This is a genomic window from Jeotgalibacillus terrae, from assembly GCF_016908195.1.
Classification (GTDB): Bacteria; Bacillota; Bacilli; order Bacillales; family Jeotgalibacillaceae; genus Jeotgalibacillus; species Jeotgalibacillus terrae.
In genome coordinates, this window is sequence record NZ_JAFBDK010000003.1 from 1 (window position 1) to 57,671 (window position 57,671).

56 protein-coding genes, 1 rRNA gene and 6 riboswitches (1 of these 63 running past the window's edge) are annotated in these 57,671 nt (G+C 43.3%); of the genes, 14 read left to right on the plus strand and 43 right to left on the minus strand.

The window, feature by feature from the left end; all coding sequences use genetic code 11:
- From JOD21_RS03070 to JOD21_RS03140, 15 genes are all read right to left on the minus strand, one after another.
- Positions 1 to 190 (minus strand): 16S ribosomal RNA (locus JOD21_RS03070); the annotation flags it as partial.
- A 604-nt stretch (positions 191 to 794) separates the two neighbouring features.
- Positions 795 to 2,867: a glucose-specific PTS transporter subunit IIBC gene (ptsG, locus tag JOD21_RS03075; protein WP_204728201.1), complete on the minus strand. Its 2,073-nt coding sequence runs from the start codon at positions 2,865 to 2,867 to the stop codon at positions 795 to 797.
- A gap of 142 nt (positions 2,868 to 3,009) precedes the next feature.
- The gene (gene glcT / locus JOD21_RS03080) at positions 3,010 to 3,846 is read right to left on the minus strand and encodes a glucose PTS transporter transcription antiterminator GlcT (protein WP_338032863.1); all 837 of its coding nucleotides are present in this window, start codon (positions 3,844 to 3,846) and stop codon (positions 3,010 to 3,012) included.
- A gap of 79 nt (positions 3,847 to 3,925) precedes the next feature.
- Positions 3,926 to 5,263, minus strand: a complete 1,338-nt coding sequence (locus JOD21_RS03085; protein WP_204728202.1) for a solute carrier family 23 protein — start codon at positions 5,261 to 5,263, stop codon at positions 3,926 to 3,928.
- Positions 5,264 to 5,361: 98 nt separating this feature from the next.
- Positions 5,362 to 5,463, minus strand: a riboswitch (purine riboswitch).
- A 78-nt stretch (positions 5,464 to 5,541) separates the two neighbouring features.
- A complete protein-coding gene (gene guaA / locus JOD21_RS03090; RefSeq protein WP_204728203.1) occupies positions 5,542 to 7,095 on the minus strand; it encodes a glutamine-hydrolyzing GMP synthase in 1,554 nt (517 codons plus the stop codon).
- A 365-nt stretch (positions 7,096 to 7,460) separates the two neighbouring features.
- A riboswitch (purine riboswitch) is annotated at positions 7,461 to 7,562 on the minus strand.
- 38 nt (positions 7,563 to 7,600) lie between these two features.
- A complete protein-coding gene (locus JOD21_RS03095) occupies positions 7,601 to 9,817 on the minus strand; it encodes a transglutaminaseTgpA domain-containing protein (RefSeq protein ID WP_204728204.1) in 2,217 nt (738 codons plus the stop codon).
- Complete coding sequence (locus JOD21_RS03100) at positions 9,814 to 11,019, minus strand: DUF58 domain-containing protein (RefSeq protein WP_204728205.1); 1,206 nt, start codon at positions 11,017 to 11,019, stop codon at positions 9,814 to 9,816. Before JOD21_RS03100 ends, JOD21_RS03095 begins: the two co-directional genes overlap by 4 nt.
- The gene (locus JOD21_RS03105) at positions 11,019 to 11,963 is read right to left on the minus strand and encodes an AAA family ATPase (protein WP_204728206.1); all 945 of its coding nucleotides are present in this window, start codon (positions 11,961 to 11,963) and stop codon (positions 11,019 to 11,021) included. Before JOD21_RS03105 ends, JOD21_RS03100 begins: the two co-directional genes overlap by 1 nt.
- Positions 11,964 to 12,287: 324 nt before the next feature.
- Entirely contained in the window at positions 12,288 to 13,115 is an 828-nt protein-coding gene (nadE, locus tag JOD21_RS03110; protein ID WP_204728207.1) for an ammonia-dependent NAD(+) synthetase, read from the minus strand.
- Between the two features lie 18 nt (positions 13,116 to 13,133).
- The gene (locus JOD21_RS03115) at positions 13,134 to 14,612 is read right to left on the minus strand and encodes a nicotinate phosphoribosyltransferase (protein WP_204728208.1); all 1,479 of its coding nucleotides are present in this window, start codon (positions 14,610 to 14,612) and stop codon (positions 13,134 to 13,136) included.
- Between the two features lie 20 nt (positions 14,613 to 14,632).
- Positions 14,633 to 15,184, minus strand: a complete 552-nt coding sequence (locus tag JOD21_RS03120; protein WP_204728209.1) for a cysteine hydrolase family protein — start codon at positions 15,182 to 15,184, stop codon at positions 14,633 to 14,635.
- 117 nt (positions 15,185 to 15,301) lie between these two features.
- Positions 15,302 to 16,324, minus strand: a complete 1,023-nt coding sequence (locus JOD21_RS03125; protein WP_204728210.1) for an STAS domain-containing protein — start codon at positions 16,322 to 16,324, stop codon at positions 15,302 to 15,304.
- A gap of 85 nt (positions 16,325 to 16,409) precedes the next feature.
- Positions 16,410 to 16,643: a hypothetical protein gene (locus JOD21_RS03130; RefSeq protein ID WP_204728211.1), complete on the minus strand. Its 234-nt coding sequence runs from the start codon at positions 16,641 to 16,643 to the stop codon at positions 16,410 to 16,412.
- Positions 16,640 to 17,266: a protein kinase family protein gene (locus JOD21_RS03135; RefSeq protein WP_204728212.1), complete on the minus strand. Its 627-nt coding sequence runs from the start codon at positions 17,264 to 17,266 to the stop codon at positions 16,640 to 16,642. The genes JOD21_RS03130 and JOD21_RS03135 overlap by 4 nt, the downstream gene beginning before the upstream one ends.
- A 126-nt stretch (positions 17,267 to 17,392) precedes the next feature.
- Entirely contained in the window at positions 17,393 to 18,016 is a 624-nt protein-coding gene (locus tag JOD21_RS03140; RefSeq protein ID WP_239581345.1) for a flavodoxin family protein, read from the minus strand.
- Between the two features lie 115 nt (positions 18,017 to 18,131).
- On the opposite strand from JOD21_RS03140, the gene JOD21_RS03145 reads away from it, so the two are divergent.
- A complete protein-coding gene (locus JOD21_RS03145; RefSeq protein WP_204728213.1) occupies positions 18,132 to 18,650 on the plus strand; it encodes a DUF3231 family protein in 519 nt (172 codons plus the stop codon).
- A 129-nt stretch (positions 18,651 to 18,779) separates the two neighbouring features.
- On the plus strand, positions 18,780 to 19,622 hold the full coding sequence (locus tag JOD21_RS03150; RefSeq protein WP_204728214.1) for an STAS domain-containing protein: 843 nt from the start codon (positions 18,780 to 18,782) through the stop codon (positions 19,620 to 19,622).
- 92 nt (positions 19,623 to 19,714) lie between these two features.
- Here the strand turns inward: JOD21_RS03150 and JOD21_RS03155 are convergent, their stop codons facing one another.
- Positions 19,715 to 20,476: a DUF1129 family protein gene (locus JOD21_RS03155; RefSeq protein ID WP_204728215.1), complete on the minus strand. Its 762-nt coding sequence runs from the start codon at positions 20,474 to 20,476 to the stop codon at positions 19,715 to 19,717.
- Positions 20,469 to 20,816, minus strand: a complete 348-nt coding sequence (locus JOD21_RS03160; protein ID WP_204728216.1) for a PadR family transcriptional regulator — start codon at positions 20,814 to 20,816, stop codon at positions 20,469 to 20,471. The genes JOD21_RS03155 and JOD21_RS03160 overlap by 8 nt, the downstream gene beginning before the upstream one ends.
- Positions 20,817 to 21,202: 386 nt before the next feature.
- Between JOD21_RS03160 and JOD21_RS03165 the strand changes: the two genes are divergently transcribed.
- Positions 21,203 to 22,456, plus strand: a complete 1,254-nt coding sequence (locus JOD21_RS03165; RefSeq protein ID WP_239581347.1) for a YeeE/YedE family protein — start codon at positions 21,203 to 21,205, stop codon at positions 22,454 to 22,456.
- A gap of 47 nt (positions 22,457 to 22,503) precedes the next feature.
- On the opposite strand, the gene JOD21_RS03170 is transcribed toward JOD21_RS03165, so the two are convergent.
- From JOD21_RS03170 to JOD21_RS03180, 3 genes are all read right to left on the minus strand, one after another.
- Entirely contained in the window at positions 22,504 to 23,439 is a 936-nt protein-coding gene (locus JOD21_RS03170; protein WP_204728217.1) for an arsenic resistance protein, read from the minus strand.
- A 24-nt stretch (positions 23,440 to 23,463) separates the two neighbouring features.
- On the minus strand, positions 23,464 to 23,655 hold the full coding sequence (locus tag JOD21_RS03175) for a hypothetical protein (protein WP_204728218.1): 192 nt from the start codon (positions 23,653 to 23,655) through the stop codon (positions 23,464 to 23,466).
- Positions 23,656 to 23,844: 189 nt separating this feature from the next.
- A complete protein-coding gene (locus JOD21_RS03180; RefSeq protein WP_204728219.1) occupies positions 23,845 to 24,459 on the minus strand; it encodes a hypothetical protein in 615 nt (204 codons plus the stop codon).
- Between the two features lie 180 nt (positions 24,460 to 24,639).
- Between JOD21_RS03180 and JOD21_RS03185 the strand changes: the two genes are divergently transcribed.
- On the plus strand, positions 24,640 to 25,197 hold the full coding sequence (locus JOD21_RS03185; protein WP_204728220.1) for an HAD-IA family hydrolase: 558 nt from the start codon (positions 24,640 to 24,642) through the stop codon (positions 25,195 to 25,197).
- Positions 25,198 to 25,281: 84 nt separating this feature from the next.
- Complete coding sequence (locus JOD21_RS03190) at positions 25,282 to 25,611, plus strand: YolD-like family protein (RefSeq protein WP_204728221.1); 330 nt, start codon at positions 25,282 to 25,284, stop codon at positions 25,609 to 25,611.
- A gap of 35 nt (positions 25,612 to 25,646) precedes the next feature.
- On the opposite strand, the gene JOD21_RS03195 is transcribed toward JOD21_RS03190, so the two are convergent.
- Together JOD21_RS03195 and JOD21_RS03200 are read right to left on the minus strand one after the other, a co-directional pair.
- On the minus strand, positions 25,647 to 25,967 hold the full coding sequence (locus JOD21_RS03195) for an SCP2 sterol-binding domain-containing protein (RefSeq protein ID WP_204728222.1): 321 nt from the start codon (positions 25,965 to 25,967) through the stop codon (positions 25,647 to 25,649).
- Positions 25,968 to 26,228: 261 nt separating this feature from the next.
- Entirely contained in the window at positions 26,229 to 27,530 is a 1,302-nt protein-coding gene (locus JOD21_RS03200) for a M48 family metallopeptidase (RefSeq protein ID WP_204728223.1), read from the minus strand.
- A 171-nt stretch (positions 27,531 to 27,701) separates the two neighbouring features.
- On the opposite strand from JOD21_RS03200, the gene JOD21_RS03205 reads away from it, so the two are divergent.
- From JOD21_RS03205 to JOD21_RS03215, 3 genes are all read left to right on the plus strand, one after another.
- Positions 27,702 to 28,130: a CvpA family protein gene (locus tag JOD21_RS03205; RefSeq protein ID WP_204728224.1), complete on the plus strand. Its 429-nt coding sequence runs from the start codon at positions 27,702 to 27,704 to the stop codon at positions 28,128 to 28,130.
- A 78-nt stretch (positions 28,131 to 28,208) separates the two neighbouring features.
- The gene (locus JOD21_RS03210) at positions 28,209 to 28,376 is read left to right on the plus strand and encodes a Zn-dependent hydrolase (protein WP_204728225.1); all 168 of its coding nucleotides are present in this window, start codon (positions 28,209 to 28,211) and stop codon (positions 28,374 to 28,376) included.
- Positions 28,369 to 28,953 (plus strand): Fic family protein, encoded by a 585-nt coding sequence (locus tag JOD21_RS03215; RefSeq protein ID WP_204728226.1) that lies wholly within the window; start codon positions 28,369 to 28,371, stop codon positions 28,951 to 28,953. The genes JOD21_RS03210 and JOD21_RS03215 overlap by 8 nt, the downstream gene beginning before the upstream one ends.
- Positions 28,954 to 28,986: 33 nt before the next feature.
- Here the strand turns inward: JOD21_RS03215 and JOD21_RS03220 are convergent, their stop codons facing one another.
- The 8 genes from JOD21_RS03220 to JOD21_RS03255 all read right to left on the minus strand — a co-directional run bounded on the left by JOD21_RS03220 (position 28,987) and on the right by JOD21_RS03255 (position 35,934).
- Positions 28,987 to 30,438 carry a PAS domain-containing sensor histidine kinase gene (locus JOD21_RS03220; protein ID WP_204728227.1) on the minus strand — a complete coding sequence of 484 codons (1,452 nt, stop codon included), beginning with the start codon at positions 30,436 to 30,438 and terminating at the stop codon, positions 28,987 to 28,989.
- A gap of 144 nt (positions 30,439 to 30,582) precedes the next feature.
- The gene (thiW, locus tag JOD21_RS03225; RefSeq protein ID WP_204728228.1) at positions 30,583 to 31,068 is read right to left on the minus strand and encodes an energy coupling factor transporter S component ThiW; all 486 of its coding nucleotides are present in this window, start codon (positions 31,066 to 31,068) and stop codon (positions 30,583 to 30,585) included.
- On the minus strand, positions 31,068 to 31,709 hold the full coding sequence (thiE, locus tag JOD21_RS03230; protein WP_204728229.1) for a thiamine phosphate synthase: 642 nt from the start codon (positions 31,707 to 31,709) through the stop codon (positions 31,068 to 31,070). The genes thiW and thiE overlap by 1 nt, the downstream gene beginning before the upstream one ends.
- Positions 31,699 to 32,523 carry a bifunctional hydroxymethylpyrimidine kinase/phosphomethylpyrimidine kinase gene (gene thiD / locus JOD21_RS03235; protein WP_204728230.1) on the minus strand — a complete coding sequence of 275 codons (825 nt, stop codon included), beginning with the start codon at positions 32,521 to 32,523 and terminating at the stop codon, positions 31,699 to 31,701. Before thiD ends, thiE begins: the two co-directional genes overlap by 11 nt.
- Entirely contained in the window at positions 32,520 to 33,287 is a 768-nt protein-coding gene (gene thiM / locus JOD21_RS03240) for a hydroxyethylthiazole kinase (protein WP_204728231.1), read from the minus strand. The genes thiD and thiM overlap by 4 nt, the downstream gene beginning before the upstream one ends.
- 1 nt (position 33,288) lies before the next feature.
- The gene (gene tenA / locus JOD21_RS03245; protein WP_204728232.1) at positions 33,289 to 33,966 is read right to left on the minus strand and encodes a thiaminase II; all 678 of its coding nucleotides are present in this window, start codon (positions 33,964 to 33,966) and stop codon (positions 33,289 to 33,291) included.
- 75 nt (positions 33,967 to 34,041) lie between these two features.
- Positions 34,042 to 34,148: riboswitch (TPP riboswitch) on the minus strand.
- A gap of 14 nt (positions 34,149 to 34,162) precedes the next feature.
- Entirely contained in the window at positions 34,163 to 35,104 is a 942-nt protein-coding gene (lipA, locus tag JOD21_RS03250; protein ID WP_204728233.1) for a lipoyl synthase, read from the minus strand.
- Complete coding sequence (locus JOD21_RS03255; protein ID WP_204728234.1) at positions 35,101 to 35,934, minus strand: lipoate--protein ligase family protein; 834 nt, start codon at positions 35,932 to 35,934, stop codon at positions 35,101 to 35,103. Before JOD21_RS03255 ends, lipA begins: the two co-directional genes overlap by 4 nt.
- Positions 35,935 to 36,009: 75 nt before the next feature.
- Positions 36,010 to 36,109, minus strand: a riboswitch (TPP riboswitch).
- Between the two features lie 318 nt (positions 36,110 to 36,427).
- On the opposite strand from JOD21_RS03255, the gene JOD21_RS03260 reads away from it, so the two are divergent.
- Positions 36,428 to 37,327, plus strand: a complete 900-nt coding sequence (locus JOD21_RS03260) for a phosphotransferase (protein ID WP_204728235.1) — start codon at positions 36,428 to 36,430, stop codon at positions 37,325 to 37,327.
- Between the two features lie 48 nt (positions 37,328 to 37,375).
- On the opposite strand, the gene JOD21_RS03265 is transcribed toward JOD21_RS03260, so the two are convergent.
- Together JOD21_RS03265 and JOD21_RS03270 are read right to left on the minus strand one after the other, a co-directional pair.
- The gene (locus tag JOD21_RS03265; RefSeq protein WP_204728236.1) at positions 37,376 to 38,458 is read right to left on the minus strand and encodes a C45 family autoproteolytic acyltransferase/hydrolase; all 1,083 of its coding nucleotides are present in this window, start codon (positions 38,456 to 38,458) and stop codon (positions 37,376 to 37,378) included.
- A 63-nt stretch (positions 38,459 to 38,521) separates the two neighbouring features.
- Positions 38,522 to 39,319 (minus strand): EcsC family protein, encoded by a 798-nt coding sequence (locus JOD21_RS03270; protein ID WP_204728237.1) that lies wholly within the window; start codon positions 39,317 to 39,319, stop codon positions 38,522 to 38,524.
- 122 nt (positions 39,320 to 39,441) lie between these two features.
- Between JOD21_RS03270 and JOD21_RS03275 the strand changes: the two genes are divergently transcribed.
- On the plus strand, positions 39,442 to 40,434 hold the full coding sequence (locus JOD21_RS03275) for a potassium channel family protein (protein ID WP_204728238.1): 993 nt from the start codon (positions 39,442 to 39,444) through the stop codon (positions 40,432 to 40,434).
- Positions 40,435 to 40,455: 21 nt separating this feature from the next.
- Here JOD21_RS03275 and JOD21_RS03280 read toward each other — a convergent pair whose 3' ends face one another.
- From JOD21_RS03280 to JOD21_RS03290, 3 genes are read right to left on the minus strand one after another with little or no spacing between them, the layout of a single operon-like run.
- Entirely contained in the window at positions 40,456 to 40,908 is a 453-nt protein-coding gene (locus JOD21_RS03280) for a flavodoxin domain-containing protein (protein ID WP_204728239.1), read from the minus strand.
- Entirely contained in the window at positions 40,905 to 41,945 is a 1,041-nt protein-coding gene (locus JOD21_RS03285; protein WP_380269901.1) for a ribonucleotide-diphosphate reductase subunit beta, read from the minus strand. The genes JOD21_RS03280 and JOD21_RS03285 overlap by 4 nt, the downstream gene beginning before the upstream one ends.
- A gap of 6 nt (positions 41,946 to 41,951) precedes the next feature.
- A complete protein-coding gene (locus JOD21_RS03290; RefSeq protein ID WP_204728241.1) occupies positions 41,952 to 44,222 on the minus strand; it encodes a ribonucleoside-diphosphate reductase subunit alpha in 2,271 nt (756 codons plus the stop codon).
- Between the two features lie 287 nt (positions 44,223 to 44,509).
- Positions 44,510 to 44,710, minus strand: a riboswitch (cobalamin riboswitch).
- Between the two features lie 425 nt (positions 44,711 to 45,135).
- Here JOD21_RS03290 and JOD21_RS03295 point away from each other — a divergent pair.
- Entirely contained in the window at positions 45,136 to 45,681 is a 546-nt protein-coding gene (locus JOD21_RS03295) for a glutathione peroxidase (RefSeq protein WP_204728242.1), read from the plus strand.
- A gap of 46 nt (positions 45,682 to 45,727) precedes the next feature.
- Here JOD21_RS03295 and JOD21_RS03300 read toward each other — a convergent pair whose 3' ends face one another.
- The 3 genes from JOD21_RS03300 to JOD21_RS03310 all read right to left on the minus strand — a co-directional run bounded on the left by JOD21_RS03300 (position 45,728) and on the right by JOD21_RS03310 (position 48,673).
- Positions 45,728 to 47,029 carry a Na+/H+ antiporter NhaC family protein gene (locus tag JOD21_RS03300; RefSeq protein ID WP_204728243.1) on the minus strand — a complete coding sequence of 434 codons (1,302 nt, stop codon included), beginning with the start codon at positions 47,027 to 47,029 and terminating at the stop codon, positions 45,728 to 45,730.
- A gap of 128 nt (positions 47,030 to 47,157) precedes the next feature.
- A riboswitch (SAM riboswitch) is annotated at positions 47,158 to 47,263 on the minus strand.
- Between the two features lie 93 nt (positions 47,264 to 47,356).
- Positions 47,357 to 47,809, minus strand: a complete 453-nt coding sequence (locus JOD21_RS03305; protein ID WP_204728244.1) for an SRPBCC family protein — start codon at positions 47,807 to 47,809, stop codon at positions 47,357 to 47,359.
- 105 nt (positions 47,810 to 47,914) lie between these two features.
- The gene (locus JOD21_RS03310; protein WP_204728245.1) at positions 47,915 to 48,673 is read right to left on the minus strand and encodes a MerR family transcriptional regulator; all 759 of its coding nucleotides are present in this window, start codon (positions 48,671 to 48,673) and stop codon (positions 47,915 to 47,917) included.
- Positions 48,674 to 48,827: 154 nt separating this feature from the next.
- On the opposite strand from JOD21_RS03310, the gene JOD21_RS03315 reads away from it, so the two are divergent.
- Positions 48,828 to 50,006, plus strand: a complete 1,179-nt coding sequence (locus JOD21_RS03315; RefSeq protein ID WP_204728246.1) for an MFS transporter — start codon at positions 48,828 to 48,830, stop codon at positions 50,004 to 50,006.
- A gap of 56 nt (positions 50,007 to 50,062) precedes the next feature.
- On the opposite strand, the gene JOD21_RS03320 is transcribed toward JOD21_RS03315, so the two are convergent.
- Positions 50,063 to 50,284 carry a WYL domain-containing protein gene (locus tag JOD21_RS03320; RefSeq protein ID WP_204728247.1) on the minus strand — a complete coding sequence of 74 codons (222 nt, stop codon included), beginning with the start codon at positions 50,282 to 50,284 and terminating at the stop codon, positions 50,063 to 50,065.
- 191 nt (positions 50,285 to 50,475) lie between these two features.
- Here JOD21_RS03320 and ytvA point away from each other — a divergent pair, with 191 nt between their 5' ends.
- The gene (ytvA, locus tag JOD21_RS03325) at positions 50,476 to 51,261 is read left to right on the plus strand and encodes a YtvA family blue-light photoreceptor (RefSeq protein ID WP_239581349.1); all 786 of its coding nucleotides are present in this window, start codon (positions 50,476 to 50,478) and stop codon (positions 51,259 to 51,261) included.
- Positions 51,262 to 51,308: 47 nt separating this feature from the next.
- On the opposite strand, the gene JOD21_RS03330 is transcribed toward ytvA, so the two are convergent.
- Positions 51,309 to 53,126, minus strand: coding sequence for a YhgE/Pip domain-containing protein (locus JOD21_RS03330; RefSeq protein ID WP_239581351.1), 1,818 nt, complete (start codon positions 53,124 to 53,126; stop codon positions 51,309 to 51,311).
- A gap of 2 nt (positions 53,127 to 53,128) precedes the next feature.
- Positions 53,129 to 55,126, minus strand: coding sequence for an efflux RND transporter permease subunit (locus tag JOD21_RS03335; RefSeq protein WP_204728249.1), 1,998 nt, complete (start codon positions 55,124 to 55,126; stop codon positions 53,129 to 53,131).
- A gap of 218 nt (positions 55,127 to 55,344) precedes the next feature.
- On the opposite strand from JOD21_RS03335, the gene JOD21_RS03340 reads away from it, so the two are divergent.
- Positions 55,345 to 55,917, plus strand: coding sequence for a TetR/AcrR family transcriptional regulator (locus tag JOD21_RS03340; RefSeq protein ID WP_204728250.1), 573 nt, complete (start codon positions 55,345 to 55,347; stop codon positions 55,915 to 55,917).
- Between the two features lie 269 nt (positions 55,918 to 56,186).
- Here JOD21_RS03340 and JOD21_RS03345 read toward each other — a convergent pair whose 3' ends face one another.
- Positions 56,187 to 57,170, minus strand: coding sequence for a class F sortase (locus tag JOD21_RS03345; protein ID WP_204728251.1), 984 nt, complete (start codon positions 57,168 to 57,170; stop codon positions 56,187 to 56,189).
- Positions 57,171 to 57,239: 69 nt separating this feature from the next.
- Positions 57,240 to 57,671, minus strand: the 3' end of a protein-coding gene (locus tag JOD21_RS03350) for a copper amine oxidase (protein ID WP_204728252.1). 912 nt of this gene lie beyond the right edge of the window; 432 of the gene's 1,344 nt are visible here — the last part of the coding sequence; the start codon falls outside the window, past its right edge — the gene reads right to left on this strand; its stop codon occupies positions 57,240 to 57,242.

The following is a 57,671-nucleotide window of genomic DNA, read 5'->3' on the forward strand; positions in this document are numbered from 1 at the left end:
TTCTTTCTGTTATTCGGTATTAGCCCCGGTTTCCCGGAGTTATCCCAATCTGCAGGGCAGGTTGCCCACGTGTTACTCACCCGTCCGCCGCTAACATCAAAGGAGCAAGCTCCTCATCTGTTCGCTCGACTTGCATGTATTAGGCACGCCGCCAGCGTTCGTCCTGAGCCAGGATCAAACTCTCCGTAAAGTGTTTGAAAAGCTCATTGTCTTTTTTGTTCGAAAAAGACTTAAAATCTTAAAACGTTGACGTTTGGTTGTTTAGTTTTCAAGGTTCAATCACTTCTTAGCGAAGTGCCGCTCTCGTAAGCGACTTGATTATCATAGCATGGTTTCTGATAGCTTGTAAAGTCTTTTTAAAAACTTTTTTAATTTCTTTTATGAAAGTAAATTAAAAGAGAAAAGAAAAAAGCCTTAACGATCATTATAAAATGTACGCCTCTTCAAAAGAGAACTTTACTAATCTATCACACCTCCATAATATGAGTCAATCCTTTAAGAGCATTTCAATTATATAATTTTATTCTGAATATTACAATACCTTTTACAAAGTTTTTTCTAAAACTTCATTAGTAATTTTTTCTGCAACGGCTCAGCTGAAGCTGACTGTTGATTTCAGCTTCATAAGATCACTTTCCGCATAGCTGTGACTGTTTGCACCCTCCCCCGATTCCTCTTGCTGAAATCTGTTTTCAGCAATAATCTCCAGTTACCTTAAAACGCCATCGGATTAAAACGCTGCTTTTGAAACCATAAAATCCCGCTGCAGCAAACAGCCGCAACGGGATCCACACTTACTTCACTTCTATAATAGAGGAATCTCCTCTGCTTACTTTCGTCTTTTTAACTTCTACTGTTTCACCGTTCATTAAGTTCGTGAATACAATTGGTGTCATAATAGAAGGAACCTGATCTTTTATCTTCTCAAGATCTGCTTCAAGCAGCAGGTCTCCTGCTTTCACCTGATCTCCTTCTTTTACGTGTACAGTAAAGCCTTCACCGTTCAGTTTAACTGTATCAATTCCAAAGTGAATGAGAATTTCCTGTCCATGCTCAGATTCAATACCAATCGCATGTTTCGTTGGAGAAACGTTTACGATTTTCCCGTTTACCGGTGCATGCACAATTCCATCTGACGGGTTAATGGCAAATCCATCTCCCATCATTTTACCTGAGAATACCTGATCCGGCACTTCAGTAATTGATACGGCTTCACCGTTTAATGGTGAGATAAAGTCCTGTAAGACTGGCTGGTCATTTTGAATTGCCGTTGCTGCTGTTTCTTCAATTTCTTTTGCTACTTCTTTTTCAGCATCAACTTTAACCGGACGAGGTGTCTTACCTTCCATAATATCTTTCATCTGATGTTTTAAGCTGTCCGAACGTGGACCAAAAATCGCCTGAATGTTGTTTCCGATCTCAAGTACGCCGGAAGCACCCAGATGTTTCAGTTCTTTCTTATTCACTTTAGATGGCTCGTTAACCTGTACACGAAGGCGTGTAATGCAGGCATCAAGGTTCGAAATATTCGAAGCTCCGCCCATAGCATCTAAAATGTCATGCGGTAAATCTGATTTTGAAGAAGCTGCACGGGGATTTTCATCACCGTCTTCTTCTTTTTCACGACCTGGTGTTGCCAGGTTAAACTTGCGGATTGCAAAACGGAATCCGAAGTAGTAGATCAATGCAAATACAGCTCCTACCGGTAATACTAACCACCAGTTTGTCTGAGGGTTCAATACACCGAATAGCAGGAAGTCAATCAAACCACCAGAGAATGTCATACCGATTTTTACATCAAGCAGGTGCATTGTCAGGAATGAAAGACCTGCAAATACAGTGTGCACTGCAAACAGTAAAGGTGCAACGAATAGGAAAGCAAATTCGATTGGTTCAGTAATACCAGTCAGGAATGATGTCAGGGCAGCTGAACCCATGATTCCTGCAACAAGCTTTTTCTTTTCAGGTCGTGCTTCATGATAAATTGCCAGCGCTGCAGCTGGAAGACCAAACATCATGAATGGATATTTACCGGTCATGAATGTTCCGGCAGTTAAATCCTGAACGCCATCAAGAATCTGCGCCTGGAAGATATAATTGTCACCACGCACCGTTTCACCGGCAGCATTCACATACGTACCAAACTCAAACCAGAAAGGCGTATAGAAAATATGGTGTAATCCAAATGGAATCAACGCACGTTCAATGACACCAAAAACAAATGCTGATACAGCAAGGTTCGTATTCAGCATGATATGCGAGAAGAAGTTAAGACCTTCCTGAATAGGCGGCCATACAACAATCATTAACAATCCAAGTACAACTGCGGATGCTGCTGTTGCAATCGGAACGAAACGTTTACCGGCAAAGAAGCCGAGGTATGTTGGCAGTTCAATGTTATAGAAACGGTTATACATATAAGCAGCTAACGCCCCTACGATAATCCCGCCGAATACACCCGATGACAATGTCGGGATTCCCAGCATTAATGTATATGCCGGGTCAACTGCCTCACCAGTTACATCACTCATTTCAATACCGAGTGCTGTTCCAAGCGTCGCATTCATAATCAGATAACCTACGATCGCTGCCAGACCGGCAACCCCGTCACCGCCAGCAAGACCGATGGCTACCCCTACTGCGAATAATAACGGCAGGTTATCAAAAACAATACCACCTGAGTTTTGCATGACGCTTGCAATCATGACAATCCAGTCGTTTGTCAGGAATGGCGCAAGATTTGTCAGCGTTTCATTCTGCAGGGCATTACCGAATGCTAAAAGCAAACCGGCAGCCGGCAGAATCGCAACCGGAAGCATTAATGCTTTACCGATTTTCTGAAGCTGACCAAAAAACTTCTTAAACATTTGTTTTCCTCCTTTTTCTTTTATACAGCAAACAAAAAAGGCATGAGTAAAGAAAGAACATACGTGAGGGTACACGTATCCCGTTATCCGGGACGTTCTTCATTTACTCATGCCTGATCGTATCAGTAACACGTAAAATGTATTATTTCATTTTGGTCTGAATACGCTGCAAATGCATGGTCAGATAGACTGCTTCTGCTTCATAAACAGGTTTTTTTAATGTTTGCTGCATAATCTTAATCAGTTTCCATGAGAGATTATAGCACATCGGATATTCAGTTTTCAATAGTAAAGCGATTTTTTCCGGTTCATCCACTTTTTCTCCCCGGACAACCCGCTCTATCGTATATCGCAGGTGTCTGACGAGTCTCATGTAATCAATGCTTTCTTTATCAAGACTCACATCAAATTGCGATTCTATTAATTGTACAAGCCGCCCGATCAGCTGGGAATGTGAGTTCACTTCATGAACATTACGGTTTACCATAGCACTGTGAATGTGAAGTGCAATAAAACCGATTTCGCCTTCAGGGAGATAAATATGGGCTCTGTCATTGATCAGCTGCACCACTTCTTTTGCAATTTCATACTCATAAGGGTAAAGCGCTTTCGTCTCTAACAGAAAGGGGTTGGATATAGACATCCCCCTCATTAATCTGTTGACTGCGAATACGAGGTGATCTGTCAACGCGACATGAATATGTTCATTTAAAAAAGATTGTGTCCGTTCACGTATTAATTCTATAGAAGAAATAATTACTTTCAGTAAATCTTCCTCTACATATGGCAGCAGTTTCTTGAACTGATCCTGCTCCTTTTCATCACGCAATACAAAGAGTTTTTCAACTTCCTGTTCGCTGATGGTTGATTGTGTCTGCCTCTTGAAGCCGATTCCTTTGCCGATCATGACGACTTCTGAGCTATTTAATTCAGCAATTAACACATTATTATTCAGTATTTTTTTTACAATATAGCTCACGTCTATCACATCCGCCTGTTTTTTATTTACTCATTGAAAAAGAGCTGCCCGCATGAACCGGAACAGCTCTTTTAGCATATTACGATAAAAAGATGAAGTAAAGCACAAAGATTACAAACAAACCGTACATAACCGGATGAATCTGCTTACCTCTGCCCATTACAAGCATTGTGATCGGATAAAAGATAAATCCAATCGCAATCCCTGAGGCAATGCTGTAAGTCAGCGGCATGGTGATAATTGTCAAAAATGCCGGCACTGCAATTTCAAAGCGTGTCCAGTCAATCTTGCCCAGCGCTGAGACCATCAGCACTCCTACGATAATAAGAGCTGGTGCTGTTACAGCACTTGTGATGACTTCCAGCAGCGGGAAGAAGAAAATAGATAATACAAAAAGTGCTGCTGTCACAACTGAAGCAAAACCTGTTTTAGCACCTGCTGCAACACCTGCAGATGATTCAATATAAGATGTTGTTGTAGATGTTCCAAGCACCGCACCAAATACAGTTGCAGTTGAATCTGCAAACAGCGCGCGATTTGCACGAGGCAACTTACCGTCTTTCATTAAACCTGCCTGATTTGTAACCGCTACAAGTGTTCCTGCGGTATCAAAGAAGTCTACGAATAGGAAAGTTAAAATGACAACAAGTAACTGTACAGTGAATAGGTCTCCCGGGCTTGAGAAAATCGGTTCAAGTGCAGCCCCGAACGTTGGCGCAAGACTTGGCGGTGTCGGATCAATCACGCCGCTTGGACGGTCAATCAGCCCGACAACCATCCCTACAATTGCCGTAATGACAATTCCGTAGAAAATACCACCTTTAATTTTACGCGTCATTAAAATAACAGTAATAAAAATACCAAAAACAGCAAGGAGTGTATTCCCATTCGTCAGATCACCAAGCGCAACAAGTGTTGCATCATTTCCGACGATAATTCCTGCATTTTGAAAACCAACAAAAGTAATGAAGAGCCCGATACCTGCTCCCACCGCGAATTTCAATTCATTTGGAATCGCGTTGATGATTTTTTCACGTACACCTGTAACAGTTAATACCATAAAAATAAGTCCTGAAAATAAAACACCTGTTAAAGCTGTCTGCCACGGAATTTCCTGTGTCAGAATAACAGAGTAAGCGAAAAATGCATTTAATCCCATACCAGGTGCAAGTGCGATCGGATACCTTGCAAGTACCCCCATCACAAGTGAGCCGATTGCTGCTGCAAGCGCAGTAGCTACGAATACAGCACCGTAATCCATACGCATAGCATCAGGCAGCCCTTCAACATCTGCTAATGTTAACGTCAGCGGGTTAACAACAAGGATGTAAGCCATCGCAAGGAATGTTGTTAATCCTCCAATGAATTCACGCTTATAATTCGTGTTTAATTCTTCAAACTGAAAATACTTCTTCACTACTGTTCCCTCCGAAAAATACGAAGTATAACGAAAAAATCCCTGAACGCACACTCGTCGTTCAGGGATGACTAAAAGGATTAAGAAAAGTTCATATTGAACTTCTAAAAAACCTGCGTAGTCAAGCTATTTACGGTAGCTTGGTAGAGACTTTCGGGCCATATCCCCGACGTTATACGACGAAAAATATTTAATTAATGATTGTATTGTATCAATGCGCTATAGAAGCGTCAATACAAAATACGAACATTATTTAATAATTTTTATGGTAATATTCGTTATTCCCACTCGATTGTGCTTGGCGGCTTACTCGTAACGTCATACAGCACGCGGTTAATCGAGTTTACTTCGTTTACCAGGCGGACTGAGATCTTCTCAAGTACATCCCATGGGATTCTTGCCCAGTCAGATGTCATTCCGTCAATCGATGTTACTGCTCGGATACCGATCGCATAATCATATGTTCTCGCATCACCCATGACACCAACACTTCTGATATCAGGTAATACAGTGAAGTACTGCCAGATATCACGGTCAAGTCCTGCTTTTTTAATCTCGTCACGCAGAATATGGTCTGATTCACGTACGATTTCAAGCTTTTCTTCAGTGATTTCGCCAAGTACACGGATGCCAAGGCCTGGTCCCGGGAACGGCTGACGCCATACAATCTCATCAGGAATGCCCAGCTCACTTCCAAGTGCACGTACTTCGTCTTTGAAAAGCGTATTAAGCGGTTCAATCAGTTTGAACTGCATGTCCTCAGGGAGACCGCCTACATTGTGGTGAGACTTAATTGTCTGCGCAGTTGCTGTACCACTTTCAATGATATCTGTATACAATGTTCCCTGAGCAAGGAAATCAATGCCATCAAGCTTTGTTGCTTCATCATCGAATACATAGATGAATTCATTCCCGATAATTTTACGTTTCTGTTCAGGATCTGATACACCTTTTAACTTATTTAAGAAACGGTCCTGCGCATCGACCTTAATCACATTCATGTTAAAGCCGTCAGAGAAAGTCTTCATTACGCTGTCTGCTTCACCTTTACGAAGAAGGCCGTGGTCAACAAAGATACATGTCAGTTGATCACCAATGGCTTTATGAATCAGTACAGCTACGACTGAAGAATCAACACCGCCGCTCAGCGCACATAGCACCTGGCGATCGCCGACTTCCTGGCGGATCTTTTCAAGTTCAATTTCAATGAAGTTCTCCATTGACCAGTCACCCGTGCAGCCGCATGCATCAAAAACAAAGTTTCTGAGCATATCATTCCCATATTCTGAATGACGTACTTCAGGGTGGAACTGCACTGCATATAATTTCTGATCTTCATTGCTGATTGATGCAACAGGGCATGAAGGATTTGTTGCAACGACGTCAAAAGAAGGTGGTGCCTCCACAACAAGATCTCCATGACTCATCCATACTGTCTGCGTTAAAGGAAGATCTTTAAACAGACCTTTCGCTTCCTGCACCTGAATATTCGCTTTACCATATTCACGGTTCTTCGCTTTTTCAACTTTCCCGCCAAAGTGCATTGTCATCAGCTGCATACCATAACAGATCCCCAGCACCGGGATGCCAAGGTCAAAAATCCGCTCATCTGCACGGAACGAATTCTCATCATATACTGAGTTAGGTCCGCCTGAGAAAATAATCCCTGAAGGATTCAGCTCTTTAATTTCTTCAGCAGTAATCGTGTGCGGGTGCAGTTCACTATATACACCGAATTCACGGATACGGCGAGTGATTAATTGATTATATTGACTTCCAAAATCCAGTACAACGATCATTTCCTGATCGTGCATTTCTTCTTTACCAAGCATGGATGGTCACCTCGTTCAATTATTTTTAAACCTGTATCATTACACCTTCAAAATAGAAAAAACGCCTGTTCGAAAAAGAGTCATCCTCTTCCCTTCAAGCGTTTTAACAAGGCGGTCTGATTAAAAAGGATAAGGTTTTTATAAACCAGGATTTGGTTCTCTTAAACTTTTTTAAATAATAAGCTTTTAAAAATGAATGACATGTTAATATCATTCAGCTGTTGATTGGAGGGGGAGGCGGAGACTCCTGCACCAGTAAGGACAGACGAGACCCCGCAGACGCGAAAGCGGCGAGGAGGCTCGTTCGGACGGGTGCGGAAAGCGCAGCCCTCCCCGGAAATCAACAGCGTTTTTATTAGAGCTTATTAATAAAAGACCGCCTTCATAGTCAGACCATTTGTGGTGATCCGGTAGAAACATCCGACCCATATTATCGGACATATATGAAGGGGTGTTATGAAGCTGTCATTAATTTTCACTATTTTAACGCCTTGCTCAAGCCCGGTCAACCGGTTGTCTTTTTAATTAAATCTTCCCACAATTCGCGCATATTTGACCACTTATCATCAGCAGACTCACTGCGGTACAAAATACGCTCATATTGATCTGTCAATCTGCTCATTTCGTGCGTACCGAAGAAGTGATCCACTTCTTTTGCATATGAGCGGAGCGTTTGGGTTTCTTTCCGTCTGAGACCGTATCTTCCAAGCTGTCTAAGAAGCGAACTGTATGCTTTCGGATAAACATCACTGCCTTTTCTTGAACGGTAATAATGGATTAATATATACGGCATCCAGCGGTTTCTCGTGCGGTAAAGGACATATCCGGCACCGGCTGTGATCAGCATGATCAAAATCAACGTAAGGCGGTTTTCACTCACGAATGTTTTAAAAGCTGTCCAGCCGCCGGTTCCATTTGATCCATCAGCCCCGACCTGACCTGTTAACCCTGTTTCCTCTTCAAGTGGTGTAGGAGCTGCAGGGTCAGGTGTTTCAGCAGGTTCAGGCGTTTCCGGCGTTTCAGTTTCCCCTGACTCAATATCGAGGTCGTAACTTAAAGAAACATTATTGGAAAAAGAAACAGTCGGCTCGAATGGGACCCATCCGATTTCAGGGAAAAATACTTCCACCCAGGAATGGGCATTGTTATTTGTTACTTCATACACTGAACGTCCATCTCCGAGATTATCAATAACTTCTCCACCGGTATAACCTTTTACCCATCGTGCAGGGATATCAATGGATCTCAGCATCACAACCATTGAGGTCGAATAGTTATCGCAGTATCCCCGCTGCGTCTCAAAAAGAAACTGATCCACATAATCTTCATCACCTTCAGGCACCGGCACATCTTCCTGTTCATAGACAAAATCATTTCTGGAGAAATAATCTTCAACAGCTTTTGCCTTGTCATACCAGTTATCTTCAGGTTCTGTGATCTCAAGTGTCAGATCCCGTATTCTTTCCGGCAGATTTTCAGGGAGCTGTAAGTACTGGGACATATCAATGCCGCTATCTCCTAGGCCTGTAGTATTTCTGAGAGCCTGAAGACTGTATCTCGGCTCCCGGAACTCCCATTCATATTCATCAAGTTCAACTAACTCATCGTTGCGGTAAGATGTAATCTTATCGCTCACAGGGTTATATCGAAACTCTTCTGCATCCCCCTGAATCAATTGATCGGGTACATACGGATAAACGACATGATTATAGCTGAGACTCACCTCAATTGAAACTGTCTGTGTTTCAGACTCCTCGTTAATTTCCGATAAAGTCAGTGGAATCGGCTCATTCAATGTAAATGGCGTTAAACTGTCGGCTTCTCTTGATTGTTCCCATCCTCTTCCAGTGTAAGTATCTTTCGTTTCAATACGCCAGTACTGTTCACCCTGTACTGTTGCTTCAAACACTTCTGTGTCATCACCAATAAACGAGCCACCGAGTTCAGAATCATCAACGCCGTATCCAAGACGGTTTACTCCACCCGGACCCTGGCCTGCCCCCTCATTGAATGAAGTAATAAAAGGAACAGGATCCGGCCAGATCGGCTCAGCTTTTGGAGCTGCATATGCAGCTGCAGAGCTGAATGCAATTAATAATGCAAGCGGAATCAGCCACCTCTGTACCTGGCCCATCGATAAAGCAATCCGTTCATGGTCCGCCATTCTTTGCAGCCCGAGTAAACCGAGCAGTAAGAAGCCGAATAGAATGACCCTGACGATTGCCATGCTGCCATCATAAGGGCTGAAGGTATCCAGAATCGTAATATAGATCACTGTAAAAAGATAAAAGAGAAACATCTGTTTTCTCACAGCAAGCCAGTAATGCATCAGGTAGGCAGTCAGCCACAACAGTATGAAGAAAAGCAGGCTTCTAAAGAGATCAGATACACCGCCCCAGTTCTGCTGAACGGTGAGTACGACACTTTCACCAATTAAAGATGTAAATTCACCAAACCATTCTCCCTCTCCAATGAAAGGAACATCAAAATAAAGAGATTGTAGTACGATGAAGATAAAAAAGAATTTTATTCCCCCGGAAATAATCCAGTTTATTTCGAAATAGTAAAGTAGTAAAGATAACCCTGCGAAAATGATAAAAAAGTGTACATTAGCGGTTTCTGTAATTTGCTCAACGGGCCTGAGCCACTCCCATAAAAGAAAGAAGCTCAGCACATATAAAATCAACGTGGAGATATCTCCCCAGCTGTATTCAGTTTTCACGCCTGCTTCACCTCCTTAAAAACAGATGCAAACTGACGCTTGTCACATTCCTTCAGCACAATGCCTTTAGATGCAGCTAATCCGGCAAGCTGCCTGTGTTCATGGTTCAATCTTGCCGAAGGATGCTTAACAAACAGGATCATCGGAGCCTGACTGCTTTTTGACACTTTACTGATCTCATCAATCCCTTCTCTTGTCAGCTGGGAAGTGATCAAAATAAGTGCCGACGTCTTTGAGATCGCTGATGCATTTTGTTTGAGCACTGTTTCAAACTTTGATTCCTGATCAGGCTTCACCTTAGCAAGATAATAATCAATTTGCTTCTGATGACTCTCACCACTTTTCAGCGGAGCATACTGGACCGTTTCCCCCTGTGAGAAATAACCCGCCTGGGCGCCTTTTCTGATTACACCTCTGATGACAGAGGCTGTCAGCACGACCATATCTTCAAAACTCTGACTCGGTGTACGATCAAGCACAACCATGACATCATGTGACTTACGCTCTTCAAATTCTTTGGTTTTAAGGTCATTCGTACGGGCAAATGATTTCCAGTGAATCCATGAAACGCGGTCTCCAGTCTCGTAATCTCTTACTCCTGTTGCCATCGTGGTATCCTGTTGAATTCTTACGTTGGATGATGATACCCCCTGATCAAATCTTGCCTGCAGCGGCTGATAATCGAGTGCGATATAAGAAGGGTACACAAGAATGGTCTGCGTTTTTTCAAGATACGCTGATTTTTGAACCAGTCCAAGAAAATCCCCGGTTTTTAATTCCACGCTGTCAAAAGTATGTTCGCCTCTTGGCAGGTCGTGAATTTCATACTCTAAGACGATTTCACGCTTGAACCATGGATGAATCAGTTTCTTTGCAGTGCCTCTCTGATAAAAGGCCTCTCCTCTTATATGTTCCTCTGCAACTAAATAAAAGAGCGGAAACGGCAAAGCCCTTTTTAAATGGATCTTTACTGTTACATTTGAACCTGCTTTTAAATCTTTTGATTTAATCGTTCGCGTTACGTTAAAGTCGTTTAACGGGTAAACCATCATCATTAAAGAATACAGTCCGAAGGGAAGAAAACTGTAAAATAAAAACCAGCTGACAAATCCGCCCTGAAACATCGCATATGAAAATGTACCAACCAGAAGTACGATGATCAATAATACCTTTGCCGCATTAATCAGGAACTGAATTTTCATCACTTTGCCATCCGTTGAACCGGTACTCTTGTACGGGCAAGAATACGTTCAATTACTTCTTCAGGTTCAATCCCTTCATATCTCGCTTCTGATTTTAAAATCATACGGTGTGAGAATACATACGGTACCAGGAACTGAATATCATCAGGAAGAACGTAATCTCTGCCATGCAGCAGTGCATAAGCCTGTGCAGCTTTCATCAGTGCAATTGAGCCACGCGGGCTGACACCAAGGTAGACATTCGCATGATCCCTTGTTTTGCCGGCAAGGTCGACAATATATTCCTTAATTTTTTCATCCACCATCACCTGCCTTACCTCGTGCTGAAGATGCTGAAGCTCTTCAAGTGTGATCGCAGGCTGCAACTCATCTATTGGGGGAGCGTATTGCAGACGGTTTAATACTTCCATTTCTTCCTTTGCATCAGGATAGCCCATTTGCATTTTCAACAGGAAGCGGTCAAGCTGCGCTTCCGGGAGCGGGTACGTGCCTTCATATTCAATCGGGTTTTGAGTAGCCATCACAAAGAATGGTTTGGAAAGCTTATGAGTGAAGCCATCTACCGTCACACTTCCTTCTTCCATGCTTTCAAGAAGTGAAGACTGTGTTTTCGGTGAGGTCCGGTTGATTTCATCAGCCAGTACAATGTTGCCCATGATTGGACCAGGGCGAAATTCAAATGACATTTCTTTTGGATTATAAATTGATACACCGATTACATCTGAGGGAAGTAAGTCCGGAGTAAATTGAATACGGGTGAACTTTGCACCTACTGATTTCGCAAGCGCACGCACCATCATTGTTTTTCCGACGCCGGGTACATCTTCAAGCAGTACGTGACCCTGGGCCAGTAATGATACAATGCTGAGTTCTGCTACTGTTCTTTTACCAATCATGACTCTTTCGATGTTTTCGAGGACCTGTTCCAGTTTCTGGTGATACATCGTATTCCCTCCCATTTCCTGTTCATTTTATCTATCGTTTCTGTAGAAGTTGGCTGGTGATTTCCGCTGCAATCACCAGCTGTATTAAAAAAACATTGGACTTTAACATAGCTTATCTATCTACATTTATTTATCTAGTCATTCTAACAATAGACACTCTATTTAGAATAATAGAAATAAGTGTTTCTTACAACTAAAGGCAGGTGATGAATATTCTGCCCATAAAAAACCGGGCTGAAGTTTGCTTCTTCAGCCCGGTCGATAGAATCAGCAGGGCGGGAAGAGGCTACTACCATTATGGACCAGCCTTGCTGAAACTAACCATTATTTCCAAAAATCATCAAACACTGTAATCGGCAAATGACGCTTATGCTGCGTTTTCAGATAATGATTTTCGATTGTTTTTTGTGCCTGTTCACTGACTTTTTTACCTTCAAGGTAATCATCAATCTCATCATACGTTACACCAAGCGCTTCTTCATCAGAAACCTGCGGACGGTCATCTTCAAGGTCTGCTGTCGGTGCTTTTGTATACAGGTGATCAGGTGCCCCGAGTTCTTTCAGCAGCTGCTTCCCCTGACGCTTATTCAGCCTGAACAATGGCAGAATATCTGCTCCCCCGTCACCGTGCTTTGTATAAAAGCCTGTGATCGCTTCAGCAGGGTGGTCGGTACCAATGACGACACCATTTCGCATAGCAGCAACTGCATACTGGGCCTTCATACGTTCTCTTGCTTTTTCATTCCCTTTAACAAAATCGCTCAGGGTAATACCGGCTTCTTTTAAAGCATTCACACTGGCATCAACTGCAGGCTTAATATTGATACGGACTGTCTCATCTGCCTTCATGAATTTAATTGCATCCTTTGCATCCTGCTCATCAGCCTGTTCACCATAAGGCAGTCTCAGTGCGATAAACGTATATTTCTTTTCCCCTGCTTCTTCATTTAACTCATTTACCGCCGCCTGGGCAAGTGTACCTGCAAGGGTTGAATCCTGACCGCCTGAAATACCAAGTACAAAAGAAGTCAGGAATGTATGTTTTTTAGCATATTCTTTTAGAAAATCGATACTGCGTCTGATTTCATCCTGAGGGTTGATCTCAGGAGACACACCCATTTCTTCTACAATCTGCTCCTGCAATGTTGCCACAAAAATCACCTCATTTATTTATTGAGCGGCATGCGCATTTCTGACAGCCTGTTTTACTTCCTGAATGTTTCTCATTTTGTTATCCCAGCATTTCTGACTGAGATCCACTGGATATTCTTCAGGGTTCATAGAGCGCTTGTACTCATCCCACAGCAGCTCAAGGTTTTCTGTTAAATACCCCCTGATATGATCAGGCGATGGCAATTCATATTGAAGATGGCCATTTTCAATCACTGTCTGATGAAGGTCTTTTGCTTCAAAATTTGTTACAAACTTCGTGACGAATGTATGCACTGGATGAAACATTTTCAGGTGATCCTCAGATTGAGGGTCTTCCCCTTCAAGCGTGATATAATCACCCTCTGATTTATTATTTACCCTGTTTATAATCCGGTACACCCGTTTCATACCAGGAGTTGTCACTTTTTCAGCGTTACTGGAGATTTTAATCGTATCTGTCATTTCACCATTTTCATCTTCGATTGACACAAGCTTGTATACGCCTCCGAGCGCCGGCTGATCGTAAGCAGTGATCAGTTTTGTTCCGATGCCCCACATATCCACAACCGCTCCCTGCGCTTTCAGGTTCAGAATCGTATATTCATCAAGGTCATTAGAGGCAATGATTTTTGCTTCTGTAAAGCCTGCTTCATCCAGCAGTTTTCGTGCTTCTTTTGATAAATACGCAATATCACCGCTATCCAGGCGGATTCCTTTGAAGTTGATGCGGTCCCCCATTTCTTTTGCGACAGCGATCGCTGCAGGAACGCCTGATTTCAGCGTATTATACGTATCAACAAGAAAAACGCAGTCTGTGTGGGTTTCAGCGTATTTTTTAAATGCTGTGTATTCATCCCGGTAAGCCTGAATCATGGCATGTGAGTGAGTCCCTGCAACCGGCAGCCCGAACATTTTGCCGGCACGTACGTTACTTGTGGCGGAAAATCCGCCAAGGTAAGCAGCTCTTGTGCCCCAGATCGCGGCATCCAGCTCATGGCCCCGGCGCGTACCAAATTCCATCAGTACTTCGTCACCGACTACCTGTTTAATCCTCGATGCTTTTGTCGCAATTAGAGTTTGATAGTTCACAATGTTGAGCAGCGCTGTTTCAACCAGCTGCGCTTCTACAAGCGGCGCTTCCACTCTCATAATCGGCTCATTACCGAATACAAGCTCACCTTCAACCATGGAACGGACTGTCCCGGTAAATGTCAAATCTCTTAAAAAGGCAATAAAGTCCTCATCATAGCCGACTTCCTTTTTCAAATACGTCAGGTCTGATTCTGTAAATTTGAAGTTCGTTAAATAATCCAGCGCTCTTTCAAGACCTGCAAATACTGCATAGCCATTACCAAAAGGAAGCGATCTGAAATAAAGATCAAAAACGGCAGTGCGCTCATGCATGCCGTCTTCCCAATATGTTTTTGCCATGTTGATCTGATAGAGGTCTGTATGCAGCATCAGACTGTCATCAGTATAATTACCCAAAGTATTCATCACCGATTATCTCCTTACCGTTACCTTACTTCCGCCCCAAGTGAACATGCAAAATGATCCAGTGCCCACTCATGGCCCACCTGGTTGAAGCTTGCCGTTGCTTTTTTGTGTATCACTAACTGAAAGCCTTTATTATAGGCATCGACTGCTGTATGCAGCACACAAATATCTGTACATACCCCGATCAGGTGCAGCTCTGTAATGTCGCGCTCTCTCAGCAGTTGTTCAAGGTTTGTCCCGGCGAAAGCACTGTAACGCGTTTTATCTATATATATCACATTTTCATCATCTTGAATCATATCATATAACCTTTGCAGCGACCCATACAGATTTCTGCCTTCTGTTCCACGTATATTATGCGGTGGGAAAAGCTTTGTTTCAGGATGATGTGGGTCATTTTCTTCATGCAGATCGATCGCAAATATGATGTGATCTTTATGATCATGAAATTCTTTTGTCAGACGTACTACTTCATCTTCAATCAGCTGCCCGGGTTCACCACACGTCAAAGCCCCGTTATCAGCTACAAAATCATTTGTATAATCAATATGTATCAGTGCGCGTTTGGTCATTGATCTCGTCTCCTTTTTCTACAGATACTGTCATTTTATCTTTACAAGTGTCAAGACACAAGTTAAATCCAGGATTGCACAACTGAAAAAAGCTCCAGCATCTGCTGAAGCTTTTCATTAAATAATCTGCTTTCCCTGTTGGCTGAGTGCATAGTGAATACCATGCTGTAAAGTCTGGAAACAGTGAAAGTTTGAAATATCAATACCTGATTCGGCAATTGTTATGCTTAATTTTGCTGACAATCCGACAAGGACAGTCTCTGTGCCGATGAGGGAAGCTGCTCCGCTGATCTTTTCAAGAAGACTTGTCGTCAACTGATCAATGTCATCATCGAGCGCCGTCAGATCAAGCACTAAATAACTCGCTTTATATGATGGCAATTTATTCAGCGTATTAAATACAAGCTCTTCTGCACGTTCCTGGTCGTACTTCCCAAGAAGCGGGACCACAACTACGCCATCGAGCACAGGAATAATCGGTGATGAGATTTGTTTGATCAGCTCTTTCAGGTCACGTGTTTTATCCTCTACCATCGCTTCAAGCTGCAGAATCTGCTGGGATTCCTTTTTCCGTGAAAGCGCGTGAATATTTTCGTTAATTGTAATTTCTGACGGGAAGTACTCAACTACAGTTGATTCTGCACCTGCAATCTGATCTTCTTTAATTTCAAACCAGACGTTCCGTCCAAAAAGCGAACTGAAAATTCCTGCATAGTGGGCAGGAAGGAAATTGCCTCTATGCTTCTTACCCTGGGCTTTATTAATTTTATATTCCCAGCTGTCTTTCAGTCTAACGCGAAGGGTGTGTGCGTCCATATCAAGGTTTTCTATATGTGCATAGCCCCATCCTGCTGATGCATAAGTAGAAGTGATCAATTCAGCCGCTTCTTCTACCTTTACATGCTTCAGATCTTCAAAGTATTTTCCAACTATCAATCCCTGTCGAAAACCAGTCGCTTCAAATACAAGTGTCGAAGCCTCTTCACCTGAGATCTCTTCAATTGTGTCAAAGAATTCTTTCATTGCGCTAGTGATCCAGAATAATACAGCGTCCTCTTTTTCAAATAAGAATTCACCCTTCGATAAATCCCAATCAAATTGCAAACCGCCAACACGAATACTATGATTGTTGTTTTCCATGCAACCACCTTTGTTATATGTATTTAACCCTGTACTTTATACTACCAAAGTTCTTATGGATTCACTAATTAATTTCCTGTTCCTGTTACGCATGGACTAATTCTTTGATTAACAGCACAACAAGCGGGCTGATCATCATAAGAGCGTTTGCAATTGCAAGCCATATTCTTCTGTCTGCCGCCGCACTCACTGTACCGGTCAGACCGAATACAGGAAGGAGAAAGTTGATTGGCGAATCGCGTTCTACTACAAGGATCAATATCCAGACAAGCATACCACCGGCAAGACAGAGCCAGGCAGTCATTTCATATTTATTCATGACTTTGCTTTTCTCCTTTCCAGAAATGGTTCCCAGGTTTTCTTATAAATAAAAGCTGCGATATTCAACAGACTTTCGGGTATCTTCTTCGGAAAGTATCTGTGGTCATAATAGCGCCAGACTTTTTTTAAATCTTCCCACTGCTGGTCATGATCTTTTACCTGCCGGAAGCGCGCAAGATCAATCATCATAATATGACCGTCCGGTTTTAATATAATATTCCTCAGGTGTACATCTGATGGATTCAAACCGGCATTACGTGCAACACCAAGTGCCTCATCCACTTCATCCAGATACTTTTTCTTAATCTGAATCCCGGCAGTCAGACACTGAAAAAAAGTTTTTCCTTCTATAAAATCTATCACAAGATAATTCATACCTGAATCATACAGCCGCGGATAAAACTCACTGTCCGATAGCAGCCCGTATATATGAGCTTCCTCAGCCGCTACTCCCTCTAATCCAGGGAAGAATACTTTAATGACTTTTTGTTCCCCTGCAATTTTAAAGACAGCGGCACTTCTGCCAACGCCAATTAATAAACAGCCGGAGTCTGAAGAAGATACTGTATGTTCGCTTCTGTCAAACTGTATATTCCTGGCTAATTCGCTGTAATCACCCACATAAAACGCCTCTCATTCTGCAGCACATGGCTGCTTCTTACCTTATGTGCATTTTACAGCAATTTTGATTCCGAAAGAAGTGATATCCACAAGTAAAAGCGGCTCTTGTCTGAAGAGCCGCTCCTGTTACATTGTATTTCCTTTGGCAGGAATCGGATTTTCTTTTAATATTTTTGCGAGGTGCAGTGTATTATAGGCAAGCATCTGGATGTGGGATTGTGTAAATTCACTCTTATAACCTTCTGCTTCAATATAAGATGGTCCCGGACCTGCTTCTCCTACCCAGTAAGCATCCACGTTCGGCGGGACTGTGAAGCCGATATGTGAAAGTCCATACAGCACAGAAGCAGCAGCCTGCTTGGCACCATCCTCATTACCTGTAATCAGTACACCGCCGACTTTGTTATAATAGATCGCCTGTCCTTTTTCATTTGTATCACTGCTGCCGCCATAAAGTCTTTCCATTGCCACTGTAGCAAGACTGCTTTTTTCTCCGATCCATAATGGGGTCCCGATCATCACAATATCGGCTTTTTTTACTTTTTCATATATACCTGGCCACTCATCTCCTTCTCCCATATCCGTGTCAATTCCATATGAAATCCGGTAATCAGCAAGCCTGACGATCTCAACATCAGCACCTTCACTTTGCAGAATATCTGCTACTTCCTTGGCCATATATCCTGTGTTTGATTCCTCTTCAGATGATTTCAGTGTTGCGTTAAGTATTAATGCCTTTATTTTCTCCATCGTATCCCTCCAAAAATTTACTGTCTTATTTAACTACCCGGTACAGAATAGTTAAACCCCAAAAGTGCATACTAGCATTTGACTGATTCAGTCAATTCTGTAAAGGGGGATCATCATGGGAATCTTAAGTGGAGCACCAAAAAATGAACCATTACATTATGGAGAAATTTATGGGGTATGGTCTGCGCTTTTAAAAGCAAAATCATCAATTGCCGCTAATCAGACGCTGTTAAACCATGCCGGGGACCGTGAGCTGAGACAACTGATTGAGGAAGCGATCAAAATGGGGCAGGATGAAAGCCGCCAGCTTGAAGAACTGCTTATTGAACATCAGATTCAAGTCCCTCCATCTCCTCCTGCCCGTGCGAAAGCAAGCATTGATCAGATTCCGGACGGGGCACGTTTTCTGGACCCGGAAATTGCCGCTTTCATTTCTGCAAGTACAGGAACTGCGATGACAGCGGATAGTCAGATGATCGTTCAATGCGTCCGTGAAGATGTAGGGCTGATGTTCGCACAGTTCCACACTCAAAAAGTGACGTTTGCAGCAAAAATGCTACGTCTCAGCAAAGAAAAAGGATGGCTGATCCCTCCTCCTCTTTACCAGATCAAAGAAATGGCACATCAGGGATAACATGCGCTTCCTGAGATGATCGCTTTTGCCATCATTTCAGGAAGTTTTTATTTTCCGGTTTAGTCAGTTTAGCTAAAGGGAACGGAATACTTTAAGCCTCAGACTTTTTACATAAGAAAGGATCTTTATATGAATAAAGTAAACACTGTCAAATTCAAAAACTTTGATGAAGCGGCAGATTCCATTTTAAACATGATGGCCGGCATACTCGACATTAATACGCTGTTTATCGCCAAAAATGACCAGCAGGTTAACGAAATTGTGAAGGTGATTAACAAAAATGAACAGCTATTACAAGTGGGGGAACAGCTTCCCTTCAAGGATACATATTGCAAAGTCAGTGTAGATCACGGAAATGAATTACTCCTGATTCCTGACATTACTAAAAATGAGAATACAAAAGGGCTAGCTGTTACACAGAACCTTGGCAGTGGAAGTTTTGTCGGTATTCCGATTTACTTTGAAAACGGGAAAAATTACGGGACAATCTGCGGTCTTGACACAAAACCTTTTGATCTGACTGAAGATCAGATGGGCTTACTCGAAACGATGAGCTCCCTTCTCTCCTACGTGCTTGAACTCGACGGTGCACAAAAACAGATAGATACTCTTTCTGTTCCCATTGTGCCGATTACAGCAGGTGTAGCAATTCTTCCTGTTATTGGCAGCATTAATGAAGTCCGGGTGCAGAGGATTATTGAATTGACACTTACAAGAAGCCAGGAGCTTGAACTGGATCATTTGATCATTGATCTGTCAGGTCTTCTTGAAGTGGACGATTTAGTGATCGGATCACTCCTGAAAATCGTCAAGCTGTTGAATCTGATTGGTGTGCATGCAGTTCTGACCGGCATCCGTCCGGAAACCGCACTTCAGGCGAACCAGTCACAGGTGGACTTTACTAAGTTTGATGTAGAGACGAATCTCGAACGGGCATTAATGAAGCTCGGGTTTCATTTAGAAAAGAAATGAGCGGTAGTAACCAACAGTTTACAGATCACATCCGGCAGCCCGCGAAAAAGCGGAGTCAGGAATCCCCCTGTCTCCGCACCTCCCACTCAGCCTCAAGCAGCTTCAGCTTTCTTCATTTTCTTAAACGAAAAATACATATATAATCCAATAATCAGATACATCGCCACAAGATTAATAATTAAACTTGTCGTCACATCAAGCGTGGTCAATTTCAACAGAAGTTCAGGTACATGGATTGCTGATAACATGACCAGTAGAACAGCTGTCTTAGCCCAGATTGACACCCAAATTAAAATGGCAATTGTGACTACACCTACAATCATACTTGTCATGACATTCAAATCGAAACCCGGAAGATCAGCAGTCATATCCCAGAAGACCAGAGCGCCAAATAAGGTCATCATTATAAAGACAGGTGGCAAAGTAATGAGAAATTCTTTTACACGCGACATCTGACGGGCAGCCATATATTTAAATGCGCCAAAAATCATGATGACAAACAATATACTGACTAAAGCAGACCCGCCTAATATGGCATAACTATAACTGAGCCTCATATCTTCAACCAGCTGACCAATAATTGTAAATGAAATGGCACCAAATATAATCACCGGGATATACTTCAGCCAGGCCTTCTTATCAAACGCCATCTCATTTGAAATCATCTCCATATATTCCTTAGGAGATGATCCAACCACCTGTTCAACCGGTTTTCCATTTCTCTCCGCTTCTTCTAAGTGTGTCTCAAGTTCTTCAGCAATTTCTCTGATCTCTTCATCCTTTTTTCCTGATGAAAACAAATACAGCTTCAAGTCATCGATAAATCTGCGGCTTTCTTTCGATAATTCAGGCACTGCCTTCACTCCCCTCATTTGTTTCCTGTCTGATTGCTTCATTGACACTTTTCTCTAACCTTTTCCATCTCTGAAGAAAAGCTTCGAGTTCCTGGTGACCCTTATCTGTAAGCGAATAGTACTTCCGTTTCGGACCCGCAGTTGATGCCTTTTTCACAGACGTCACAAGCCCTTCACGCTGCATTCTCATAAGCAGCGGATAAATGGTTCCCTCACTGACTTCCCCAAATCCATACTCACTGAGCCGCTCTGCCATCTCATATCCGTACACTTCTTTCCCACGGATAATAGCCAGCAGACAGCCGTCGAGGATTCCTTTCATCATTTGTGTCTGAGACATCAGCATCCCGCCATTTCTTTGTCTTGTAATACAAGGTATATATCTAATATACTTTTTAGTATCTTGTAATGCAAGGTATTTATCAATCATTTTTTTCCAATCTCTTCTTTCTTCAAAGCTTCGCTAAATCTGGCTGTTGATTTCCGCTGCAGAGGGAACGCTTTCCGCTGGGCGTGCGGTGAGCCTCCTCGACGCTGCGCGTCTGCGGGGTCTCACCTGTCACGCCGCTCCTGCTGGAGTCGTCCCTCTTCCGCTCCAATCACCAGCTGTGCTAAAACATCATTGAGCTTGAACATAGCCTTCATCAGAACTTATAAATTTACATCTATAGAAACCCTGTGCTAAATTAATCCTTATCAAACAAATAGGAATTGGAGGTTTTCACTTTGGCACAACAGGTTCAGGAAACACTTAAAGGGTGGAAACGCGGGCGTACAACGGTGGTTACTGATCTCGCTCCTGTGCAAAAACCGTTTGTCTTACTAGGCATCACGGCTGCCCTTGCACTATTTGCAATCATTGTTTCTACAACTGATGCGGTCCAGGGCATATTATTTATTGTAGGACTTGCGCTTGGACTCACTTTACTATATGCACGCTTTGGCTTCACATCAGCCTTCAGAAGATTGATGGCTGTTGGAAATGCACAGGGTATACAGGCTCATATGGTTATGCTGGCTGTGGCTTCAACCCTCTTTGCTATTATTTTAAGTACCGGCTTCAGCTTTACGGGTGTGACACCTGCGGGCTATGTTTCTCCGGTCGGTGTCAGCGTATTATTCGGAGCATTCATCTTTGGTATTGGAATGCAGCTTGGAAGCGGCTGTGCATCAGGTACGCTGTATTCAGTTGGCGGCGGATCTTCATCAATGATTCTGACACTACTCGGATTTATTGCAGGGTCTGTGCTTGGAGCCTACCATTTTACGTTCTGGATGGAAGAAACGTGGGCGCTTGAACCGTTTTCGTTAGCTGAATCTACTAATCTTGGATTCTTTGGTGCGTGGCTTGTGCAGATGGCACTGTTTGCAGCCATTTATTATGGTTTGAAGTTCATTGCAACGAAGAAAAATGCACCTGCAATGAAACCTTTGCCGACAACAACAGGGTTTAAGAAAGTATTCCGCGGAGCGTGGCCTCTATTTACAGCAGCAGTTATTCTAGCGCTGCTGAATGCTTTAACACTGACACTCAGAGGAAATCCATGGGGCATTACTTCTGCATTTGCACTGTGGGGATCAAAGTTCCTTGAGCTGTTTGGTGTAGATGTCGCTTCATGGGGTTACTGGCAGGGAAATGCTGAACAGCTGCAAAACTCTATTCTTGCCGATTCAACGAGTGTCATGAATTTCGGTATTATCATCGGGGCCTTTATTGCAGCAGCTGCAACAGGCGCGTTCAAACCTAAAAAAATCAAGCCTGGTATTGCTGCCGGCTCGATCATCGGTGGACTGCTGATGGGTTATGGCGCCAGACTTGCTTTCGGTTGTAACATCGGCGCATACTTCGGCGGAATTGCATCCTTCAGTCTTCACGGCTGGGTATGGGCTGTCATGGCCATGCTTGGAACAGGACTTGCGCTATTCATCAGACCGATCTTTGGATTAAAGAATCCGAAACCAAAAGATACATTATGTTAAGCAGAAAGCTCCCGGAGATCAGTGATCTCCGGGAGCTTTTAAGTGAGTCAGGTTCTGTTGATCTTCAGCATGATCTTTGCCCCAAGTGCAAGCACCGGCAGTTCAATCAGCGGTCCAATCACCAGAATCAATGGAATCAGCGGTTCATTTGGAAATGCCGCTACAGCAATAGCCAGTGCAAGCGGTGAATTCCTGGCAAGCGTGGTCATTGTCAGACTGACCCGGTCCCTTGCCGGCAGTCTGCATAGCTGTCCCGTCTTTTGGCTGATCAAAAAATTCACGATAAAAAAGACAGCAAGCGGCGGGAGTATCTGCAGAAAGATACCGGTGTTTTCAAGAAGCATATTCCCCTGAGCTGCAAACATCGCAATGATTGCAAATAACAGAAAAACAGTCGGAAGGTTTTGCAGCAGGTCTGATTCCACCAGACGCCTCCCTTTCAAAAGCTTCTTTGTCAGGAGTGCAATCACGAGCGGAACCAGTAATACCCACACAACCCCTTCAACCAGATACGCAGCTTCTACTGTTTCACCCGCTCCAAAAAAGATATACAAATAGACCGGAAGCAGCACGACCTGCAGAATCAGATTGAGCGGCAGGATAGCGGCCGACAGTGCTGTATTTCCTTTTGCAACGCCTGTAAATATTAAATACCAGTCCGTACATGGTGTCACAAGCAACATAATCAGTCCGATCGCAAGCGCTGGCTGATCAGGAAGAAAAATAAGCGTCAGCAGCCATGCAAGAAATGGCGTCCATATAAAATTGATCAGTAGAGAACTGATACTGAATACCTTATTTCGGAAAGATGCTTTCACATCTTCAAATGGAATTTGTAAAAATGTCAGGTAAATCATAAAGGCAAGCAGCGGCAGAATCAGATTTTCAGCAAACGGCCCTGCTCCGTTCAATTGACTGAGGATCAGGCCGATCCCAACAGCACCTAAAATAAAAAATGTATACAGCTTTTCAAACCATTGCAATTGTGATCACACCTGCCAATTAAATTAAATCGAATCAAACCCATCTCTGAAAACTCTTCCAAAGAGTTCGAACAGCAAGTATATCAAACGGAATGGCAGAATCAATAATTCAGGAACCCAGATCAGAACGTCTGTCAGCACGTCAAAAAAGTTATATTTCCCTTCATCCTTACGTTTCTGCGACCGTGCAGTTTTCTTTTCACGCCATCTTTTCATTAGATACACCTCTAATCTTTTTTCTTTTTACGTTCAAACTACTTGAATCGTTTCAAAAATAATTGGATTTGAGAAAAATTTCTATTTAATAACTTTGAGGATTTTCACTGTGATGAATGGTAAATCGGAGAATGTGACCTAAGCCACTAAACAAAAAACACTATCCACATCAGACTGTTGGACAGTGTTTCAACGGTTTATCTCATTATTCACTTCTTTATTAAACCGTTCGACAAGCTCATTCTGATCGCTTGTCTCATACGCTTTTTCCAGTTCCGGTTTCAGCTTTTCCCACATCAGATTTTTCTCGTACACATCCTCATCAAATTCATGGTTCAGCTGCTCAACTGTTAACCCGAGAATATCAGCATAGGCCATCTGGAGAGGTGATTCATACAGGTTGGTAATATTATTAATGTATTCATCGAGTTCATCCTGGCCAACTATGATTCCATACTTTGCTGAAGCAATGTTTTTCCATGCCAGGTCCTCAGCAAGCCTCTCCCTAGAGATTTCAAGCACTTCTTCTTCTGAGAGATCTTCTTCATAATACAGCGCTTCTTCAGCAAGTGTCCTGATAATCCACTTTTCAAGTACAACGCCTGCTTCAAAACTTTTAGCTTCCTGCATAATATGACTCATAACCTGACGATAATCTTCACGTGTATAAGAATCCGTCATAGCAGACAGTTCTTCCTGACTTTTCATCTCAATATTCGCTACAGCACTTTCTTCCGGGGCACATGCAGTAAGGAAAAATACGAGTCCAATGAATAAAGTGATGATCGCTTCTTTCATAAACACAATGCACCTCCATTTTGAAATATATTCGACAAATAGAGACTTAAGTCCTTCATATAAAATAAAAAAACATGAAAATATATTCACTTTTCAAAATTATCTTATATTTCAATCACTGGCTTCAGAGAGAGATATCAGGTATAACAAATGGTACAGTAACGTTTTTAATGAAAGGGGTACAGGATGAATATACTTTGGGATTATGACGGAACACTTTTTGATACCTATCCTGCCTATGCAAAACGGATGAGTCAGGTGCTTGGCAGCGTATCAGAAGTAGACTGCTACATACAGTTAAAGGTATCTGCAACTCATGCAATCAGCTTTTATCAAATGACTGAATCACAAATAAATGAATATAACCGCCTCATCAGCAATATCAGCCCGGAGGAAATGCCGCCATTTGATCATGTTGAAGATATACTAAAACAGGCGGATTGTAATGTGATTATGACTCATAAAGATCAGGAAGGTGCACACAAAGTACTGGATTACTATGGCTTCACAAATTATTTCCGGGAAATCGTGACTGCAGATCATGGGTTCCCGCGTAAACCTGACCCTGCTGCATATGAATACCTGCACCACAAGTACCGGATAGACCTTGCAGTCGGTGACCGTGAGCTTGATATCATTCCGGCAAAGCAGCTGGGCATGTATACCTGCTTATTTCAAAATGATAAACCGGCGGATTTTCATCTTAACAGCTATAGAAATTTCTATGAGGTCGTTATTTTTTAGCAGCTAATTATTAAAATCCATCACTTACCTATTTACAAAACAGAACAAACGTTCCTATAATGATTGAAAAGGGGCGTGAAGGTAATGAATAAAGACCGCGGCACAATTAAGTGGACTTCGATGATGCTGCCTGAACATGTGAAGATGCTGAAGGACTTTTACGAAGAAATGGAGCATGAGACGAAACCTGAACCTGATGAGCAGATGTTTGATATGATTTTTCTTGGCATTCAGGAAGCATTGGAGTTCAAACAGAAGGTTGACCTCAAAATCTTTGAACACAACAGACGTGATAGTGTGAAGGGAATCATTACTTTGGTTAACTACCAGCAACGTTACTTATTAATGACAACGACCGGTCATATGAAAAAGACCATTCCTTTTGATCAGGTGATCGGTCTGGACGTCTGCTAAAAAAACCGGTCCGCTTCGGCGGGCCGGTTTTTTTATTAAAAAGTATATTCACTTAATAAAGACTCAAGTTTTAAAGCATACCCCATCTTACCGTCTACTTTCAGCTTCCCAAACATGAACGCACCTGAAGCACTCAAGTCCCCTTCTATCATCTTGACCAGGTCTTTTGCACTCAGCTTCAGCGTACAATTCGGCTGCGCAGCGCCCGCTTCTTCAATATAAGCTTCCCCATGCTTAAGCACCAGCTGCTTCGCTTCCCCATCCTTCAGCTGAAACTCATAGCGGACGTTCTCATCCTGAATCGGCTCCGGATTTGCATTCATTGCCGTTGTAATTCTTGACCATACATCTGACATCTTTCCATCCCCTTTTATGAATTGAATGACTATTCACTCATTTTATCATAAAGTTTCCTTTTAAAAATAGCTTTGTTAAAAGTGGCTGTTGATTTCCGCTACAATCAACAGCTGTGCTAAAACAACAATAGACTTTAAAAACGCCTTAAAAATATAAACGTCAAAAAGTGTTGATGAATGCGAGACCGACATAAGAGGAAAGCCGCTTCCAGCCTGAAGACATTAATAAAAGACCGAGATATGTATCCCGGCCTGCGCTTCCTACTCTTTCATCCATTCAAAAAACTCTTCTTCATCCGCTGCGCCCACGTACTCCATCGGTGTCTCACCGTATGGATCTGCCATAGCCGGATCTGCCCCGAATGTTGTCAGCAATGCTGCTGATTCACGGTCATCATAACTGACCACAGCCATCAGCGGTGTTGAATAGTCATCACTGTGGTTGGGATCTGCTCCTGCTTCAAGTAAAAGCGAGAGCATCTGAGCATCACCATTATAAGCTGCATACAGCAGGGCAGTTGTCCCCTCATCATCAGTTTCTTCAAGATCAGCACCAGCATTGATCAGCGATGCAGCCTCATCAATATCGCCACTCGCTGCAGCATTCATTAAAGGGGTTGCACCAATATCTGCGTCCTCTAAATCTTCATACATCGTATCCTCTGCAGACGTCATATCACCCGGCAGCAAGGAAGCAAACACAACACCTGCAAGCGTCAGAGTCACAATCACTGCGATGTAAGCCCCTGCAAGTCCACCAAATAACAGTCCGGCTCCAAGTAAGATTCTCCCCGGCTGCTGACTATATGTGTATGAAGTATCAGGATTCATAAACCGCTCCACTGATAAAATTCTTTTTGGCAGCAGCGGATGAGTCGACAGAATCTCACTCAGCCAGACTGCACCGTTGGATTCAGAATGAATCTGCTCAAGGTAAGCATCCTCATTCACTTCGCTGTACATCACTTTCCCAACGCCTAAAAGTGTCAGTGCACCCTTTGCAGCTTCAGCATCCCTGATCTTATAAGCTGCCTCTCTATCACACGTATACTCACATGAACGGCTATAGGCCTGCGATAAAAATGGAATAAACTGAGCAGGTAATGTCAGGATATTCTTCCATACGTGATTGCGTTTAATATGTGCAAGTTCATGGGCAATAATAAAATCCAGTTCTCCCTGACCGTTTTGTCTCGCCAGTTCAAACACTTCCGAGTACACGACGATCATATTCCGACCGAAAAATCTTGTTGCAAAAGCATTCAGTGCACCCTCAGACTGAATGACAAAGAAGTCAGGCACTTTCTTCAGCCCCATCTCCCGTGATAAAACAGCCGCGCGCTCATATACGTCTGCAAACTGCCTTTCACTAACTCTTACACCGTTGCCCCTGATTGACCCAAGCATCAACGCATTCATGAAAAGCACAACCGCAAGTACTGCAAGCGCGATTCCTATTCCAATAATAGAGACTGCTGCTGCAATGTACACAATCACACTGAAAATGACAGACAGAATAAAATAGACAGTCTCTCTTTCTGATTTAATTTTTTGTTGATTCAATGTTCTTCCTCCCGGATATGTATGATATTGACAAGCATTTCTAAATATTAGCTGATCCCCTTAAAAAATACAATATGAAAATCGTATTCAAAGCTGAATCATCCGTTCAGATTCAAATCAATCTTATATATGTGATAGGATAGATTTATCAGGTTTGAAAAGAGGATCGGTATGGAACATATCAGAACAAGAACGAAAAGAGTCACCAAAAAAGGTGTTGTCGGGATTCACAAATACGATATCCGTAAAGAGAACGAAACATATTATGTATTTTTCAGTTCAAAATCCCAAAACAGTCATCATTACAGTGATGAAGAAATACTGGGGGAATATGATTCGCTTGATAGAGCACAAAGCTATTTGAAGGAGCAGATGGGTGCTTTCGATTCAAAACCGCTCTCATTTAAAGTGGGATTCAGTGTAGCTAATCTGATCGTCTCTTTAATTGCCGGATTTTTCTTATACCGGTTCAGTGAAGATCTGCTAACAGATATGGGCATGGCAGCCGATACTGCTCAACTGGCGGGTATGATGTCAGGAGTAGTCGTGACCTTTATATGCCTGCTGATCATCAACCGGATTTTAAGCCGCCTGGGCTGATGAATTCAGTCATTTCACTGCTGTTCGTGGTATAATAAAGGCAGATCAATGAACTCATTTAAAGGTGGGAACCGCTGAATGAAAGATGTGAAAATCGAATCACCGGAGTTTAGACGGATTATGAAGAATCTGCATTTGGAAAACCTGTCTTTAAATGAAGGACTGCAGGAGAAAGTACTTGAAACAGTAAACGCAGATAAGCCGATTACACCGGCTGTGATCAGGGATTTGCTGTCGCGTGGATAAGTATATCAGCAGTGAAAATGATGATTTCCTGCTGAAGCATAACCTGCTTGGCGTCACGGATGAAGAATCACTCATGGAAGCTGAAGCACTTACGTTTTCTCTGCGCGCAGCAGAATTTGTGAGAAAGCAATATGAGGTTTCTTCCTTTGATGTACAGAGCTTTAAAGATTTGCACCGGCACTTTTTTCAGGATATTTACCCGTTTGCAGGTAAGTTCAGAACTGTGCAGCTAATGAAAGGTAACACCCGTTTTTGTCAGGCACAATACTTAGACAGCTATGCTGACCGGATATTTAAAGCCATTGCAGATGAAAAGGATTGGCATACGCTTGAAGAAGCCGCTGAAAGACTTGCTTATTTCAAGTCAGAGCTGAATATGCTTCACCCTTTTCGTGAAGGAAATGGCAGGACCATCCGCTCCTTTCTCCATGAATATGCCCGTTCCAAAAACATCGAATGGCAGTACGATCAGCTCGACAGAACTGAATATATTCAGGCAATGATACGCGCCGTCACTGACCCGGCTGATTTGCAAAAACTCTTTATGCAGACAATCAGTTTCATCAGACAACCCTGAAAAAAACGTTCAGCCTTATGACTGAACGTTTTTTTAATACGGTAACACCAGTTCCACTGTTGTACCTGCCCCCGGCACACTCGAGATATTCATCTCGCCGTGATGAAGCTTCATGATATTCAGACACACTGGAATTCCGAGTCCGTTCCCTGTTGGCTTTGTCGTATAAAAAGGGGTATCAATTTTTTTCAGTACTTCTTCAGGCATCCCAGGCCCATCATCTTTCACTATAATCGCCATTTTCTTTTCTTCATAGCGATACGAAATATGAATGCGGCCTCCGCGATTCATCGCTTCAACTGCATTCTTTAATACATTCATAACGACCTGCTTGATCTGGTTTCCCTCACATAACACTTCTGCAGAAGGATGATGGCCATTGCAGCTCAGCTCAATATTTTTCATCGTAAATTCCGGCTTGAGGAATTCACAGACACTGCGCACAAGTTCCTCAATTTTTAACGGCATCAATTGAGCTTTTTTAGGCTTTGCGAGCATCATTAATTCATTGACAGTGTGTTCAATCCGGTCAATTTCTGATTTGATGACAGAAATATAGGTCTTTTTATTGGTCGCAGTCTCCCCTTCTTCAAGCAGTGCAGTAAACCCTTTCAATGAAGTAAGCGGATTACGGATCTCATGCGCAATTCCGGCGGCAAGCTCACCTAAAACAGATAACTTTTCTGACCTGAGAACGAGCTGCTCCGCTTCTTTTGCATGCGTAATATCATGGCTCACAAAAATAAACGTTGCCTGACCTGAGTCATTCACGAATGGGAAAATCTGCGTGTTCGTCCACCTGGTTTCCCCATCTTTATTTTCTGTCTGGATTTCCCCCGACCAGATCTCACCCTGGTACACGGTCTCCCACATCGCCTCATAAAATGAATCCGGATGACACCTGGCATTCAGAACATCCAGACTTTTCCCGATTATATCCACAGGCCTGTGCTTCATCAGCTGACCAAACTGTTCGTTAGCATATAAAATATTCCGATCACGATCAATAATGGTGACAATTGAAGACTGGTCGAGCACATGTTTTAAATAATTCAATTCACTGACTGAGAGTTTGAGTTTTTGTTCAGTCTCTTTCAGCTTTTCTTCCACCTCAACACGTTCTGTTACATCCACTTTATAAGTGAAATAACGACTCGGCTTCCCCTCTTGATTAAGCAACGGAACAATCGTTGAGTTTACCCAGTAGGGTGAACCATCTTTTTTTCTGTTCAGAAGCTCTACCTGCCAGATGTTACCCTGACTGATCTGCTTCATAGCCTCTGCTAATTTTTCCGGATCATGAGATTCATGAAGAAGCTTTGAAAAATGTGCGTTGATCATTTCTTCAGAAGAATATTGTGTCGCGCGGCAAAAATTTTCATTTACATATTCAAAATGTCCACTGAGATCTAAGAAAGCAACAATCAAGTGATGGTCAACGGCAGTTATGATGTTTTCAATCGCTAAAGAATCTGAGTAGGGCATTGGTTCGTTCCTTTTTTTACTAATTATACTACGCTGATTAGGTATATTTGAAAAGAGTAATTTGACAATTTTTTTATAAAAGTAATGATCAAAGGCTCCCAATTGCAGTCATATCAAGGAAAAACATACATCTATTTTATTTCTTTAAATTTGAATAGGATTTCCTATCCTTTTCAACCGCTCAGATAAAATAAACCCAATCGTCGCACCACTGATACTCGATACTAAAAATGCCGGCATAAAAAAGAAAGCACCCGCTTCTGTACCCATTAAAATGGCGGCATACGGTACAGCAATCAATGACGCGAGAATACCTGTGCCAATCACTTCGCCCACTGCTGCTGCCCACACCCGGCCGCTCCACATATAGAAAAGACCCGCAAGTGCCGCACCAATCATGCCGCCCGGAAATGCAAGCAGTGAACCAGTACCTGTCAATATCCGGACAAGCCCCGTTACAAAAGCGACCACAATAGCAGGGCCCGGACCAAATAAAACTGCTGCGATGACGTTTACAGCATGCTGAACCGGATAAGCACGCGCTACACCGGCCGGGAATGAGACAAACGCTGATCCGGCTACTGCAATGGCGACCAGCATAGCCATGATGACAAGCTTCTTTGTATTCATCAGCTTCCTCCTTTATATGCGTTCAGTATGTGTTTTACTTCCTGCTCTGCATTGTCCGATTCAGCAATCGCTGAGATCACAGCGACGCCTTCTGCACCTGCATCCCAGACAGGTCCTGCATTCAGTGAAGTGATGCCGCCTATTCCAATCACCGGTGTATCAGGAAAACGCTCTCTGACCTTGAGAATTTTTGTCACACCTGATGGTTCTTTAGCATCTGATTTGCTTTTTGTACCATAGACAGGGCCCATTCCCAGATAATCAGCACCATTTTTAATTGCATTTTCTGCTTCTTCGACTGAATGAACAGACACACCAAGGATCATATTCTTTCCTATTCTTTTCTTTACAGCAGCAGCGTCAGCATCCTCCTGCCCCACATGAATACCGTCAGCATTGATGTCACAGGCAAGTGCTACATCATCATTTACAATAAACGGAACATTCCGTGCGCGGCACAATTTCTGGCATTGCAGCGCAAAATCCTTTAATGCCTGTCCTGTGAGTGCACCTGTTCCTTTTTCTCTTAATTGAAAATGACTGATTCCCCCTTCAAGCGCTTCTCCAAGTATGTGCAGCGGGTCTCTCCGCCCTGCATTTGCTGTACCAAGAATGAAATAAACGGATGGCTTATTGAACATAACGGATCATCTCCTTTTGTGCATAACGTCTATAAGCGCCGTGGTTAGTCGGTCCATGGCCGGCACCTATATTCAAAGCGTGTTCAATGGCACTTTGGATAAATTGCTTCGCTGTCAGGAAGGCTTCCGGAAAAGAATGTCCTTTAGCCATTTCAGCAGTAAGTGCTGCTGAAAATGTACATCCTGTGCCATGCGTGTGCTTCGTCTGAATCCGTGGTGACTTCAATACAAGCGTGCCGCCGTGCTGATCAAGATAAAAATCTTCTGTAAAATCAGGGTTCTTTCCATGCCCCCCTTTGATCAGCACGCCATTCACACCGCTTTGAAGAATCTTCTCAGCAGCCTCATGTCTTGTCATATCATTATGGATATGAATACCGCTTAATGATTCAGCTTCAGGAATATTCGGTGTGACAACAGCTGCAAGAGGAAGAAGATCCTGAAGAATTGCATCTTTTGCATCCTCCTGCAACAGGCTCGCACCTCCTTTGGCAATCATGACAGGATCGACAATCAGGTTCTGCCATTTATAATGTCTGATCGCGGTTGTCACTGTCTGAATCGTTTCAGCATCAAAGAGCATTCCGGTTTTAAGTGCCGCAATCTGAAAATCCTCACCGACTGCCTGCAGCTGCTTTTCAATCGTCGGAACTGGAACAGGTGCAACGTCTGTGACACCCAGTGTGTTCTGTGCTGTCACTGCTGTAACCACTGATGTTCCGAACACAGAAAGTTCCTGAAAGGTCTTTATATCCGCCTGAATACCCGCTCCGCCTCCGGAATCTGAACCGGCAATCGTCAGTACCTGTTTCATCCCAATCTGCCTCCCGTTTGACATTTACTTTCATTGATGGTGGCGATCGCATTGATAAAAGCGATTTGAAAGCTTCCCGGTTTTTCGGAAATAGCAGCCGCTCTTTCACCAGCTTCCCCGTAGAATTGAACAGCTTCCGACACAGCATCTGCTGTTTTCTCCACACTCAGAAAAGCAGCTGTCACACTTGACAGGAGACAGCCCATACCTGTGACTGACGCCATAACCGGGTGACCGGCATGAATGTCATGTACGACATCTCCGTCTGTTACAATATCGGTTTCTCCAGTCACAGCCACGATGAGTCCATATTTCCTGGCAGCCTTTACAGCAAGGTCACGCAGGTCAACATCACCTTCTCCTGCATCAACCCCCTTTGCAGACCAGTCTGTACGCATGATTGCTGCCAGTTCACCGGCATTGCACCTGAGCGCTGTCACGTTTACTTCTTCTAGGATTCTATCTATTACTGACAAACGGTAAGCTGTTGCACCGGCTCCTACAGGATCGAGCACAACAGGAACACCCTTTTCATTAGCAGCTCGTCCGGCAGCAATCATACTTTCAACAGAACGCTGATTAAGGGTACCTATATTCAGTGACAGGGCATCTGCAACAGCAGCCAGTTCCTTCACTTCTTCGATCTCATCCCCCATTACTGGAGAAGCCCCGAGTGAAAGCAGTCCATTCGCCTGAAAATTAGCCACCACGTAGTTAGTGATACAGTGAATTAGCGGTTTCTTTTCTCTCACCTGTTGAATCATCTTACACACGCTCCTTTGTTTGGATTGTCCAGAATTCCATCGTCCAAGCCTGCTCCCAGAAGTTCCATTCATAATAACTGCTTCTTCTGAAGTGAGTCTTCAGCTCTTTTATTCTTTCATCAGAAAGACCTTCAGCCAGATCATTCATTCTGTTCATCTGTTCTTTTACCAGCTCTCCAAACCATTCAGAACCATAAGTCCCGATCCATTTCTGATAGATTGGATGGTCAGGGTCAGCACCTTTTAATCTTTCTCCAATCTCATAATAGAGCCAGTAACAGGGCAGGATTGCTGCAAGTACATCTGCCAGATCCCCTTCAGCCGAACGGTACATATGAGAAACATAAGCATAAGAGGTCGGCGAAGGTTCAAAGGCTTTCCAGTCTTCTTCGGTCACACCAAGCAATTCCATAAATGATTTATGAAGTGCCAATTCTGCCGCGCACGTCTGCTCTGAATGGTGTGCAAAGCTTTTCGTTGTCTCCAGATCCAGGGCTTTCACTGCCCCGATTGCCTGAACTTTTGCAAAATGCGTTAAATAATACGCATCCTGCATTACATAAAACTTAAAAACATCAAGTGGCAGGGTCCCATCAGCAATCCCTTTTACAAAAGGATGCGCAAAGCTTGCTTCCCAAAGCTGATTACATTCTTCTCTTACTTCAGTACAAAATGTCATACATGTCACTCCTCCAATTAATATTTGCCAATAAAAAACGCCGCTTCCCAAAGATGGGAAGCGACGTATATAAATAGGTTCATACGTCCACTTCCCTACGCTGGTATGATCCAGATCAGGTTCAAAGGGTCCGGACTTCAAGTCCGTCTCAGCCGGTATAACCGGCTCCCCCAGTGGGTTTAACTTTATTCAGTTTTTATTGCAGATTATCTACTGTTCTGCCATCTGCTTCAACGCCTTTTAAATACTTAATACGGCGCTGGGCAGATGTTTCACTTACCTGCTCATCAGCATGGTAAGAAGAACGCACCATCGGACCTGCTTCACAGTGCTTAAAGCCTTTTGAAAGTGCAATTTCCTTCAGCTCTGCGAATTCATCCGGGTGGTAGTAACGTACAACATCCAGATGCTTTTTCGTTGGCTGCAGATACTGACCGAGCGTCAGGATATCTACATTGTGGCCACGCAGATCATCCATTGCTTCAATCAGCTCTTCTTTTGTCTCACCAAGACCAACCATGATACTCGATTTGGTCGGGATATTCGGCGCAATTTCTTTTACACGTGCAAGCAGTTCAAGTGAACGGTCATACATCGCACGTGCACGTACTCTTTTTGTCAGGCGGCGGACTGTTTCAATATTATGGTTGAAAATATCCGGCTCAGCATCCATCAGTGTATGAAGGCTTTCATAATCACCCTTCATATCTGAAGGCAGCACTTCAACCGTACAGCTCGGCAGGCGGCGGTGAATCGCACGTACCGTCTCAGCAAACACTGCAGCCCCTCCGTCATTCAGATCGTCACGCGCAACTGCCGTGACAACGACGTGCTTTAAACCCATCATTTCAGTGGATTCTGCCACACGTTCAGGCTCGCCCCAGTCAAGCTCATTCGGTAGCCCTGTTTTAACTGCGCAGAATCGGCACGCTCTCGTACAAGTATCCCCAAGAATCATAAATGTCGCCGTTTTACGCTCACTCCAGCACTCATGAATGTTCGGGCACTTCGCCTCTTCACACACTGTGTTCAGCTTTTTCTCACGCATCATTTTCTTCAGCTTTTTATAGGAATCATTCGTATTCAGCTTCACCTTCAGCCATTCCGGTTTACGCACATGTTCTTTTGCATTTGTCATACTTTCTGTCTCCCTTCCCGCTTATAGCTCCATTCTTCACTCTTATACTTTTCCTCAAGCTCTGCTGCTTCTCTTAACATCTCTTCTGGCGGTGTAAAAGGTTCCAGGTCTATATCCAGTCCTTTTAAGAACCCTTCTTTGAATGCATCTTTCACTTCATCAAATGTAACAGGCTGCTCAAGTACATCATTGATGGCAACAGCTCTATTTGTAAATGCACGCCGTGCCCGCTCCTTCACTTTTTCACTTGGATAAATAAATAAATCAAATAACTTTTCTATATCCATTGAAATCGGAATGGAGCCGTGCTGCAAAATCACACCTTTTTTACGTGTCTGCGCACTGCCGGCTGCTTTTTTACCATCGACCATCAGTTCATACCACGATGGTTCTTCAAAGCAGACTGCTGATCCTGCCTGCTTCTTTTTTTCTTCAGGGATCGAAAATTCAGCCGGAATCCCAAGTGCCTTATAGCCTTCAAGAATTCCTTTTGATAATACAAGATAAGCCTCTTTAATCGACTTAGGCATTGCAGGGTGATCCTCGGAAACAAGCACGCTGTAAGTCAGCTCATCATCATGAAGAACTGCTCTGCCTCCGGTCTGCCTGCGTACAAGTTCAACACCGTACTTTTCGGCGTTTTCAAGATCTATGCTGCCGCCGACTTTCTGAAAGAATCCGACTGAAATACCCGCCGGCTTCCATCCGTAAAATCTCAGTACCGGTGGAATTTTACCTTCACTATGCCAATTCATCAGCACTTCATCCATCGCCATGTTAAATGATGGCGTGCCATAGCCGGAATCAAGAAAGTACCATGTCTCTTTCATTGTCTGCCTCCCTTCTCCATTTACATAAAAAAACACCACTGCCTATTAAAGGAAGTGGCTTTTACATGCAAATAACATTATGTAAGCATACTTCCCTCCGCTGGCATCATCCAGATCAGGTACAAAGGGTTCGGCAAAAGCCTGTCTCAGCCGGTTGGCTCCCCCAGTAAATTAAATTAATGAAATTGTCAGTTAAAGAGTATCACAGTCGCTTTAATAAAGCAAAGCTGTTTTTGTGTTACAGAAACTGTTTCATACTAATACAGCCCTTTTAGAATTCCATTGTAATCGCATTCAACGCTTTCATTAAAGCAAAAAATATTTTCACATCTGTTACATAAATTTCTGTACTATCACAATAACAGGAGTCATTTCACGACAAAAGATATGCATGTTGGGTCAAAAGACTAAATCGTTGATAATTGGAAATCATCCTGTTCAAATTTTCTCTGCGGGGATGTATGATGGATGGTGAGAAAAGGGGGAATGACATGTGAATCCATGGGATGCAACACACCCTGTGCCAATTGAAAAGGCAAAAGAAAAAATTGAGCGTGCATTTCCTCAACTAAAGCCTGTTCAGGTGGAGCCGTGCGGTACCGGTTTTGATCATACAGTATACGAAGTCAATCAGGAATGGGTATTCAGATTCCCGCGGAGACAGCTGGGCTATGAGGCTATGGAGATTGAAAGAAGAATGCTCATCAGTCTGGAAGCATTGGCGTTTGACGGCGGCTATGACTATCCAAAAGCCGTTTTCTTCAGGGAATCTGAAGGAGAGGATTATCCTTATGTGGGATTTACTCATATAAAGGGCCATGTACTGACTGAAGCGTCTGATACAGATCTTCTTCATCAGGAAGCAGCAAGGATCGGACAGTTTCTTAAAAAATTGCATGCACTGCCTGCAAACTACGTGGATGCAGATCCTGATCATCTGCTGCGGTTATCCACTAAGCTGCGTAAAAAGCATTTTTATAAGATTGCAGGGGAAGCTGGATCAGTAATACCCCAGGCACTCTATGAAAAGCTTGAAAATTATATCATTGACCTGAACGAATGGGAGAATCCTGAGGGCTCAGTGCCTGTCCATGGAGATCTGCACCCCAAGAATATGATTGTTCAACAAGGCGTACTCACAGGATTGATCGACTGGGGTGATGCGCATATTGGTCACCCTGCCATTGATCTGTCTATCGGGTATGCCTGTATGACAGCCGATGTACGCGAAATCCTTTTCGATGCATATGGCGGAGTAGATGAACGGACGCGTGAGCTCGCGCGCTTCAAAGCTGCTTTTGTGATGACTGTTCTTTTGCGCTATGCAAAGGATACGGATGATAAAGACGTGCTGAGGTGGGCGCTTGCCGGATTGGAAAAGGCCCTTGGGTAAAAGTGTCTCAACAGAAATAAAACGGAGAAGCACTCAGGCATCTCCGTTTTATTTCCCCACTTTACTTTTTCCGGCACTCCAATATGCTCCTTCATCCATATGAACGAAAGGAATATCTGTATCTACAAGACCTGTAATTTTCTCAAGCTGAACGTCTTCTCCATCAAGCCACTTCGCAAAATCAAACTCAACCGGCTCCTGATCTCCGCCAAGCGCGAACCAGGTTTTCATTTCTTCAGGCAGATACCCTGACGTATGAATCGTGCCTGCCCACTGACTGTAAAGGTCTGAAAACACACCCTTATCTGTGTCATTCATCAGGCGGAATGCATCATAAGCTGTCTTCAGTTTTGCACGGTTTCTATTCATCGCATCCAGCCGTTTTTTTGAATCAACAAGATGATTTCTGTTTTCTTCTTTCATCATTTCAAAATGATTCGTACATACATTTGACTCACGCACAGCCACCCCGCGCGGAGATGTCTCGATCACATATGTACGGTTGCTGCGGTCATGCACGGTATAGCTGAACGAATGCCGGTGTGGAATCTCTTTTAACATCGCAACCGCTTCATCCACGTTGGCGCATGCTTCTAAAATCAGCCGTCCGATCGTGCAGCAGATAAAACCATCACCAGGCTTTTTGCGATGCATGAAGTTATATCCCATTGTCAGACCATGCTCATTCATCCCATCCATTCGGCCTGTGATGCGCTGCGTCGGACCTGCAATTGCATAACCGGTATCAGTCGGCTGAAAAAAGCTGTAGCGTCCTTCATACGTTTTTGGCATATAATCATAATTTCTGATCAGATAATTGTCTCCTGTTAAAATTGAACATCCGGAACGTTTATAGTCTGTTCTGTAACCGCCAAACTCCATCATCACCCGCTCCATCGGCCACTCAAGCGCATCGCGGAGTCCAATCAGTTCTTCCCAGATACCCGGCGCCACTTTTGTAATGGCATCCTTCACTTCCTGCTCCTCAACTTTAAACCTCGGAATTCTTACCTTCCACTGCTTTTCTCTGTTTTGAACAGTCAGTGAATCTCTCAGTTTCTCGCCCTGAAAAAAGCCAAAGTCATAGTGCGTTCCCCTGAACTGCAGAATGTCGCTATGCACAGATTTCATTTCATATGTCCCCCAGTATTTAGGTTATAGATACAGTTTAACAGTCTGAGGGAGTTCTGTCCCCTACTCCGCTGTCTTAAGCCGCTCCATAATCTTCCGCTTCTGATAAAGCATTGTACCGGTTTCAGCCAACTCATCAATCATCGTTCTGTTGATGAGTGCACCAATCAGAATGCCGGCGATTGGTACAATCTGCAGCAGCTTTTTTAACCCGAACTGCTCTGTAAAGGTAAGAGTTACTTCACGCCAGCCCTGGATTTGTGAAATGACATCATTTGATTTTGCACCCTGATGATAGTTCGACAGTTCTTTCAGGATTGCTTCTTTCCCAACAACATCAGACGTTGAAAACTGCAGACACTTGATGATGAAAACACGCTCCTTTTTATCATCAGGATCATAGCCATGCATCAGCGCAATTTCCTGAAGCGTTGTTAATGAAAGCGTCAGAATTGCAGGAATATCAATCGCAAGCGTGAAAATTCCGCCGACTCCTGTGCTGGCCCCCTGAGCAGTGGCAGTATTTTTCATACGTGTAGCCACTTTCAGCGATGCTTTTCTCATATCCTCTAAGGGCACGTGCTGAAAATCATCTTTTGTTTGAACTGTATGCCCGGTTGTTTTTTCAAATAAGCGATACACTCTCTTTTCACTGGCGAGGTATCTGCCGCCTGTCTGAATAAAGCTTCCGATCTCATCAAGCAGTATGCCGATTTTTTTCTGAATGAATTTTGGTGTTAATTTATCAAGTAGTTTAAAAGGCAGCCGCATCAGTTTATCCCAAAACCATCCGCCGCCCTGATCTTTTTCCCATTTCTGAATTCTTGTTAATTCATTTTCCAATACGATTCTCGATTCCATTTGTCACTCCACCATCCTTATCATAACTGTACGTATTTATATCCTTCCCGGTTTCACGCCTGTTTAAAAACGGAGATTAGGGAAATAGCAGAATATAAGATTTCAAGAGGGAGGGCTGCACATTGAATGAACTGTATATGTGGATGGGCATCGCCCTTTTAGCGGTTGTACTCGTTGATTTTATCTGGACTACGCTGTGGGTGGAAGGAGGTGCCGGTCCTGTAACAAACACACTGTCAAATGGGATCTGGCGGTTGATGAAAGGAATCAGTATGGGGAACTCAAAAGTGCTCAGTCTTGCAGGTCCACTTATTCTTGTTATGACCATCATCATCTGGGTCATCATGTTCTGGGCAGGGTGGACGTTTATCTTTGCAAGTCAGTTTGGTGCACTGTTTAATACACAGAACGGACTGCCGGCTGATTTTATGGACCATATTTATTTTACCGGCTACGTCTTCTTCACACTGGGTAATGGCGAGATTGTTCCGAACGGGGACAATTGGAAAGTACTGACGATCATCGCTACCGGGACAGGGATGTTTTCAATCACATTCGCTGTGACATATCTGTTGTCAGTCTTAAGTGCGGTTACTCAAAAAAGAGCTTTTGCACAGAGCGTGAGCGGAATTGGCAAGAGTGGCGCAGATATCGTGGCGTCCGCCTGGAATGGCAAAGACCTGCATAACCTTGATCTGCTGCTGAATTCTTTTTCAACCGAGCTGAGCAAATTAACAGCGCAGCATCAGGCATATCCGATTCTTCATCATTACCACAGTATCAATGCACAAACAGAAGGAGTCGTCGCTGTAGCTGCACTCGATGAAGCGATGACATTGATTTATTACAGTGTACCGGAAAAATATTGGCCAAATGCCCTGCTTTTAAAGGAAAACCGGTCTGCTGTCGATGATTACCTGGAAACGTTAGATGGTACACATATTAAAATTGCATCGGAAGCACCTCCTGCCCCGGATCCCGTTCCACTTAGTAATGCCGGCATTCCGGTCATGGAGAAGAATTCCTTTGAGTCATCTGTGCAACAAATATCAGACCGAAGAAAACAGTTATACGGGCTTATCATAGATAACGCAAGCAAATGGCCGGACGAATAGGGATCGTCCGGCCATTCATGATTAATTCAGAATTGCAGCACCCTTCGCCTTCTCAATCATTTTCTCTGCGAACTTCCTGCATTTCTCTTTATCTGACCGCTGCGGCGCCAGCTCAACTTTTAATGTCACTGCAAGTCTCGTATGGGCGTAAAGCATATCCCGGAAACGGTCAACCGCTCCGCAATAATCCGGATAACACTGATCGCCTGAACCTGCTACACCTGTCACAAGACCGCATAATTCAGTCTGTTCAAAGGCCTCAAATAACGGGAGTATCTCACGCGGCAGATCACCGCTTCCCCACGTATAAGTCACTACAATACAAGCTGCATAGGAGGCCAACCACTTCAGATCAAATTCTTCAACCCTGATAAGTTCTGCTTCCATCCCTGCCTCAGAACAATTCTCATAAAGGAGGCTCGCAAGCTGCTCTGTATTTCCAGTTCTGCTTGCATAGACGATCAGCGTTTTCACAGCTCATCAAATCCATTTGAAGATGACACCTTTGTATAAGTTCTCGACTTCTGTTCAAAGAAATCCGATTTTGTTTCATTCATCATTTCATCACTGAACACCTGAATCCATGGCATTGGATTCTGTCTCTCTTCAAAAGAATTCTCAAGACCAAGCTGTCTTAACCTCTTATTTGCCAGATATTCCACGTACAGCTCGAATTCATGTAGGTCAATGCCTTCAATACCTGCAAGAATTTCACGGGACCACTCTTTTTCAAGCTCTACTGCTCTGCCAATAGACTGATAGATATAATCTATATTTTCCACAGTATTCAGTTCAGGATTTTCTGCTAACAGAATCCTGATAAACTGTGACATGAAATACGCATGCTGCATTTCATCGCGCTGAATATAACTGATCATCGTGCTCGTCTTCAGCATTTTCTGATTGCGTGCGAGGTGATAAAAGAAGGCAAATCCCGCATAAAAATAAATGCCTTCAAGGTTAATAGAGTTTACTGCTAATTTAAAGAGATTCTCTGCAGTCGGCTGCTCTCTGAACTGCTCATAAGCCTCTAAAATAAATTCATTGCGTTTCCTCACAATCGGATCTGATTTCGCTTCGTTAAAACGCTGGTTCTGTTCACTCAGCGGAACAAGTGAGCTCAGAATATATGAGTATGATTCATTATGAACTGCCTCCTGCTGTGAGATCACAGCAAAAATGGCTTTAAAGCTCGAATCGGTGACATAATCCATCACCTGATTCATCGTCGGCGTCTGCAGACTGTCGAGTGAAGCCAGCTGTGTGTTAATCCGGAGAAAAATATCTTTCTCCTTTTCACTCAAATGATCCCACTGTTTAATATCATCCTGCATATTGATCTCCTGCGCTTTCCAGAAATTTGACAGCAGCGTCTGATACAGATCATACATCTGCGGATGGGCAATATCATTCCAATTCAGCAGACCTGAATTTTCTCCATTAATAATACCTGTTGATTTATTCGGATGTTCAGGATTCAGCAGCTTCATTTTTGTTAATGTCATCATCATTCCTCCTTAGCTGTGGCACGCTTCGCATTCTTCAATTTCTGCCTGCGATGTACTTCTGACGTAATACGTTGTTTTCAGTCCGTTCTTCCAGGCTTCCATATGCATATTCAGCAGTTCCTTCGCTTTAATCGTATGCTTCACGTAAAAGTTAAAGCTGATCCCCTGATCCACATGCTTCTGACGTGCGGCATTCTGACGGATGCTCCAGAGCTGGTCAAGCTCATGACGGCTTTTTCTATAGTATTCATAAATCTGATGATCAAGGTCCGGAACCGTTACTTTAAATTTAAAGTTCTTCTTTTCCTCTGCATATTCAACCGCATAGATCGGATCAATCCCATCTGTTGATCCGCCAATTTTAGCAGTGGAAGAGTTCGGCGCGACAGCCATCAGCCAGCCGTTGCGGATTCCTTTATCGCTCACCTGCTTCTGTAATGTGAGCCAATCTTTACCGTGATAGCCTTTTCGTTCAAAGTAGCGTCCGCTCTGCCATTCCGAGCCTTCAAATTGACTGTATGCCCCCTTTTCTTCTGCAAGGGCACTGGATGCTTTAATCGTTTCAAAAGCAATTGTTTCATATAATCTGTCTGCATATTGCACAGCTTTTTCCGATTCCCAGTGAATGTGTTCGAGTGCGAGCAGATGATGCCAGCCGAATGTACCGAGGCCGATCGCGCGGTACTTCTTATTCGTGCGCTGCGCCTGGCCGACTGTAATCTGATTCAGATCAATCACGTTATCAAGCATTCTGACCTGAATCGGAATCAGCCTTTTCAGCACATCACCTTTAACAGCCCGTGCAAGATTAATAGATGAAAGATTACATACAACAAAATCACCCGGTTTTCTGACAATCACGATATTGCCTTCTTCATCCTCATATTCTCTTGTAATGGTTGTAGCTGACATATTCTGTGCAATTTCAGTACACAGGTTACTGCAGTAAATGGACGTTCTGCCTTCTTCAAGCTTATTCGGATTCTGACGGTTCACTTCATCGCGGTAGAACATGTAAGGTGTACCTGTTTCAAGCTGCGAGACCATCATTCTCGCCATGATATCCATTGCACGGTACGTCTTTCTCGGCAAAAGGGGATGATTCACCGCTTCTACGTATTTCTCAGTGAAATAATGATGATCCGTTTCATCGTAAAAGTCCTCAAGCCCAAGCGGCTGACCTTCAGTATCTTTCCAGCCCATGACCGTTTTCACTTCATGCGGACAAAACGTATGCCACTCGCCAATACTGCGGCCCGCTTCATCAGTCTCCTCAAGCTTTTTCATAAAAAGATCCGGAATCGAAACGCCTGTAAAAATATCATGCGCTTTTCTTCTCTCATCCCCATTATTTGTCTTCAGATCTAAAAAACCGTTCATCATATCCTTATGAAAAACATCCAGATAAACGGCAACAGCTCCCTGGCGCTGTCCAAGCTGATCTACGCTGACCGCCGTATTATTCAAAAGACGGATCCACGGAATCACCCCGGAAGAATTCCCTTTAAACTTTTTAATATCAGAACCAAGCGCTCTCACCTTGCCGTAATAAACGCCGATTCCGCCTCCGTCTTTACTAAGCCGCGCTATATCCCAGTTGTTCGTGTAAATACCATCAAGCGAATCTTCCACTGTATCAATAAAACACGATGCAAGCTGGCCGGTTTTTTTACCGGCATTGGATAATGTAGGCGTCGCAACAGTCATATAAAGATTGCTCATTGCCCAGTAAGCTTCTTTTACAAGTTTAATCCGCTTATCGTGCGCCTCATCTTTCATCAACAGCATTGCAATAATCATAAAGCGTTCCTGTGGCAGCTCGTACAGGTTGCGATTATGATCGCGTGCGAGATAGCGGTCTGCTAACAGAAAGAGTCCGATATAGTTGAACAGGTAATCTTTTTCAGGTGCGATCTCAAGGTTCAGTTCATCGATTTCAGCTTTTGAATAGGCGTTCAGGTCTTCGGTGTAAATGTCTTTATGTATAAGCGTCTGGATCAGGTGATGGAAACTGCCGTACTTTTGCGCAGGGTCATAATGCCTGTTCGAAGCTGCCTGCTCGTATAAGCCATCTAAATAGAGTCGTGCTGCAAGGAACGTCCAGTCTGGTGCGTCCATCGCTACACGATTCAGTGCGTAATGCATGGCAAAGTCACGGGCTGTATCTTCTCGTTGTGTAAGCTGATGCATGAGTTCAGTTGCATCAAGCTGATGGGTTACTGCTGCGTCTTTGATCGTCTGCAGCGTCTGATGGAGATTGTTTTTTTGCGTTACGGTCATGATTGATCCCTCCGATTTAAAGTATGTTAATAATCTTTCCTAAAACCGCTGACCCTTTCCGTGGAAGGCTTCGCTTTCCCGCCCCAGGAAAGTAGTCTGCGTCTTCCAATCCAAGGGTCAGCTGGATGCTGCCTGGACACCTCCACAGGTTCACCTAAGTAATTAAACACGAAAAAACCGCCTATCCGGGATAGGCGGTCAGTAAAACGATTCGCATTATTAGAGCACAGTCCACGTGCGGGACCTGTCTGATAAAGCCATCGTTTCTTTCCTCACACCCCGAAGAAATGAAAACAAAAAATAAGACAGGTCTCCTGACTTGTGCATCACTCTACTTTGAACCCTTCCCGTATCAGCACCCTTTTACAAGAGCTCTCTGATACAGTGGACTGTTCATTTCGTCAGCACATACAGTTGCGGGGGCAGTTCCGGTTTCTCACCGGATTCCCTTTTAAGCGATCTCTCGCATCTTATCTTTCGGCAACACTATATGTTGTATGTTAATTAGATACAATTACTATATATTGTATATGGGTATGATACATGATTCGGATTTTTTGTGCAAGAAGAAAGGTGAGGTTTTTTACGTGGAGGTTTCATGAGAATTTTCGGGTAGTTCATGAAATGACCTCGGAGGTTCATGAAATTTAGTTAGGTGTTCACGAGATTACATCGATGATTCATGAGATCATGACTTTTCACTTAGCCTTAACATTTATAAAAACTATTCCTTTACCCAAATAAGCACTAATTTACAATAAAATCATGTCAAATTAATCATATATGATCAATTATAATGACTTTTGATTTAATATTATTAATCTTAGGATATAGGTATAAAAACCTCAACAAGAGGCAAACAAATGAAACTCAACCATTATATTTGAGCTTTCTCATAAGGAGATTATGTCACATGAGCGTTTATGACTTTAAAGTAAAAACATCAAGCGGATTTACTAAAAGCCTGGATACATACAAAGGAAAATTATTATTAATTGTTAATACTGCCACTAAATGCGGATTTACCCCTCAGCTTGAGGATCTGCAAAAACTGCAGGAACGTTATGAGGACCAGGGACTGCAAATCATTGGCTTCCCTTCCAATCAGTTTGCTGAACAGGAACCTTTGAAAGATGGAGAGATCACAGAATTTTGTGCAATGAATTACGGCGTAAACTTTCCGATTTTCAAAAAGATTGATGTGAGAGATCAGGATGCTTCTCCTCTTTTCACCTATCTTGCAGAGCAAAAACCGTTTCAGGGTTTTGATATGACGCATCCTACATCAAAGTTACTGGTATCAATTATTAATGAACGGTTCCCTCACTACATGTCAGGTGACTCAATCAAATGGAACTTTACAAAGTTTTTAATTGACCGGGACGGCCAGGTGATCGGACGGTTTGAATCGACATCAGAACCAATTGATATGGAAACACAGATTAAGGCAGCATTATAATGCTAAAAGCCACAGGCGTCATGCCTGTGGTTTTTACTATTCCTGATCACACACCCGTACTTTTAAATCTCGGAAACTGTATAGCAATCGCAATTGCGCCTGATAATGCAATCAAAATCGGATAAATGCAGTACGGTACAATTTCAGCAGGTGAGATCCCTGCCACCCCTGCAACTGCTAAAAGCTGGGCACCATAAGGAATGATCCCCTGCACAGAGCTTGAGAAAATATCGAGCAGGCTGGCTGATCTGCGCTTATCAATATCATATTTATCTGCAATCTGCTTAGCCAGTGGTCCTGCGGTAATGATTGAAATGGTGTTATTTGCTGTTGCAAGATTCACAGTACTGACTAACCCTGCAATACCGGCTTCTCCACCTTTTTTAGACTTCACGCGATTTGTCACAGCCTGAAGAAGGAATTCAATTCCGCCGTTTGCTCTGATCAGTTCAACAAGTCCACCAAGCAGAATCGCGATCATCGCAAGCTCCTGCATATTTGAAAAACCTGTTCCAATCAGACCGATCAAGTCCATAAAGTTGTACTGACCGAGCGCTAAGCCGACAATCCCTGCAAAGATGATTCCGCCGAGTAAAACAAGAATCACATTTGCACCGGCTACAGCAAAAATCAATACGCCGAGATAAGGTAACACCTGAAGCAGATTATAAGGATTATCCCCATCAATTGAAGCGCTGTTACCTGTTGTCAGCACCCCAAAGATAATTGCTGTCACAACGGCTGCAGGTAATACGATGAAAATATTCGCTTTAAACTTATCCTTCATTTTTGTACCCTGCGTACGAACTGCTGCAATCGTGGTATCAGAAATGATCGATAAGTTATCTCCAAACATTGCTCCGCTGACGATGGCACCCATCGCCAGTGCCACGCCAATATCTGTCTGTTCTGACAGGCCCAGACCGATTGGGGCAAGTGCCACAATCGTCCCAACTGACGTCCCCATTGAAATCGAAATAAAGCACGCAATGACAAACAATCCAACGATCAGCAAATTCTGAGGAAGCAGAGAGAGTCCAAGGTTCACAGTTGAATCCACTGCTCCGGCACCTTCTGCAACTGAAGCGAATGCACCGGCTAACAGAAAAATCACGACCATTAAAATAATATTCGGGTGGCCTCCTCCTTTCGCCAATTGCATCGTCTTCGTCTGAAAATCTGTTTTCCGGTTCATCAGCATTGCCACCAGAATTGCTGTGAACAATGCAACCAATACAGGCATGAAATAAAAGTCGCCTGTTAAAATACCTGACCCGATAAAAAGTAAGATAAATACGCCAAACGGGATCAGCGCGAGCGGATTGCTTTTAATGTTTTCCTCATTCATTTTCGTTGCCTCCTGTTTCAAATTCGTATCCTGTTTTAATCAATAATCACTTCATAAAGAAAGGTTTTCCGGACACAAAAAAACCTCTCCAATAAGAAAAAGAAGAGGCTTGAATAAGCAAACAACTTTTCTTATCTCTCAGGCAAATGCCTGCTGGAATTGGCACAGTACTCATTGCATGAGTCCGCTGCCGAGGCTTCAAAGGGCCAGTCCCTCCGCCTCTCATCATAAGAAGATGGTTATGAAATTGTAATGATTGTTGAAATATAAGTGATTCAATCGGATAAGTCAATACATTCATTTAAATTAAGAATATTCAATCACACTTCAGGAACTTTCCGCTTCTTTTTTTACTCTTTCAAGAAATTCGAGTACGACTCTGTTATCCTGCTTTTTGCCTGTAAGCTTCAGCATGGCTTTTCCGACAAAATTGGCTCCCTTATTCTGACCCTCATATATCAGTCTGGTCTGCTGCTCACTTTCTTTTAACAGCTTAAAAGAAAACGTTGTGTCAAAGGCTTTTCCGAGAATGAAGTTCACCTTCTTATATTTCTCACCTTCATGATCTTCATAAGCAAGCGTATGTACAATGTAGGTCTCAACGCGTTTTCCTTCTCCGTACGTCTGCTGATGCTTCGCACCTGCCACGGTTTCTTCTCCCTCCACAAGTTCATGGGAGATCACTTTTGGCATGATTCTTTTGATGTTTTTATCCCTAAACAACTCCCATACCTGTTCAATGTTCGCGTTAATCGTTGTTTCTTCTTTCCATATGATCATGGTTGATCGCCCTTTCTGGCAGATTCTTAATTATATTTTATACGATTTGCTGGCTACATGCTAAAAAAGCCATTCGCACGACTGCGAATGACTTTTTAGATCGTTTTATTTACCAGCGTATACATAAATCGCATCACGTAAAAACCTGGTTCCCCCTTCAATGTGCTGATCGTAATAAGCAGTAAACCGCTCATCGCTCACGTACATATCACCAAGGCCTGCATGCGCTTCTTTTGAATACTGCGGCCATGTGAAACTCAGCCATTTTTTATGCAGTTCAACTGCTTTTTGTGCTTCAGGTGAAGCTGGATCGCCTGTTTCATAACCCTTCTTAAGCTCTTCAAGAAACTCTTTTTCTACTTCCTGCATTTTTTTGAAGTCATCTTCAGACAGTCCCATCATTTTCGCATTGCTGTCATCCACAACCTCATCTCCGTACTGTTCACGTACTTCTTTTCCATACTTCTTTTCATTTTCATTAATCAATTTCTTTTTAAATCCTTCAAACTTCTCCTCATCTGTCATTAGAGTGCCTCCTTCTTTATTTTCAATCGTTTTTTGAACGGTTGAGATAATCTGTTCAAGACGGGCGTGTTTTTCCTGCAGCTTCTGAACATGCTGCTGCAAAGCTGAGATCAGGTCAAAGTCCGGGTGATGAATGATGCTGGTAATTTCCTCAAGGCTTACCTCAAGCTCCCGGTAAAAGAGAATCTGCTGCAGCAGATCTACTTCCTTCTGACCGTAAATCCGATAACCTGATGAACTGAGTCTTGCCGGCTTTAACAGACCAATTTCATCGTAATATCTCAGTGTGCGTCCGCTCACACCGGACAGCTTTGCGAGTTGCTGTACTGTATATTCCATTGTAACCCCTCCTGACAAATACAGCATAAGGCTTAACGTAACGTGAAGGTCAACTCCTAACACGATATTTTTTTAATTAATTGGAAATGAGAGTTTTTAACACCTTTATTTTAGGTTAAAGAAGTAAGACATATAAAAATGATGAGGTGAGAAGATGAGCGGATCGCATTATACAGTAGGCTTAATTGCAGCGCCGGGATATCCAAAAGAATTAATAGATTCGCTAAAAGCCGGCCTGCCGGAACTGCTTGGATATTACGTTGACGATCAACGGGAATGGAAAATTGACTGTTCAATAGATTCCCTGACCGGAGGAACTGATCAGTCTGACGAAGTCATGAAAGCGATTCTGACAAAAAGCGGCGAGAATGAATGGGATTTTACTGTAGCGATTACCGACCTGCCACTGCTTCATCATAAAAAAGCGATTATTGCAGAAGCCTATGAAGAAGCTAATATTGCTTTAATCAGCCTTCCCGGTCTTGGCGCAGTTCCTCTCGCACGCAGAGTCAGGGATTCAATTCTGCAGCTGGTAAATGAAATGTTCTACACGACGTCAGAGGAAGGTCGGCAAAAAGCGGAACAGCGACTTGAAAAGAAGGATGAGACGGAAGATAAAAATCTCAAAACGAGAAATCCGAAAAGATTAGTTGGGAGAAAAGGCTTCGATAAAATCTCACCGATCAGAAGAGAGACTCCTGAGGATACAGAGAATATTGATGTAAGATTTAAAGTGAATTCTTATTCAGGAAGCGCTTTACGCCTTTTAACCGGAATGGTCCGGGCAAATAAGCCGTGGGTCATGTTTTCATCATTCAAAAAAGTCATTATGCTTGCCTTTACAACCGGCGCTTATGCTTTAGTGTTCCCGACACTTTGGATGCTGAGTCATGAATACAGCGTCTGGCGGATGTTTTTACTCTCCGTCGTTTCAATTCTGGCGATGGTGTTCTGGGTGATTTCTGCCCACAAGCTGTGGGAGAGAAAACGCGATACAGAAAAAGAAGCTCACCTCAGAAAACTTTATAATGCAACAACCTTCCTGACGCTTCTGGCATCAGTCTGTCTGTATTATATATTACTGTTTATATTATTTTCATTTGCAGTGGTGTTATTTATTCCAATGGGCCTGCTGCAGTCAGAAGTTTCTCCCGACGTCGGGTACGTAAATTACTTTTTTATCGCCTGGACAGCGACCAGTATTGCTACAATTATCGGTGCGCTCGGTTCAGCACTTGAAGATGAAGAGGTTGTATTATCTTCTACTTATGGTTACCGTCAGCGTCAGCGGTATGAAGAAATCAGAAGGATGGAAGAAGAAAGAGAATCATAATATGTATGTCAGAGTCCTTTCGAAGCATTTGCTTCCGGGAGGACTCTTTTCTATGGTCAGATGATCAGCTTTTCTTTTTTAAACATTGGCTTCATGGATAAGATGCGGTCATAGTGAAAAGTTCGTACAGCTCTTCTTTTCAGGCAGTAAGCTGTAAAAGAAGTCTCACCAAGTTTTCTGATCAATACGCGTCTCTCAGAACAGACGCCACCATTTTTCATATAGATCATTTTAACTGTCAGACCCTGCTGTCTGTAAAGGAATAATTTTTCCTTCATCACCACTCCTCCTCTTACATTTATTATACGAACAAATGTTCTTAAAGTAAACTGAAAAGCTGCTAGATCAGTATCCAAATTCAAGAATTTCACTGGCCAATTTATTTTTATTTCCTAAGGATTAAAGATAAAAGTATAAGGGTAAAAAAGTATCATATTGTTCATGAAATATATAGGAGCAGGTGAAAAGATTGATACGATCTGAAAACAGCAAGGAACTGACAAAGTTCATAGAAAAAGCCCTCGATTACACGAGAGCTGGCCTGATTATAACGGATTCCACTCTCCCTGATAATCCGATTATTTATACAAATAAAGGGTTTCTTGATATGACTGGGTATAATGAAGACGAGGTGCTTGGACAGAACTGCCGTTTTTTGCAGGGCGAAGAAACTGATCAGGATACACTTGGCATACTGAGAGAAGGCATACGTGCGGTTGAATCTGTTAATGTACAAATCTTAAATTATACAAAAGACAATAAAATGTTCTGGAATGAACTTTTTGTAGATCCTCTTTATCTGGATAATAAATTGTACTTTGTAGGCGTTCAGAAAGACATTACTGAAAACATGAAGCAAAAAGACCAGCTGGATGCTTATTATAAAGAAATGGAACAAATGTCCACTCCTATTGTGCCAGTGAATGACAAGGCTTCTGTGTTACCGATAATCGGACAATTAAATGAACGACGCTATGAGATGCTGATTAATAACGTAATGGAATATCTTCAGAAAACCACAGACAGTTACCTCATTATCGATTTATCCGGCCTGATTGAAATTGATGAGATAGCAGTTAAGCATCTGTTTGATCTTCAGAAACTTATTTCACTTACTGGTACCACGGCAATTTTTACTGGCATTCAACCTTCATTTGCACAAAAAGTGACGGCATTGCAGGCTGAGATGACATCTTTACATACATTCAGTCATGTAAAAGCTGCAATACAGTTTATTAATAAAGATTCAGTATGAAAAAGGTCTATCTGATATTTTCTCAGATAGACCTTTTTCATAGGTTATTATTTAAAGAGTTCCACCAAACGGTCCCAGAAGCTCTTCTCTTCTATAGCTTCATCCTCCGTTTCTTCTGCATCATCTTTTTTCAGGCTGTCCGTTTTAATGACAAATTGTACAGCTTCAACCTTGTCATTTTGCTTGGAAACAAATGACACTGGTTCAAAGTCTGATTTATCGAATTCACTGATCATGCCATCGATTTCTTCCTGCAGCTGATCAGGCAGTTCACTTGTTGCTGAAGCTAGCTCAGATGTCCCGCTGTACAGTTCACCTGCTCCGCTTTCGAGTTCAGCTGTGCCGCCTGTCAGACCACCGATACCGCTGTGAAGCTCTCCATATGAACCTTCAAGAGAGGCAACACCGCCAGTGTACTCAGTCAAACCTGCGTGGAATTCGCCGTAGTTCGCTGCAAGCGTCCGCAGACCCTGCTGCAGCTGTCCAAGAGATTCATCCATATTGGTTGCTGCAAGCCCGCTTTCAAGCTGATCCGCAATTGTATGAAGCGTGCTGCTCATTTCGCTGATCGCTCCCATACTTGAGCTGAGAGCCCCCGGCACTGCAGCAAAGGCTTCCTGGGTCTGTCTGTATGTTTCTTTCACTGCAAGTGATGACTTGTAGCTTGCAACAAGTTTATCAACAGTCGCTTCATCCGCTCCGCTTTCATAAAGCACCGCGATTTCGGCTTCTGTGATCTGATGTTCAGGGACTGCTGCGATCACCTGATCAAGTGCGTGATAAGCCTGTTCATAGTTCCCGCTTAAAGTCGTCAGACCATTACCAACCTCTTCAAGACCTCCGGCAATCTGTCTGAACGCACCAGGGAGATTGCTGAACTGACTCGTATCCACCTCGCCAATTCCTGCACCAACGGACTCACTCATCTGATTCAGCGCCTGCTGAATAGATGATGAACCTTCGATAAGCCCGCCTGTGTTACCTGAGAGCTGACTGAGCCCGCTTTGGAACTGTGCTGAACCGTCGTAGAGACTGGCCGTTCCATTGTTCAGTTCAGCAATCCCTGTCTGCAGCGCGCCTACCCCATTATTCACTTCAGCAGTCGCATCAGAAAGTGAAGTCATTTCTTCTTTTACTTCTCCTGTATCAGGTGCATCAATTGAAACGGATGATGGGACTGCTGCAATTTCAATGGCTTCCATCTCAAGGTCAGTCACATCCGCTTTTACTATATAACTTTCTTCTTTTTCAGGCATAACCGTAAAAGTGACCTGTCTGTTTTTACCGGCAGATGCAATGGTTCCATCCGGTGCTTCAATATTTTTAAAACGGTCAGCATCAAAAGTCATCGTGATCTGAACCATATAGTTGTTGAAGAACCGTTCTTCGCCTTCCGTGTTTTTAGAAGAATCGATCTGGATTTCAAGCTGTCCATTTTCACCGATCAGTGAGTCAGCATCAGTACTTTCACCGTTTAAGGAATAACTGATATCAAAGTCCCACGGCAGTGCTTTATTGTCCATGTTACCCTGATAGTAAAACTCTTCTTCCTGGGCAGTGAATGTGATCTGTTCCCCGTCCTGTTCAAGCGGTGTCAGGTCAGTCAGGTTCTGTACGCTTGTGTAGTCCCCGAAGTCAGTCATTTCACCAAAATCATTTACTGTAAACTGATTCACCACATAAAGATTTTCCTGCTCCCCGGCTGCATCAAGCGTTGCATAGACGACTTCTGTCTTCTGATCATATGCCCCTGCCCCTTCAGCAGACGGCTTATCTGCGGAAGTATCCGTTTCCGCTGAGACAAGAAGCGTGGGCATCGCAAGCAGAATCGCTGCAGAGGCAGCACCTGTACGTTTAAATGTCATGTTCATTTCCCCTTATAAAAATTTGCTTTCCACGTAGTTTTTTCAATGACTTTATCAAAGATCACAAGCAGCGCAGGCAGTACGAATACCACCATGATAAAAGCAAGCAGCGCCCCGCGTCCTAGTAATAGTCCAATAGAAGAAACAACCGGGTTTGTTGAGGTGATCCATAAAATAAATCCGACACTTGAAAGAATAGAAGCTGATACAAAGATCGCAAACAGCTTTTCATCTATCGTCTTTTTAATGGCATCAAGTGCAGACATTTCCTGTCTGAGCTTGTAGTAATTCTCCGTGAATAATATCCCGTAATCCACTGTTGCAGCGAGCTGAATCGTACTGATCAGCAGATATCCGATGTAAACGAGCGGCGCATCCGTAAAGTACGGAATCGCCAGGTTAATCCAGACTGAAGCCTGAATGGTAATGAGTAAAACGACGGGAATTGAAAGCGAGCGGAATGTCAGCAGTAATACGAGAGCGACTGTTACTACGGTCATGACATTCACAAATGTATTATCTTTTTGCACAATCTCCCTCATATCATATAACGTGACACTCTCACCAAGAAGGTGGGCATCATCGTAATAACTGTCAGCCGTTTCCTTGACTTCTTCAATCAGGGTGAAGGCTGCTTCGCCTTCTGTCTCTGTTTCAGCAAAAATAGTAATTCTCGCATAATGTTCTGAATAGAACTGGTCTGTCACTGATTCATCAAGATATTCAGGCGGAACCGCCGCGCCTGCAACATTCACATAGGACATGACACCTGATACGTGATCGAGCGTTTCAAGTTCCCGTACAAGCTCTTCTTCTGTTCCGCGATCTTCAGCAGGAACCAGCAGAACCATCGGCGTCTCCTTACCAAAGATCTCTTCAGTTGCTGTGGCATCCTGTCCTGCACGTGTATTGTCAGGATGTTCACCAGCTCCGTAGATAAATGTCGTATTGCTTTGTGCTAAAAAGGCCGGCACAATCAACAGTAAAACAAGAATCAGACTCGGTACTCTCAGTTTGATCACACGCTTGCCGACACCTTTAAAATCAGGAATGAACTGACGGTGTTTTGTTTTATCAATCCATTTATAAAACATGAGTGTGAGAGCCGGCAGAAAGATAATCACACTGATAAAGCTGAGCAGAATCCCTTTTACAAGATTAAGTCCAAGGTCTGAACCAATACCAAACTCCATAAATGTCAGTGCCATGAATCCAAAAAATGTCGTTGAGGCACTGGCAATAATCGCCGGGAAAGATCGCTTCATGGCAAGCTTCATCGCAGTTGTGGGGTCATCGACCTTTTTACGGTAATCAGAAAAACTGTGGAGTAAAAAGATCGCGTAATCAAGCGAGACTGCGAGCTGCAGAATCGGTGCAACGGACTGGGTGATAAATGATACTTCACCGAGGAAAATATTTGTCCCCAGGTTAATCAGGATTGATACACCAATCGCCGTTAAAAAGAACACCGGCTCAATCCATGAGTTTGTAGATAAAATTAAAATAATGATAATAATCGGGACGAGCAGCAGGGCAGCATACATAGACTCATCCCCGGCCATCTGCTGTGATACAGCAGTTGTGACCGCTTCACCTGTCAGCGCATTTTCATCGCCTATCAGATCATAAATCTCATTCGTTACTGCCACTTCCTGTTCTTCTTCAATTGTGATAGATATGAGCGCTGCATCATCCTGGTAGTAAGATGACAGCATTTCCTGATCGGCCATTTCAAGTGGAACCGTCAGATCCATCACATCATCAAGCCAGGTGACACTGCTGATGCCATCAATCGCTTCAAGCTGTTCTTTATAATCAAGGGCTTCAGCAATTGTGACATCCTGAACCATCACCTTCGCATTCGGTACAGGTTCATCAAATTCTTCCTGCATCACTTCCACAGCTTCAATTGACGGTGCGTCATCCGGCAGGTAATCTGCCATATTGTAATTAACTGAAACCGCAAATTGCGCGGCAACGCTAATAATTGTGATGATCATAAATGTAAGTACAATACTTTTCTTATGTTTAATAACCCGTGACGTCCAGTCGATAAAGCGTCATCCTCTCTTGCATAGCACTTTCATACACTCTAATATTATATTGACACAGTGTTGGATATTCAACAGACAGTCTGTTTCATTCTGTCAGTTTTCCAACACATCGTCTATTATGTGTTGGATTTTCACAAACATTTAACATAAGGAGTTTAGATCATATGAGTGAAAAGCTTGATCATCGAAAAAAATATACGCGGATGGTGCTGAAGGAGAGTCTGATCAGCCTGCTTAGTCATAAGCCTATTTCTTCAGTAACGGTAAAAGAAATTTGTGAACTGGCGGATATTAACCGTTCCACTTTTTACACGCATTATCAGGACCACTTTGATCTACTTGGACACATTGAAGATGAAATTGTTGAGGATATGAACCGCTACCTCCTGCGATACAGCACTGAGCTGGATGAAGAAGCACTTAAAATTACTGAAAAGATTCTTGAATATATGATTGAACATAAAGCAGTGATCCGGGCATTGCTCAGCAATAATGGTTCAACGGCTTTTGAGAAAAAAGTGATGGAACTCACGCGCCGTTATATGATGAACAACCTAATGAACGATAACGGTGTCCGTCAGGCAGAATCGACTTACTTAAGTATCTTCGTCGTCAGCGGCGCGATTCATGTGATCAAAGAATGGATCTCAAATGATATGGACCAGCCGCCTGAGAAGCTCGCTGTCCTGATTAACAGCTTTGTGAATGAGGGGTTGTCTTATTTGGAGAAGGGGTGAGATTACGGGGTTGGACTGGCGGGATTTGTGACGGTGGATTTCTCGGGGTTCGCGAGGTTCGCAGGGTTCGACGTTCGTGCGGCCGGGTTCGCGCTTTGGTGGTGCAGGTTCGGCGTTTGGTCCGGCGTGTTCGACACTTATCATGTACTGTTCGCCACTCATCAGCTGATGTTCGACACTTCGGGACTTTGTACTCACCCGTCATCGCAATCGCAATCGCCATCCCCATCAAAAAACCGCAAAGCACCCAACAGCGCTTTGCGGTACAATCACTCTGCCGCCACCTTCTCAGATGGTGCAGATTCCTTCTTCTTGAGATTGACAGCCGTTACGTAATACTGGTCTCCGGCGGCAGACTCCGGATCATAGTAGCTTTTCCGTTCGTGCGCTGACACACTTGCCACATGGACAAAGCGTGGATCCTGCTCTGACTTTTTGTAGACGCGGTAACCGATTACTGTATCATTACGCACAGCATGCCATGTGACTGAGCCTGCTTCAAAAGAAACATTATCAGGAGCTGAAGTTACTTTCAGCGGATCAGCCGGTTCATCTTCAGACACGAGTTCGGTGTAAACAACGAGTCTGTCCGGATACAGATGCTGCTCACGGTCAAACGTGCCGGTACATGTGATGATGTTCAGGTTTCTTGTATCTGAAGGACCGAAAATCTCTGAAATTGGTGATTCATTTGTTGCATAACTCTCTTTTCTTTTCACATCAAAAGTCAGCTCTACCCCGTTTTCATCTGTAATGATAATCTGTTCACCAACTTCAACATCTTTTAAATAAAAGAAAATCGCGGGACCTTCTTTACTATCCACATGGCCGGCTATCACTGAATTCCCGACTGCGCCAGGCTGCACGCCGCGGTCATACCAGCCGGTTACCTCGGTTGATTCCGGTACTTCCATTTCTCCATTTTCCAGCAGTCCCACCGGAATGACGCCGGTATCAATATCAAGGCTCGGAATCTGAATACGGGCAGGATTAATTCCCTCTTCTTGAATCTTTAGCTGTTCTTCAAGCTCTGTCTGGCGTTTTTTTAAAGAGTCAAGAAGAACAAACTCTTCTCCTTTATGTGCAACTGCTTTTGTTAACTTTGCTGTTTCTTCTTCAATTTCTTTTTTTAAATCCTGTGTTTCATTTTCAGGTGCGGATTCTTCTTTCGTCTGATTCATCGCAATCGCCTGATAGCTGATCACGCTTAAAAGCAATACAGCCGCTATAAGAACAAAAAGCTTTTTCTTCATGACCTGATCCCTCCATTTATGTGAATAAAGAAGAGTGGCGTGAACCACTCTTCTTATTCAATGACAATGTTATTCTTGATTAGCTGTTTTCTTTTTCACTGCAAATCCAGCTGCTGCAAGAATCGCTGTTGCAAGTGCAACCCATACCGCTACAGGTGTCTGCTGTTCAGCTGCTCCACCGAGACCAGTGTTAGGCATATCAGCAGGCATGTCAGCTGAAAATTGATCAGGCATTTGCTTCACAATTGCATCACCAAGTGCCTGGCCTACTCCAAACATGAACGCATAACCTTCACGGAAAGTATCTGTGCTTGTCTGATAATCCTCAGCTACATAAGCGTCAAATGCTGCTACAACCTGATCTTCGTGTGTTTTTAATGAAGAGATTGCTGCATCTTCAGGCAGGTTACCTTCTGTTGCTGTTGCAAGGAACATACCGAATTCCTGAGTGAACATAGATAGGCTTTCTTTAGCTGCTGCAATTCCTTCTTCATCCTCTGC

Coding starts and splice junctions, on each gene's coding strand:
- ptsG (WP_204728201.1), bottom strand. CDS start 2,867: ATGTTTAAGAAGTTTTTTGGTCAGCTTCAGAAAATCGGTAAAGCATTA.
- guaA (WP_204728203.1), bottom strand. CDS start 7,095: ATGCTTGGTAAAGAAGAAATGCACGATCAGGAAATGATCGTTGTACTG.
- JOD21_RS03100 (WP_204728205.1), bottom strand. CDS start 11,019: ATGAAAATTCAGTTCCTGATTAATGCGGCAAAGGTATTATTGATCATC.
- JOD21_RS03105 (WP_204728206.1), bottom strand. CDS start 11,963: ATGTATCACCAGAAACTGGAACAGGTCCTCGAAAACATCGAAAGAGTC.
- JOD21_RS03115 (WP_204728208.1), bottom strand. CDS start 14,612: ATGAATACTTTGGGTAATTATACTGATGACAGTCTGATGCTGCATACA.
- JOD21_RS03120 (WP_204728209.1), bottom strand. CDS start 15,184: ATGACCAAACGCGCACTGATACATATTGATTATACAAATGATTTTGTA.
- JOD21_RS03125 (WP_204728210.1), bottom strand. CDS start 16,324: ATGGAAAACAACAATCATAGTATTCGTGTTGGCGGTTTGCAATTTGAT.
- JOD21_RS03130 (WP_204728211.1), bottom strand. CDS start 16,643: ATGAATAAATATGAAATGACTGCCTGGCTCTGTCTTGCCGGTGGTATG.
- JOD21_RS03140 (WP_239581345.1), bottom strand. CDS start 18,016: ATGGAGAAAATAAAGGCATTAATACTTAACGCAACACTGAAATCATCT.
- JOD21_RS03145 (WP_204728213.1), top strand. CDS start 18,132: ATGGGAATCTTAAGTGGAGCACCAAAAAATGAACCATTACATTATGGA.
- JOD21_RS03150 (WP_204728214.1), top strand. CDS start 18,780: ATGAATAAAGTAAACACTGTCAAATTCAAAAACTTTGATGAAGCGGCA.
- JOD21_RS03160 (WP_204728216.1), bottom strand. CDS start 20,816: ATGTCTCAGACACAAATGATGAAAGGAATCCTCGACGGCTGTCTGCTG.
- JOD21_RS03175 (WP_204728218.1), bottom strand. CDS start 23,655: ATGAAAAGATGGCGTGAAAAGAAAACTGCACGGTCGCAGAAACGTAAG.
- JOD21_RS03185 (WP_204728220.1), top strand. CDS start 24,640: ATGAATATACTTTGGGATTATGACGGAACACTTTTTGATACCTATCCT.
- JOD21_RS03190 (WP_204728221.1), top strand. CDS start 25,282: ATGAATAAAGACCGCGGCACAATTAAGTGGACTTCGATGATGCTGCCT.
- JOD21_RS03195 (WP_204728222.1), bottom strand. CDS start 25,967: ATGTCAGATGTATGGTCAAGAATTACAACGGCAATGAATGCAAATCCG.
- JOD21_RS03205 (WP_204728224.1), top strand. CDS start 27,702: ATGGAACATATCAGAACAAGAACGAAAAGAGTCACCAAAAAAGGTGTT.
- JOD21_RS03210 (WP_204728225.1), top strand. CDS start 28,209: ATGAAAGATGTGAAAATCGAATCACCGGAGTTTAGACGGATTATGAAG.
- JOD21_RS03220 (WP_204728227.1), bottom strand. CDS start 30,438: ATGCCCTACTCAGATTCTTTAGCGATTGAAAACATCATAACTGCCGTT.
- thiW (WP_204728228.1), bottom strand. CDS start 31,068: ATGAATACAAAGAAGCTTGTCATCATGGCTATGCTGGTCGCCATTGCA.
- thiE (WP_204728229.1), bottom strand. CDS start 31,709: ATGTTCAATAAGCCATCCGTTTATTTCATTCTTGGTACAGCAAATGCA.
- thiD (WP_204728230.1), bottom strand. CDS start 32,523: ATGAAACAGGTACTGACGATTGCCGGTTCAGATTCCGGAGGCGGAGCG.
- thiM (WP_204728231.1), bottom strand. CDS start 33,287: ATGATTCAACAGGTGAGAGAAAAGAAACCGCTAATTCACTGTATCACT.
- tenA (WP_204728232.1), bottom strand. CDS start 33,966: ATGACATTTTGTACTGAAGTAAGAGAAGAATGTAATCAGCTTTGGGAA.
- lipA (WP_204728233.1), bottom strand. CDS start 35,104: ATGACAAATGCAAAAGAACATGTGCGTAAACCGGAATGGCTGAAGGTG.
- JOD21_RS03255 (WP_204728234.1), bottom strand. CDS start 35,934: ATGAAAGAGACATGGTACTTTCTTGATTCCGGCTATGGCACGCCATCA.
- JOD21_RS03265 (WP_204728236.1), bottom strand. CDS start 38,458: ATGAAATCTGTGCATAGCGACATTCTGCAGTTCAGGGGAACGCACTAT.
- JOD21_RS03270 (WP_204728237.1), bottom strand. CDS start 39,319: ATGGAATCGAGAATCGTATTGGAAAATGAATTAACAAGAATTCAGAAA.
- JOD21_RS03285 (WP_380269901.1), bottom strand. CDS start 41,945: ATGATGATGACATTAACAAAAATGAAGCTGCTGAATCCTGAACATCCG.
- JOD21_RS03290 (WP_204728241.1), bottom strand. CDS start 44,222: ATGACCGTAACGCAAAAAAACAATCTCCATCAGACGCTGCAGACGATC.
- JOD21_RS03295 (WP_204728242.1), top strand. CDS start 45,136: ATGAGCGTTTATGACTTTAAAGTAAAAACATCAAGCGGATTTACTAAA.
- JOD21_RS03300 (WP_204728243.1), bottom strand. CDS start 47,029: ATGAATGAGGAAAACATTAAAAGCAATCCGCTCGCGCTGATCCCGTTT.
- JOD21_RS03305 (WP_204728244.1), bottom strand. CDS start 47,809: ATGATCATATGGAAAGAAGAAACAACGATTAACGCGAACATTGAACAG.
- JOD21_RS03310 (WP_204728245.1), bottom strand. CDS start 48,673: ATGGAATATACAGTACAGCAACTCGCAAAGCTGTCCGGTGTGAGCGGA.
- JOD21_RS03315 (WP_204728246.1), top strand. CDS start 48,828: ATGAGCGGATCGCATTATACAGTAGGCTTAATTGCAGCGCCGGGATAT.
- JOD21_RS03320 (WP_204728247.1), bottom strand. CDS start 50,284: ATGAAGGAAAAATTATTCCTTTACAGACAGCAGGGTCTGACAGTTAAA.
- JOD21_RS03330 (WP_239581351.1), bottom strand. CDS start 53,126: ATGACATTTAAACGTACAGGTGCTGCCTCTGCAGCGATTCTGCTTGCG.
- JOD21_RS03335 (WP_204728249.1), bottom strand. CDS start 55,126: ATGATCATCACAATTATTAGCGTTGCCGCGCAATTTGCGGTTTCAGTT.
- JOD21_RS03340 (WP_204728250.1), top strand. CDS start 55,345: ATGAGTGAAAAGCTTGATCATCGAAAAAAATATACGCGGATGGTGCTG.
- JOD21_RS03345 (WP_204728251.1), bottom strand. CDS start 57,170: ATGAAGAAAAAGCTTTTTGTTCTTATAGCGGCTGTATTGCTTTTAAGC.